We start from the raw sequence: 56,897 nt of genomic DNA on the forward strand, positions 1-56,897 counted from the left end.
ATGGTAGATTTAGATTTAATTGAACAAAACGCTGAAGCGAGAAAAACCAGGCAAGCAGGTCTTCAAGAGGATTTTAATTTCCAACAGAAGATGAGCGAAGCATATCCTCAAGTAGAATTTCGTGAGTTCACTCGAAAAGACTTCTACGAAGCCGTTGGTAAAGCAAATACAGCAAGCCTAACTTCGAGCATTCCTCAAATTAAGCAAACTATGGTCGAAATGTACGGCGAAGAAGCTGCTGAAGATGCGACTGGCTACCAATATGACAAAAACGGCGCTTATCACTATACCCTTGAGCAAATCTATAAGGTTATCGAGACATGCCGCCGCATAGAAAAAGACGCAAAGCGTAAAAGCAAAGGCAAGATCGTCAAGAAATTCCGCCGCCATCGCGCGCACATTTTATCTGTCATCAACCAGAAAGGTGGCTCTGCTAAAACATCGACATCGGTCCACATCGCCGTTGCTGCTGCGATAAAGGATTTTGCTGAGTGTCGTGTATTGCTGGTGGACTTTGACCCTCAATCGGGTGTCCACAAGTACCTTGATGGTCGATACATCAATGATCAGTCTGATAAAACGTTGTTCCGCTACCTTATGGGCGGCTATGACGAGTTCTTCGACCCAGATGATATTGAGTCGCGTAAAGCATTTGTTTTAAACGAAATTGTGCGTGATTCACTTATTCCTAACCTCAAGTACACCCTTTCACTTTCGTCAGATAACGAGTTTGAAGGTTTCTTAACTGATCTAGAGAAACAAGATGAAGGGAAATACAGTGGTAAGAGTGTAGTGAAACTGGTCAAAGAGTTGTTCTTTGATCTTATGTCCGAGGAATTCGACCTGATTGTTTGCGATGGTGCGCCTCACAACAACACCTTCATTAAATCGCTCGTCTATGCTTCTGAACATATTGTGATTCCAGCCCCAACAAAAGCGATGGATGCTGACTCTACAATTCAGTTCGGGCGTGAAGTATTTAAGCACTTTAAGGAATTTAAAGAGCTACATGGACACCCGGGCCTACCTTACCTCGATGTGTTACCGCAAATGTACAAGACAAGTGACGCCTCGAATAATGTATTGCACGACTACAACAGTGTATTCGGAATCCATGTGTTCCCTCATCAAATGCACCGCCGCGAGTGCTACGAAAAGATCAGCGAGCAAAGCCAGACGTTATACAGCTATCTACCAAAAGATTGCGACGATGCCATGACCAAAGCATTAGACGATTGGAACTCATTTAATCAGCATCTATACAAAATCTACAGTAAAGAGGCAGTGGTGTAATTATGTCTTCGACAATGCAAGTAAATGCGGCTCACTACCGCCAGTACCTTCAAGCTGCAACACAAGAAGAAATCGAAAAGATTATTGGTTTTTTGCCTTCTCAGAAGTTACAAAAAGACCTCAAGCGTAGCTTTATTGGTCTAAATCAGGGCAACCGAGTTAAGCAAACAGACGCGACTAAGATTGAAAGTCAGCTCAAAAACTTTGAGGCCAACGAAGAGTTCTCATCATTACGTAAAGAGCTAGTTCAGCGCCGTTCTGAGCAGGTTTCCGGTGAACGAAAAGAAGTTCAAGAGGCAATTAAGCAAGGTGCGACTTCCGTAACCTATTCCCTAGCAAACCTTAATGGTGAGTCGGACGAATTTATCTTCAACCTTGAGGATATCCCAAGAGATGAAGCCTTAAACATCATTAAGATTTCACCTTTAAACGCCCGTACTGATGAAATATTGCCAGCTCATGTTGTCACCGACATTATGGAAACGCTGCCCAATGGACAAAAAGAGGCTGCTTTTGGCTATCGCGTAGGCGATACAATTTACCTATTTGATGGCTTACGCCGCTTCTCTGCTTATAACTATATAGAAACTGACCGTCCGTTCCGTATCTACGTGACAGACAAAGAGTTTAGTATTTTCCACTATCAATCGTATGACTTGATGGATCTGGCCAAGCTTGGTCGTACCCCTTTGCAAAGCCTCAAGCATTGGTTAAAACTCGCAGAAGAAGCCGGCCTTAGACTAGGAAAGAAATTCACAAAAGATGAACAAACACCCAAGGAAGAGGTAGAAGCATTCTTTAAGTCTGTAGGGGTTTCGTATAACACCTATAGGGTGTATTCCAAATTCGAATCACTCCACCCTGCTCTTGTTGGACGAGCACCAGATGAGCATAGATTAAGTAAGACTGATCTAACGGCTCTTGTACGTCAGCAAAGTGAGATTGAAAAATTAGGCAAAAAGATTGAAGAGGTCGTTGCGAATTTCTCATGTGACGAAAATACAAACAACAAAGACTTTGTAAATGGTTTTAAGGCGTACGTTACGGAAAACGTTTTAAACGCAGAGGCAGAGCCCCTCACTACTTCACGTATTCTGTTTAATCAGAGCAGTAAGACAGTCAAACTCACTGAGAAAGCCCATAGCAAGCATAGTGATTTAACTCTTACCGCTAAACGGTTAAGCAAAAAGAACAAAGCCGATCTTGAAGCTCTTATTCTAAAGTTTGTAAGCGAGCTATAAACAAAAACAGCTCTAGCGAATTGCTAGAGCTGTTTTCTATGCTGATTACTCATTACTGCTCTTTACCAGTAACGGTTCGCAGTACCTCAGAGAAATCATAATGCAATTGATATTGTCAATTGTGTTTGGGTCAACGTTATAACGAAGTTTTTCCAATTATCTTGCTTTAGGACATCAAGTAAAATCGACACGTCTAGGTACTCGCCAATGTCGTCCCCCCCTGCTAAGTCTCTAGCGTTCTCATACCAATCCCCATATACAGCTTCATCTTGATCGGGGTCGCACCCCTCCGCAAATTGAACACAATTTTTAAATGTGTTGTCTTTGTTACTTCCGACCGTAGCTGCGATATAAATTCCATTATCTTTCGCTAGGAAAAATGTCTCTAGGTTGTTGTCATTGCAAAAGTTGGATAATTCTTGAACCTGCGTTCTTGTGAAGATTAATTTGGACATATCTTTTCCCTATATTTCTGTTACTCGCACAATCGAGTAGGAATGTCGGTTGAATGGTGAGGGTTAGCCTTTATTCAATGCCCTACCCTATTGAGTAAGGCATTTGACCGATTAAAGCTTGTACTGCAAAAAACAAGATTTGGTGTTGTATTCTGAGTCCTTTGGAGCGACAAATGCCCAACTTTCCTTGTTAACGCCAACCACTAGGGTTTCACCGTCTAGTTGAGTAGTAACGTCACGAATCATCTTGAGCTGTAGATTAAACTGACTGGTTTCACCAGTGATTAGGTCAGCATCTAGGACTTCTTTTGAGCCTGACTTTGGATCTTGTAACGTCAGCTCGTTGGCTTTGAACTCCATAACTAATCCAACTTTGTCTTGCTCTTTCACACCTGCTGCAAATCTACGAATTGCGCTTCGAAACTCAGTGCTGTTTACTTCACAAGCAATCACTTGTTCTGATTGGGTTTTGGTTTGTAAGTCGGGGTACATTTGGCAACATACAGAGGAAGTTAGAATCCCAACTTGAGGTACTATCAAACGAACTTGGGAACTGTTGAACATTAATTCAACTTCCAGATCGGAGTAGGCTGAGAAGTTACTGAGCAAGTCAATTACTCGCTTTGGCATCAGTAAATCAGGGGTATCTGACGTTACAATGTCACATGGGAATTTCGCCTCACAACATTTCAGACCGTCAGCCGAGAAAATAGAAACGAAGTCCTTTTCTATCTTCATTAGCGTTGATCCCAAAAACATCCGGTCACTAGGGAGTTTATTTAGGTTCTGAGTCGCTGCCCACGCCACAGAAGTCAATGCATCTTTCAAAATGGACAGCTTGACCTTAATGTGGCTATGCCCCTCTCTGAATGCTTGTGTTACTGGAAAGCCCTCAATGGGCATAACTTCAATTGTATGGCGAGATCGACCTGACTTAAAAATCAGTTTGGTTTGTTCTTCGTTCAAAGAAATGTTGATGTTTTTTTCAGCATCGTAGGTTTTCACCAAATCAAAGATTCGCTTTGCATCTACGACAAAGGGCTGAAAATCTTCGATGGACTCGGCAACACAAAAAAGGTTGGCTTCTAGCCCGTTGTGAACGGCACTGACTTTAATGGTATTGCCTTGCGCTTCAACCTTTAAGCACTCAGAGAAAGCCTTATCACTTTTTCCAGTACAGTTTGTTGGTGTGGCAAGAGCAGCAATAAGGTTAACTTTCTTGATAATGATCTTCATTGGTTTTCTCCATGACTCGTTTCATTATTAATTTAAGAGTGATTGGCAAGCCGACAAGGGCGCACTTCAATAGGCTGCTAGGCAGCCTTTGAGTACCCGAAATACGATGCCCAAATGTCTGGGTTTATTGGCATGACTGTGGTTTCAAAATTCTTACTGAAATCGAAGTAGACAGCGTGATAGTCGAGACTGCCTTTCGTGACAAACTGGTTCAGCATTTTGGCTGCGATATTGGCACACATGGCATTCACCAGTACGCCTTGCGAATTAAAGCTTTCGGCTGCGCTACACGAACGTTTTGGGTTATCAACCACATCACGAATTTCAGGGTTGAGGTCAACGACATTTGGGACTGCATCCCTAACTTGTGTTGAAAATACATGACCAAAAAACACGTTTCCTGTATCACGTTCATTACCAAGGTCGAGCCACAAAGCTTTACTCGTAGTTCGCAGTTTTTTTGCTTCGTCACTGATTTGTGCTCGAAGCTTGGCTGAATCAACACACGTAACAAGAATGTCGTAATCATCAGTCATCAACTTTGCAATTTCACTTGCTGTTAAATGACGTTCGATTGAGTCCCATTGGGTCTTTCTACCAAAAAGGTTAAAGCGGTTCACAACAAGACTAGCTTTGTTATAGCCAACGTCTGCTGCCCAAAAATTTTGACGTAGGGTATTCGTCTCACTCACTGTACTTCCATCGGCTACCAAAAGTTCGATACCGAAGTCATGCCCCATTTCTGTCAGATAGGTGTGAAGTCGATAAATTGAATTGGTAAATGCTGCCCCATTGCCCCCTGCTCCTACTTGCAAAATACGGATGGGACGTTTCTGGTATTCCAGTGGACATACTAAAGTGTTCGTATTCATTAAAGGTTCTCCAATACAAATTTGACTGTATAGTTAAGCGGTTTCAATTGGGCATGATCGAAGCTGTCATTGTGCTTTGAGTTGATCAGGTAACGGTTGAGTTCAAAGCTTGAAATGTCATTCAATGGTTTATTGATATGTGTTCCGTTAGACACAGAAGAAAAGGCAATATCAATCAGTTCATCAACGAGTTGATTGCTATCCATACTAGGGTGTTTATTTGTGCCGAAGCATAAGTCATTACCCATATATAGGTTTGGTATAGGCGATATGAATAGCTCAGTGGTTTCTGTTGGGCGTTCACTGCTCTTAATGGCATAGCAACGCAATTTTCCATCGCTATAAAACATCACATGAGCTGGCATTGGTACACTATGACTGTTGTTTTTCTTCGAGTTATCTAGAAATGTCATGGTGTAGTGCTTTGCTGGGGTATAAAACAATATCTCACTAGAACTTCGGTAAAGAATGCGACCATCAATGATCTTCCTTGATGATGAGCGTTCAGTACGGTTTAAATGGCTTGATAAGTGGTTAATCACGGAGGGTAGGCTGACATTCTTTGGACTGCCTAGTTCACCCTCTCTGACGGTGTGTTCGGTCATAAAGACTTGAGAGCCTTGATTGGTTTTAACGTCATGCAGAAGCAACGCAGAGACTGTTTCCACTTTCTCGAAAATGGTCAAATCTATATGAGCGTCATGTAAAGAGGTATGTGGTTCTAAAAATTCCAAGTTGGTCATCTTCAAGCCCTCGTTGTGTTCGATATTGTTACTTTACTTCGAACCTACCAACCGACAATTAAGCAGGTGGCAACACCATTGGGTCTATCTGTATCGGTGTGCTTCTTAGCCTCGCATTAAAACGGAGCTTCTTAGTTTCATAATTTTTCACTGGAATTGCAGATAGTTCTGAACGTGAATCCTTACTCAATTTTGTGTTTATGGCTTTGTACTCGGTTTCAAATATCTCAGAGAGTTGAGCGTCTGTTGTAGGTGTGTTCATGCCTATTCCTCAGAAAGTTTGTTGAAAAATTGAATGAGATTTTCGAGTTGAGCGATGCGTTCAATAAACGCCTCTAAATAACCTTTGATGTTGCTTGAAGGGGAAGGAATTAGCCCAATGGCAACTGGCAAAGGGTCGTTGTTGTAGTCCTCCCAACGATCTTGAATCGTTTCATTTTCAATCTCTCTTTCGCTGAGAAGTACAGTGATTAATGTGGTAGGGCTTCGGGTGTAGTCAATTTCTAGTTGAGTGACATTGGCATCTTTCATTTTGTGGGTTGACGCTTCAATTCTGGTCAAAATTGAATCTAGTTCTTCCAGAGCTGATTCATCTAAGTTGTCCACATTATTCTGCCAACTTGAACGCAAGTCTTTGTCGAATAACCCTTTAAGAAACGGGCGGTATTCCTCTATAAATCCAATGAATTGATCATAAAATTCATCTTCAATATCATCTTGGTACTCAGACAAGACATCGATAAACTCATTAGAGGATATTGGATTTGATTGATTGGTTGCCTTTTTAATTAAGTCTTCATCTCTGAATACTTCGGTGATTGAATTAGTGATAAATCCGTACATTGAATCCAGAAGTCTTGCCATAGCAATCCCCCAAATCTGATGCCACTCTTTGGGTAATTGGCTTACTTGAAAATTGACGTAATTTGGAATAGTTGAATACATACGTAAATGAGGTACTAAGTCAGAGCACTCATCCGTGAGTTTCAATTGTTGCCCCAATCCTAACGACAACGAAAATTCGTCATCAAGAATCTTCTGAGGGCTGCTGTCAATTGCGAGTACACCATCTACTACCCCAAGGTGGTTTCGTAGCGCATTGTCACAGCTTTTAAGATAATTGAACTTGGTTGAGCCTTCTTGAATTGAATCTTCACTACAAGAATTTTTTACTACTTGGTGGGACTCGTTTAATACGCTTTTGGGAATGCTAACCTTGAACATAAGTACCCTCTCCTATTCGTTTCATCTAAATATTCCCACTTGATAGATGCCCGACAATTGTTGAAACCTTTTCGCTTATTCAAAGGAATGAATGAAATGGAGTAAGGACAATGATGAAACTGATAGAGACACTTGTATGTTCAAAACAAAGGGATTTTGTGTTGAAACTTGCTACTGAAGTTAACATGACCCTTGCAAGCAGCTATGGTGCGAAAGAGTGCTACACTCTGCCCGAAATTTCAGCGGCATTAACAGAGCATGGACTTCCTGTAAAAAGAAACGCACTAAACCGCATCAAAACCGACCCGATCATTGCTCACGTAATGTTTATGAATTGGAAACGATTTCTTGAGGTTTATTCAGAGAGTGGCTATCAACTAAACGATTACCTAAATCTGCGTTCCGCCTTAGCTAAGTCGTTGTTCAAAGGAACAGAGTTCAAGCAGAAATCAGATGCCGTATTAGTTAGCCCAACCGGATTAAGATTGGTCTATCAAACTAAATTATTTACTATTGAAGAAAATGGACAAGATAGAGATTTTTGAATGGTCTAGTGAGGGAGGTTCTTACAACCGCCACATCAAAGAAGACAACTTAGCATCATTCACAGAGAAGCTAGAGATAAATGGGTTTGAATTAAAGATTCAAGCCATTTCAGGTTGGCGGCTTTACCAACGCTCTAATCATAGGATCATTGTCTCAATGACCTCTAGCGACTCTTAGATTGCACTAAAGGGGAAGCACTTATGAAATCAATAACATTCCTATGAGTAACTCCCCTCCCCTGGTTAATGTTCTCAATTCTGTCAGCATTAGCAAAGACGTTATCTTTTACTCTTGAATAGAAAGATTCCAAATCTCTTAAAATCTCTTGGTCTAAGCTGAGTTGAAATGTGTCCGTCAGCTCTATGAGCTGTTCAAAGACAGACTTTTCATGTTTAAAATCGAATGTATCTATACAGGCGAAAAATTGGGATTTTGAAATCTCTCGGTAGTTTGAGTGATTTCGAGTTGCGATACATGGGAAAAGTTTGCAAGCCATTCTACTTTGGCTGATATAGCACAGCATGGCCATGACTTCATAATACTTGAACTTATCGCACATAGTCATTTTGTGGTTTGGTAGCGGAGGAATAAGGCCATAACGGTTCGCCTGTAAGTACGCGCATAACGAAATCATCCTTTGTTCAATGGCATGATGTTCAAAGCGTTGTTTCCAGAACCTAGCATCAATGGTGTCTTTGTGCAGGCTACAATTTCTAGCAGGCACTGAGAAATAACGTTCACTGTTGATCTCAACAAGACAACCAAATCCATTGTTCACGGGCAGGACAATGGGAGTATCAATGAGTTTGTTTCTTCTACGAATGACTGAATAACAGTCCTCTATTATCAAGCGGCCAACCAAGCGATATGGGTTTGAAGTAAGAACATACCAGTCGATGTAATCGACATTTTTTAAGTTGACCTGTTTTGGATTAACCATATTGCATCACCTATTCACCAAGCTATACCTAAATAAGCGAAAAGTGATAATCATTTTTGGGCTGTTCTAGGCTGAAATGGGCAGGTGGATAGGTGACAGAAGCTCTCCCTTGCTCGTTGCTCGCTCTATTAGCTTTGCAGCTACAGTCAATCCAATAGCACTATTTTCTGGTTTTAACACGCTTGGCGTTAGATTGATTGATTCAAAGTCACAAGCCTCAATACGATCGTTGTATAGGGTCACGTATCGTGTATTTCGAGTTTGATAGGACGTACTGTGCAGTGATGGTCTGAGCAGCATTAAATCAGAAGAAAAATCCGACTGGCAGATCACGTAAACAGTTTTTGAAGTGACATTGCGAATATTCTCCATATTACATCGTTTTACCGCAAAGTTGTTTTGACCTAACTTGAAGCGATTTATGATTGCTATGTCACTATTTAAGCCCGCCTCAAAGTCAAAATAGTAACCTTGCGCTGAATGGCTCTCGCCAACAATCGTCTCCGTACTTGGTGAATCAAGTAAGAATAGGTCGAACCTATACTTAGTCATACTATCTAGATACTTAAACACGGCATTGAAATTCTGCATTGCAAGGGATTTGAAAGTCGCGGAACCATGTAGAACAATCGAAAATGCTGTCATCGTCATTCACCTTGATTTTCTAACCATTGACCAAAAGTAGAACCCGTTTCTTTAAGCCAGTTCATAGGAAAGTGAGTTTTATGATTAAGACCAAGCAGCATCTGTTGAATATTATCTTCTGACTTCTCTTTCACGATTACGTCATGCTTTAGGTTCGAACCAACCGAAGAAAAGAACGATTCAACCCAGTGCTCAATATTTTCCACTTCGAGGTTATGTTTTATCTTTACGCTGCCAATGCACATATTTCCGTTGGCCTTGTAGGTATTAAACGTAGGCGAATGGTATAGCTTTGTATTTGAATCAATCTGACCTCTATTGGTTTGTTTTATTGCGAACCCTCCAATAGAGAATTTACCACTCTGGTTTTTTACATAGATGATATGCGGTGGCATAGGTAACATAAACTGGCGATACCCCAGTGAAACTGAATGATCCAAAATTCGAAATAACTGTGGCTTTTGCGGCACATAGAAAATGAGCATGTTTGATACAGAAACAAGAATGTTTTCAGGGAGGATTTGAATTTTGGCGTTCGGAATACATGCTCTTAATTGATCCAAGTGGCTTTCTCGCATCACTTCTCCTGACTGCAACTCCCCTAGCTGATTAATTTCATGTGCTGTGACAATGTTCTTCGGGCTATGATTTGGCGATTCATGTACAACGTAAGCTAATTTTGGTTGAAAATGAATGCCTGCCGATTCAGCCTTTTTTTGAGTGTTTATTTGCATTGTGGAAGTCCTTTTGATTTCGCATAACGGTTATAAGCATCAATGACTTTCGCCACCTGACAACACTCCGAAATTGTTATCGTCAGATACCTTTCCAAATCAGCTCTATCTTTCAAAGCAATTGTTTGCGCGACTTCTTCTGCGTTCATTGAAGCTTGGCTTGTGAGTTGCTCATATAGAAAATTTTCAATTTCAGAATCAGTGGTAACGATTGTATGTAAGTGTAATGGCGCAAACTCAGTATCTTGGTGAAAGAACTCATTGATCTTCTGTAGTTCTGAATGCAATTTCTTTTGCGCAGCTTCAACGTCATCCAGCGCTTCGATTAGTGCAACAAACTCTGGGTCATTTAGATCTTGATACTCTGCTTCTAAAGAGTCTTTCTTATAGATAAGGTGAGTCCCGTTTTCACCAAAGGCAGAATCATACTGCTCTGCCAAATCGACCATTCCAAGGATTGTGTCGGGATCTAGTCCGTATTCCTCATTCAATGCGTAGCAAAGACTATCGGGCAAGTCCTCTTTTGTCAGAGGTTTTCCATCGTCTCGTTGAACGTTGGCTTCAAATATATATGGGAGGGACTCCTTTTCTTGAACATAGAAATAATCTAGAGCAGTGTCTATCGTCATAGCGGAGTAACTAATGGCGGATAGAAGTCTATATGTTAGGTATCCATAGCTAGACTGGTTAGGATCAAGCTTAAATTTAATGGTACTGAAATCAAACTCAGCGTTGAGAGTGAACGCTCCACGATTTTCGAACTCGTCAGATAGCCCATCTACTGTTAATGTCATCGAGCTTATCAAGTCATGAGCATAAGAGCATTCAACCCCCTCAGAACAACGATCTAAAATGTCATCTATCATATTTGAAAGCAGTAAATCTGGTTGCTTTTCATCGTTGTCAGCACCGAGCAAACAAATTAATACAGCTTCAAATTCATTGATTCTAGCGGCTTCTTTACTCAGGTATGACTGTATGTTCAATTGTGTAGCATGAGAGCTTTGAGCTGTAATAGAGGGTGTTAAAAACATAGTAAACCTATATGCAGGGAGGCAGTAAATTCTGGTCAAAGTTATGTGGTGTTACTGACGTATCTTTACTGTTTTGATCACTAGCCACTTTAAGACTTGAGGCAACGGAAGAATTTTCTTCCATTGCCATTTCACCTTTGTCTCGTTGACTCGAAAGCAATTCAGCTACTCGATTCTCAAGGTTCATTTGTTTACCCTTTAGTGCCTAATGACTTTTTGATAACACAAAATTCCAGTTTTCCATCAATGTCATTGCCTACACCAAGCTCACAAAAATGTAGCTCTGGGTACTGCTTACCATAACTTTCTGTCAATGCTTCTTTTGCATTTGTAATCTCTGGGAAAAGGTCTTGTAAAACCATTCCACCATATCGGAATTGGCGAATTACTTTTTCTACAATGGCTGTCATAACATTCTCCTTTTTTAAAACATTTGAACTTGTTGCGGTTCAGAATCAGCGTCTGGTTTTTCTGGGCTAGGTGACGATTCGGCTTTGGAAACTTCATTTGCAGTGTCTTTTTTGCCTACATTGCTATTTTCTTTACCGACCTCAGAAGTCGCCTTGTCATCGCTCTTTGTTGTAGCTTGTTCTAGCATAGGAGTCTTATCAGCCGTCTTTGGTTTATCATTGGCTTTTCCACTGCTTCTCTTTTGGGTTTTTTTAGGTTTGGCGGTCAGCCCCTTAATAACTTCATCCAAGTTACTGCAAGCGGTCATTCGGGTGGTGGTTAAATCAGGTAGGTTCTGAGAAAGTGCTTCATCTATCTCTTGTGGTGTACCTGTTAAACGGATTGGCGAGTTCAAAGCATGAGTAATCTCTTTCACTTGGTCGGTCTGCTTATCACATGCCATAGGCACAGGCATAATGAATAGAGAGAATTGATTAGCAGCAGGGTCAATACATTTGATGTTCAGTTCCATGCCTTTTGATTGCTGAATAAACTCAGCGAACGTTGTCATAAAGTTCATTTTGTTTTCCTCTTTGATTGGCATTTTTATAATCACATGCAACAAAGAGCCGACAAGTAAACCCGAGAACATTCAAATTAAATTTTCCAAAAGATACCGGTATCAGAGGTTGGGGGATGGGCGGAATCGCTGCCGTTTTTTCCAAAAGATACCGGTATCAGATATTGGGGAATGGGTGGAGTCGCTGCCGTTTTTCCAAAAGATACCGGTATCAGATATTGGGGAATGGGTGGAGTCGCTGCCGTTTTTTCCAAAAGATACCGGTATCAGAGATTGGGGAATGGGTGGAATCACTGCCGTTTTTTCCAAAAGATACCGGTATCAGGCTTATAAGTCGTAAGCATTGCATGGTAGTAAAATGTGACCCAAAAAATTCAGTCGAAAAACGAAAGCTGATTAGGGCAAGGAATATCCCTATGTTGGACGTTAGATTTTTTTAGGTTACTGATAATTGCTTCTCGAATTAACTCAGGAGGCACATTGAAAATCTTTACTGTTTTGCCACCACGTTTTGCAACTAACTCTACAGAGCTGTATCCAACGTTTGTCACAACAGCACTTGTATAGTGCTGACTTTCACCAGAACGGGGTATTATGATTTTTGGAATTTTCATACCAAGGTGAATTGCTAACTCAACTAGAATCATATGTGACTTATCCATCGCCATTCTATTCACACAAATTCTTTCAAATGAGTACAAGAAAGATATTAGTGATTCAACCGAGACGTCCTGCTTAGGAGCTATATGACTCAAGTAGAATCCCTCTTTTTGGGATTGGTATTCAAAACAACTTGCCTCGATTGCTATCGGTCTTAATTGATAGAAGATAGGTGGGGGAGGGCAGGTTGATACTTTAAATTCCAAATCTTGTCTTGATACTTTAATCATCTGCGTTCCTCCCTTTCATTCAAATAAACGGCCAAATCAAGCTTGCTACGGATCTCCGTTAACCGTTTGGAATCGCCTTTTACATTGCATGCATTTTTGGCTGTAGAGATTATTAAAGCGTGACTGGTTTTAATGCTTTTGTTGTGAGTCGAACGGTTAACCAACGCATGAAGGTAGTAAGGGTCGTTTAATGAAGGGTGCAAGGCCAAAGTGTATGTTTGAGGTTTGTATCTCAATAACCTTGATACTGCTTTATGAAGCTCTGGGTATGACGACAGTTCATTATTTGCAGCAAGTATGATTCTTACGCTCTTTGACGTTTTCAATCTCTTTAGCGTAGATATTGTTGCTTGCATGTCAAAGTCTAACATTAGGTATAGAGCAATGACTGGCACCAAAATTTTTTCCATTTTCTAACCTGTTGAACGGTGTGAGAGACCTAAAAGTAACTGTGCCTACCAAGCCGACAAGCACAGCAAGTAACTCCAACGAAAGTAATGGGCTATTTTTCGCAATCAATACAGCGTAACTTTTCAGGAAACTTCTCTAGGCGATTTAGGTTCAGCTCTTCACCACATTCAAGGCAACAATCATCAAAATCAGGGTTGCTTGAAAGGAAAACCTTTACTCTTTCGCATTGGATTAGCGAGGCGTTTTTTTGGTTGATCAATGCTTGGATTCGGTCGCGTTCCTCATTAACTTGTGAACGGTCGAGCTGGTCAGTGCAGTCATTAATATCCAAGCTCTTATATTTTTCTTCTAATGACTTTAATGACTCTTTCTTTTCAGAGATGGCCACTTCAATTCTGGCAAGATGCTTCATAGTGACTCCTTATTTACTTTGCTGACGGACGCGCTCAACGGACTTCTGAATACAGTCCAACTTATTGCTGGTACTTAGTTGTGTCTGGTTAAGTAAATCCAGCCAATTGTTGATTAGAGTCGTGAAGTTCGAATTGAGGTTTACATAACCGTCAGAACCAATATTGAGTAGATTTTCAGAAAAATATGGAACACTGTTGTCTATGCATGTGTCTAAATCTGTGATTTCTTGAATAAGCTCTTTCGAATCAGGAATGTCTAGTTGAGTCGGTGTTTCCGAAGATGCCGCACCCATTGAACACAGTCCAAGAAGGATGGGAACTAGTGTAGAGGTAATTGTAGAACGCATAATTTCGCCTATTAGTAGTGAAGTATCACAACTAATAAGCGAAACCATATTAAGCGTTAGGTAATGCTCTGAGTTACTTGAATTGACTTAGTGTTATGTTTTCTACCAAGGCGAAATGTGTCTAGAACACTTCGATATTCATCACCAAAGACTACGGATTCTGACGACAGTTTTTTCTGGAACCAATCAAATGCACCTAGTAGGCTTTTTATCTGGCTGAACTCCGCACCAAACTTAATCATGAGTCTATCCAAAGCTCGTGCAAACTGTCTGCCTTTACCTATGTCTTGATAGGTAAGTGCCGCTGCAAGCGTGGCAAGTTTCTCGTATTCATCAAATGAACCATCGCCCTCGACATCGGACATCAATAAATATTCAATTAGGCAATGATCATCAACGCTGTATTCGAAGTCGAAATCCGAGAAATAACTGCCTGCCCAACTCAAAACCAACTCTTCACTAAACTTAGAAAAGAGTAGGGGAGTGCGGCATTGTTCTTTCTCAGCTAAATGGCCTTGGTGTGAAATGCTCTGTAAGTGCTCCCAGATTAGCATCCAATCACTATCAGACGCATTATTGACCCTGCTCTTTAATTGTTTCTCAAAATCTGAGTCTTTGATTGCTGATTGTAACCCTCTCAGTTTTTGAAACTGACTTATGCATTCAGCGTTCGGGTATTCGTCATCGATGGGAATAACTTCTATGTTGCAGCCCTTGATTAAGAGGGGGTACTCACTACAAATATTGAAATAGAGAGTTGGTGATACCAACGGTTTGAATTGATGTGCAATATCTATTGAAATTGAGGCATCTAGGTACCTCATCAAATATCCACCTTGCAATGATACATTTAGTTCAGAGCAAGTAAGGAGTGATTGCACCTGATCCAACAACTCTTGTTTCGAGTCGACATTTGGTGCAATTACAACTTTTGAGTTCGAGTTAAGTAACTTGCCATCTGATGTGATTTGAAGGTCTAGCGGATTGTGTTTGAAAACCTCCGGTGACTGAATGGCTTCCATGATTGGCAACGCATAGGTACAAACAAGTGTTTTGATTTCTTCAGTACTCGATTGAAAATCAATGTCTAACTGAGCCTGAGCGTAGCTATCCATGGTTAAAACCAAATACTTGCCATCAACTTTTACTGTTTCCCAATTCAGTGGAAATATCCCTTTACTTCTCAGCTTCTGCAAAAAGCCGTCACTGATTGGCTGGTTATCGACTATGGAGTTGAAAAATAGCCCAGCTTCATCAATAAACATAGGAGCCCTTCGGGTATCCGGGGTATCAAGCTTGAGTTTGTTTAATACTTCAATGGAATCGGCTTCACTTAGATGAAACTGATCTTGTAAACAAGAGATGACTTGAGATTTTTCTTCTGGGTTTAACCCACTTGAACATACATGGTCATGGCTTAATTTTTTTGCTTCCTTGAAATCTCTATAGCCAAAGCCTTGTTCAAACATAAGATCTTGAGCGTGACTCAGTTTGAATTTAGTAGGTGAGATTTTCCGAACTAGCTTTAACCATTTTTTGATGTCATCAACTTGATTAGAGCTCAATTTGACTCGCATATAGATTTCTCCAATACATTGGCATATCTGAGGGGCTAGCTGCTCGATGCCAATCATATTGAACAATCGATTTTAGAATAGTACCTGCTGTCATTGACTTTGCTTACTAGCAGCGAGCTTGCAGAGAGCTTCAGTAAATCCTAGCAATAAATCATTAAAACTCAACTCCAACAGGCATTTAGTCACTTCAACTAAAGTGCCACCTCTCTAATTGAACTTATGGGGGGGTGGAAAAAAAAGGGGAGTGCTTTACTCCCTTGAGGTGACTTAGGTCACATAACCCCCTCCATATAGCTCCCCTAATTGGCGATAGTCGATAACAGGAACAGGGAGTGCGCAAATGATTCACCGACTTAATACATTGGACTATCTGAAGCAAACAAAGAATCAGCCTGAATCGGCGGTTTCTTACTTACCAATGACCTTGGTTAAGAAAGCTTTGTCATTGTCATCGACTGAGATGAAAAATGCTGAATTGAATGGCGACATATCAATTCGCCTGATGGAAGCTGACACGCAAAGCATGGCCATGGTTAACGTAGTCGACGCAATCGCACTATACGATCGTAAAATTAATCGTATCGCGACAATCAAATCTGTGTTGCTTGAATGTTGGAACGAAAAGCAGATTTATAGCCACAGCGAATTTTTTGGAAAGCTGGGTTTTGACCATAGAAATCCAACGGACCGTAAAGCGATTAATGAAGCTCTCAGAGCAATAGATACCCAGTGCTGCAAGTGCGGAGTCCTTCTGTCATCCCTTCTATATCTCGTACACGGTGAATTACCTCCACAACATTATTTTCAACGTGCAATTGAACTGAAAATCGCAGATGAAAAAGCTTTATCAACAACCGAACAAAAGCGGGTGTTTTGGGACGATCAATTGCTAACTGGCTGGAGCCTCAACATAAAAGAGGCCGTAGCATGAGCCTTCAACCATACCTACTTACAGTTGATAACCTCCAAAAGAGCTACGGTGATAAGACCGTTCTTAAGAACGTAAACCTCGCGATCAGAAAACAAGAATTTGTCAGTCTTGTTGGACCGTCTGGCTGCGGAAAAAGCAGTTTATTACGAATCATTCTAGGTCAAGAACAAGCTTGTTCAGGTGATGTCATTATTAAAGGACGTCACATCTCTGAGCCTTCACCGAGTAGGGGAGTTGTTTACCAAAAGTATTCACTGTTTCCGCATCTTTCAGTGTTAGATAACGTACTTTTAGGCGTCAAGCATCTTGGTATCAATGGCAATCCTGCACCTCAGGCTGAATTGGTTGACTATGCCATGTACTACTTAGAAAGAGTCCTATTGCAAGATGCTGCGCATAAATTACCTCATGAACTCTCAGGTGGAATGCAACAAAGAGCTGCAATTGCTCAGGCTCTAATCGCTAGTCCAGAAATACTGTTAATGGACGAACCATTCGCCGCACTAGATCAAGTGTCTAGAGAGCTTCTGCAAACGTTTCTAATGCAGTTACATGAAGAGTTACGGATGACCGTAATTTTCATCACTCATAGCCTAGAAGAAGCAGCTTATCTCGGAACACGATTACTGGCACTCAGCCAATATTACGACGGATACCCATCAGCTAAAGGTCACGGAGCCACCATTGTTGAAGATGTGTGCCTTGATGATTTGGCACGTTCAACTGACATCAAACACAAGCCTGAATTTTTGGAACTAGTTGCTCGAATTAGACGTTCAGCGTTTGACCCAGACGTTATCCAATCTGTGGACGATTTTAACCTTACACACCCTGACTCGTTTTGTGTGAAAAGCGCCAAATCATTCCACTCACCAAATAAAAAGGAATTATAGGAATGCTCAAGTTATCTCTTTTAACTCTAGCACTTGCTAGTGCGACAGCTCACTCGGTTGAACGTCTTCCAGTCACTGCAATTGAAGATACAGTGATTGCAACAACCAACTCAGTTAAAGATAGCCACAAATACTCAATGCCAATCATTAGCTGGGGCGCTGACGTAGCTACCATTTACGCAAATGGCGCAAAAGTGACTACGGATGGCTCGCTCATTGCGCCAACGGGGTTCTATCTAGAACTAGAACGTCAGGACCGATTTCAAGACCAAATCAAAGACTATATGAAAGGGAAAACCCCATTTCTGCGTGGAACCATGTCGATGATTAACCTTGCCGCGGCATCAGTTAAGGGAAATGACGATTTAACTCCTGTTGTCATTTCACAACTTAGTTGGTCTGAAGGTGGTGACGCCCTTGTAGTGAAGGATGGCCTAAAACCTAAAGAATTGTGTGATAAGACAATCGCCATCAATGCATTCGGGCCACATCTTAACTATGCAAACCGAATCCTTAAAGATGCTGGCTGTGAAGTGGATAAAGTAGACTTCTTCTACACGCGAGACTTAACGGGTACAGAGCAGACACCTGCAGAAGCCTTATTTGACGATTCAGTAGATGCAGCGTTTGTGATTACTCCAGATGCACTTGCTCTAACAAGCGGAGGTAATGTTGGTACTGGTGCTGAAGGTTCAGTCAAAGGGGCAAGCATAGTAATGAGCACTGAAAGTGCCTCAAAAGTCATTACTGATGTTATTGCGGTGCGCAAAGACTTTTACCAAAACAACAAGTCAAAAGTAGACTCGTTAGCCATGGCGCTTTTGAAAGCTCAAGAATCGCTTCCTACAGCATTGGCCCACAAAATGTTAAAGGAAGATGCAGCTGAATTGTTGTTTGATAGCAAGCTGGCAGTTGACGAAATTGAACCAATGGTCAGCGATGCTTACATTGCAAACTTCCAGGATAATAAGGCATTTTTCACTGGTGATTCAGCTCGAAATTTTGAAGTGATCAATAAAGAAACGGTTTCTGGCCTGCTTGCAATGGGAGCAATAAAGAGCGCCGGTACTGTTCTCAAAGCCGATATTGATTATCGACTTCACTCGAATGGTTACGCTGAAAAGGTTAATCAACCAAAATTTGATACTAAAACCCTCAGTGCAGTAGTCGATAAAAAGCAAAAACTCAACACACTGGATGATGACACGCTCTACAGCTTTGATGTGTTCTTCCGTCCAAACCAGCGCGGTTTTGATTCATCACTATATCAAAGTGAATTTGACAAAGTGATCGAGCTTTCAGCGATTTACTCAGGCGCCGTCATCATCGTAGAAGGTCATTCAGACCCAATGGGCTACCTAAGAAAAGTGAAACAAGGTGAAAGCAACCTAGTATTAAGCCGAATGAAACAAGGGCTAAAAAACCTAAGCCTGAGCCGAGCAACTGAAGTACGCCAGTCATTGATCGAGTTTGGCCAAGAAAACAACCTTTTCCTAGACCCTTCACAATTCTCTGTCGTTGGACACGGGATCAGTCAACCAAAAACCGGCCTGTGTGGTGCACAGCCATGTGCTCCGAAAAATGAGGAACAATGGCTATCCAACATGCGAGTGAGCTTTCGTCTACTAAACGTAGAAACGGAAGAAACAGCATTTAATCCACTATAAGAGGGGCTCAATATGAAACGTTCAATGATATGCGTATCTCTTGTCCTTGCTCTAATGGGCTGTAAAGACGGTAGCAATTCACCCTCAAACCCAAAAGTATTGGTTAAAGCAGAGAATGAGCAGAAAGCGGCAACATCCACTCAAATCGGATACGGTTCTGTCGGTGCTGCAAACAATTGGCCACAACTGGAACAACCTAGCGCAATGGTCAGCAATAACCTGCTGGCAAAAAATTATTACATCGTTCTAGACGGAAGTGGTTCGATGGATAGAACAAGCTGTGGTAACGGAAATAGCCGTATTGACGTCGCTAAAGATGCACTCACTCAATTTGTATCCTCTCTGTCCGATGACACTCAGATTGGTTTGTATGTATTCGATGAGCATGGGTCAAACGAGCGAGCAGCGTTAGACTCAGGAGCAGCGCACAAACATAAGGTCATCGACTTTATTTCAAAAGTACAACCTAACCATGGCACGCCATTGGGCAGCAGTATCTCTCAAGCGTTGCGTTCACTGAATGACCAGGCTGCAATGCAACTTTCCTACGGTGATTACAATCTCGTCATTGTGACAGATGGTGTGGCAGGCGATACGCCATTGATGAACAGTATGGTCGACAAAATCATCGTAGAAACGCCAATTAACATCCATACCATTGGTTTTTGTATCGATGATGATCACGCTCTAAATCGTAAGGGGTACGTTAACTACCAATCTGCTCAAAATGCAGAACAGCTGCTTACTGGACTAGGCACTGTCACTGCAGAAGCTGAAAGCTTCGACGTAGATACTGAGTTCAAGGAGTAGGGCGATGAGATTAGCGGTCACTGGAGTCGCTCTAGCGGCGATCACAATCGGAATGCTTAGCATCAATTTCTTTCTTGAAGAGAAGGAAGTGGAGCGTGACATTAATCTAAGCGACAGTTCCTCGTTCGAACGAAGTTTCACAATGGCAATGGATGACTGGATTGGTTACTCAGTCCTTTGCTCTAGCACGTTGAAGAGAAGACTTGCAGAAAAGAAAATTCATTGGGAGTGTGACAATGACAAAGCAGACCTCGGTGACCGATTTGAACGTCTAAAGAAAGGTGACGTCGACTTTGCTGTAACGACAATCGACGCATATCTATCTGTTGCGCAGGATTATGATTTTCCAGGTGTTGCTATTGCAGTCATTGACCAGTCAAAAGGGGGTGACGCCATCGTTGCTTGGAATGATGAAGTTAAGACAGTCAACGATCTTGATAAGCCAAACATAAAAGTAGCTTACATTCCCGATACTCCTTCACATCATCTGATGCGAGCAATTCGTTCTCATTTTGCTTTAAGTTCAAAAGGGAACGATGTCGAAAAGAAAGATTCAGAAGGTGTCCTCAAATCGCTCAAGAACAAGGACGTTCACTCCGCCGTATTGTGGGAGCCTGATTTAACAAAGGCACTTGCGATCAATGGCGTTGACAAAGTGATTTCAACGGCAGATATGCAAGGCGTCATTGTTGACATTTTGTTGGTCAATAAAAACGTATTGCAGGAAGACTTCTCTTACGTGAAGACCGTTGTAAATGAGTATTTCGAAACCATAAGCATTGAGCGAGTAGCGCCGAGTGCATTACTCAATGATGTAGTAAAAGCAACCGGCTTCGAAAAATCCGATGTTAGCAAGATGATGTCGGGCGTAGAGTTCTCTGACTTCAATGACAATGCCATTCACTGGTATCCAGTTCATAAAGTTACTGGCCAGTCGTACATTAACGACAGCCTTTATGACGTAATTAAACGAACCAAGGATTTGCTCGAAAAGACAGGGGTTAAGGTTTCTATTCCCGATAATAACCCTCACAGATTGATATCGAGCAAAGTGGTAAGTGAAATTCTGAAAGACCGAGTAGCCGCGGGTACATTTGTTGAACCAGAGCCACAGCCAGTCACATTTGAAGCACTCACTGACAAAGAGTGGTCCAACCTAAAGCTTGTCGGCAAGTTGAAAACACCTGTCATTCAGTTTTCTAACGGTCGTAGCGAGCTATCACTAACAGCAAAACAAACGCTAGACATCGCGGTAGAAGATTTAAAGCATTACCCAACTTATCGTTTACTAGTAAAAGGACACACCTCCACCAGCGGAAATAAGGATGCCAATTTAGAGCTTTCTGAAAACAGAGCAAAATTCGTAGAGCGATACTTCACTTTGGCTCACGGCATTGACCCAAATCGTGTCAAAGCAATTGGCGTCGGTGGCAAAGAACCATTAGTTCGCCAGACCGGAGAATCATACAGGGCGTATAAATATCGCTTACCTCGTGTCGAGCTCATTCTTCTAAGTGAAGGGTTTTAGGGGGCGTCATGGATATTTGTAAGAAAGAAGTGGATACGCTTTACCGTTCCAAAGTCACTAATGACCTTGCATCTCATGTGCTTGTGATCACCACTCTAGCGAATGGGCTGGCTCTAATTCTGTTCGAATCAATGCGACTGTTCTTTGGTGTCACCGCGACACTACTTCTGATTGCATGCGGAGTGAATTACTTAGTTCGATTCGCAACTAGAAGTAATGACATAAAACTTGAGATCGCTGATCAACTTCGAGCTGAAGCCGTCATAAAACGTGAGGCGCTTTCACTAGAAGTGAAGCGGGGCCTGAATGAGCTTGGTGAAACATTGGCAACAAATCAGCTCGACTTGCTACACGAGAAGTTTGAGTCATACCTAACAGTCCTAAATCTGCAGTTCGATGACGGTGAGCTAACTCATCGACGCTACCTAACTGCAGCCGAACGTTTGTTCCTGGGTGCCGTGGATTCGTTGAAGCAATATCTACTGCTATCTCATGCAATTAAGGATATCGATACAGAACGTCTGAACAAGCAGATTCAGTCCGAAGAAGACCAACTCACGATTGTTCAGCTTAAAGAGCGCCTGACTCTTTATAGAGAAACCACAGACCGCAAACAGCTGATTTTACAAAGTAACGAAGCTGTCATGACGGCCCTGAACAAAAGCACCACTGAGCTGGCCAAGATCACAACGAAGTCAGAATCAAACCAAAGCATCGAAGACAGCTTGCAGGAAGTGAACATGCTGATCTCAAGAACACACCTATACAACCAAAAGGACTAACCCGATGAGTACCGATTCAACGTCTGTAACTATGGACATGCAAACACAAGAAACGCTGAACAACGTAGAACTGAAGCCTGAAGTTCAATTGAAAGCGAAAGAATTTGTTCAGAGCTTAACTGCTATCAAGCCTCAAGACTTAGATAGCCAGTTAGATGCTAATACCCAGGCCAAAGCATTGGGCTCGCCGGTTGAGTCAAATCTGAACAAGATGTCTAAGCTCTTACAGCAACCAATGTCAGTGTTGATATCTGACGCGGAAAGCGGCGGCGATGTTGCGGTAGGCCTACTAGAGTTAGAGGCTGTAGCTCGTGATATTGACCCTAATAATTTCAATTTTACCGAGCTTTCAGGCTTCCGCCAGTTCCTTTCATATCTGGGAGTCCCAACACCTCTACGAACTTGGATTTCTAAGTTTTCATCAGCTGAAAGCGTCATCAAGTCAATTGAGCAAGGTCTGTTAGACGGTAAGAACCAACTTGAACGTGACAACACGACATTACGTGAAGATCAAAAGAACTACCGTCAACAAATGTTCCTGCTTGATGACCATATTGCCTTTGCAGGCGAAGTCGTAAAGTTGATCGGCGAGCAAGTTGAAAGTGAAGCTAATCCTGAAAAGAAACGCTTCTTACAAGAAGAAATCCTTTTCTCTCTCACGCAGCGTCATCAGGATTTACTAACAAGTAAAGCCATCTATACACAGGGCTTCGTTACGAGTCAATTTGTGATCCGCACAAATGAAGAATTGGTCCGTTCGGTTGATCGAGCTATCAAACATACGCTTACGGCGTTGGGAATCGCTTCTAGTCTGGCCATTGCCTTGCAACGTCAGAAGAAGGTCATCGCAGCGATCGATTCAGCGAAGCAAGTCACCGAAGACATGATCACTCAAATTTCTGAGCAGTTGCTGACGCAGGGCGTAGCGGTACTAAACCAAAGCCAAGAGCCTTACATCCAGGTCGAAGTGATGAAGCGCGCATTCGATAACACAATTAACGCCATCGATGATGTTTCTAAGTTCCGAGTTGAAGCGCTTGGGAAAATGAAAACAGAAGTCGCCGCTCTTCAAGATATGACCAATCAAATGGATAAAGAAGTGCACCGCCTTGAAGAAGGCGAACAGCAACGCAGTCAGTTCCACGTTGAACTGTAACTAATCTAATTCCTTGCTATTTAGCAGCCAGTTAAGCTGTCGGCTGCCTTTTTTTAAAATGGAAACGAAATCATGAAAAAGGCCATTCTTTCAACTGCTCTTACATCAATACTTTTAAGTGCCGGTGCGCATGCTAAAGAGACATTCAATATCTGCTACTCGACCTATGTCGGCTGGGAGCCGTACGCTTTAATGGAAAGTACAGGTGCATTAGAGCGTGCAGAACAGAAATACAACGTGGATATCAATATAGAGTTAGTCCCTGACTACATTGAATCAATCAACCTATATACGCTTGGTAACTACACAGCTTGTGCGATGACAACCCTTGATGCATTAACCATTCCTGCTGTGTCTGGCCTTGATAGCTCAGCCATTATTTTTGGCGATTATTCAAATGGCAACGATGGCATCGTTATTAAAGGTGGAAACTCCGTTTCAGACCTTGCTGGTCAAGATGTTCACCTTGTTGAGCTGAGTGTTTCACACTATCTACTTGCTCGTGCGCTCGAAAAGGCAGGTTTATCAGAACGTGATTTGAACATTGTAAATACGTCAGATGCCGATCTAGCTGCGCTTGTGTTGTCGAAGCCCGAGTTTGCAGCGGTCACATGGAACCCACCACTAATGACCGTGTTATCTGATCCAGACGCAAACCTTGTTTTCGATAGCTCTGACATTCCAGGCGAAATTATGGATGTACTTGTCGCTCGTACAGATGCACCAGATAACTTCAAAGCAGCGATTACAGAAGCTTGGTATGAGGTTATGGGATTACTTAATGACCCACAAACTGCAGAACCACTTATCGCAGAGATGGCGGCCAATTCAGGTTCGACCATTAGTGAGTTTAAAGCCCAATTGCGTACCACTCATATGTTCTACGATCCAGCAGAAGCGACAGCCGCGATGGAGTCTAAATCAGTCAAAGATGCTATGGATTTTGTTCGAACTTTTAGCTTCTCTAAAGGGCTTTTTGGTCAATATGCACCATCACCGGATGTCGTAGGTATTCAATTCCCGGATGGATCAGTTCTAGGCGACCCTACTAACGTCAAATTGCGATTTACTAGTCAGTACATGGCAGAAGTAGCAGCAATGGCAGCTAAATAGGGGGTATGGTGCGATGTTATTTGAGTTATACAAATCACCAAATAAAAAAGTAAAAGTCATTCTGGCTGTATTGCCATTCATCATTGCTTTGGTTGCGTATCAAATGGGCTCAGACTTCCGACTGTCTGAAAATCCAAGAGACAAAATTCTACCAAGCTTTGCACAAATGGCTGACACTTTTGCCAATTTAGCGCTTGTCCCGGATAAGCGTTCCGGTGAAATTGTATTGCTCTCAGACATTCGCGCCAGCTTAACTAGATTAGTATCAGGCTTTGGTATAGCAGCAGTCGTATCATTGGCTTTGGGAGTGTTCATTGGGAGTTATAAAGGCATTTATGCCCTTACAAATCCTGCTCTAACCTTTCTTTCAATGATTCCACCTCTATCTCTATTGCCCGTACTTTTCATCGTTCTTGGAGTTGGTGAGACAGGTAAAATCGGTCTCATTGTTCTAGGCGTGACCCCGCTGATCACTCGAGACCTAATTCTATATATACGATCACTACCAGTTGAGCTTACTGTCAAAGCGCAAACTTTGGGACTGAACAGGTTTCAAATCGCGCTAAAGATCATGCTTCCTCTTACTTTGCCGAAGTTAATCGACTCAGTGCGCTTATCGCTTGGCGCTGGGTGGTTGTTCCTCATTGCTTCTGAAGCAATCGCCGCGCAAGCCGGTCTTGGTTACCGAATCTTCCTTCTAAGACGCTATCTAGCAATGGACGGAATTATTCCTTATGTCATTGTCATTACCACAATCGGTATTGCCTTGGACTTATCACTTCGCTTGCTACTTACGAAATCTAGTCATTGGTATTCATCACAAAATGGATAATAGAGTATCAACATGATTAATAACGATCCGCAATTACATAAAGCCCAAAGAGCCTATCAAACCACAGCAGACAGAAAGGCGCGCTACAAAGAAATGAGTGAATTATTAGGCTCAATGACTGGGTTTTCACTATTGGCATTGTGCATTTGCGCTGTTGTGTGGTTTTCAGGTAATCACGAAATAGACAAAGACGAGTACTCAACACTCATAAAAAACTACTCGTGTGAAACGGAGGAAATCTACAAGAAATTTTTCTTCGATGATGGGGTTATCACGTATGCCGAAATGGACCAAATACCAACTATAAAGCAAATGAAAGCCAAGAACTTCGTACTACAGAACGCTGAAGAGTGCAGTTTAGAACTGAATCACCTGCAATATATGGAGGCAACTAATGTGCGATAAACCATGGAGCATTGAAGAATATCACAGTAAAACTGCCTTAGACGAAAAGAAAATTCGTCGGTATCAAAAGGTGATTTATGGTTTGTATTTACCAGTCATTCTCGCAGCAATAACTGTAATTTGTTCCATGAATTACCATCAAATTTCTGAGCTTACATTTGAGGAATACGAAGAGATCTACGATTCAGTAAAGCAACTTGATTGCTTTCCAGATGATCTATTAGAAGCCATCGAAGATGGGAAAATAACGTATTTTGAGTCCATTTTTCTTAACAACCTAGAATCAATTGGGCACAAAAACAGGCTCCACAATCTGATGATTGATGGTAGCCAATGTGTTGATTAAATCACTCATACAATCAGCTCATAGGAGGAATCCCCGTGACGAACCAAGAGAGATTAGAAGTAGAACGTCTTAACAGAATGGATAGAACGCTAGGGCTATGGAATGGAGTTTTTTGCATAACTTCAATCATTGGCGCCGCGGTGTTCATAACACATTTAATGGAGTTATGGATGCCTATGGTTCTTGAGATTTCAGTACAAGATTACGGCCACGTTCAGGAATTAAACTCATGTTATTCGAGGCAGGCAATAACAAATGCCCTTAAAGACAACCGTATTACTTACTTCGAGTTTGTTGAACTCGGTTCAAAGGAATTGCACACGATAAAGTCAGAAATAATCGAAAAATCAATGCACTGTAAAGGTAAGCTGCAATGAAGACTGAAATAGAATTTGCTCGCTCAAATGTACGTGATACATGGGCAATGCTGAGAATAACTATCCTCTTAACGGCTATTTTCTCGGTAAGCGGCATTGTCGGTTTCACACAAACTGAAATCAGTCTGCGAACATATCAATCAATCGCAAAAGCTGTGGAGCCGATACAGTGTCTCCCACAAAGCATCGAAGACACATTACAAGACTACCGCATTTCCCAGTTTGAATACTTCAGAATTAAGAAAGAGGTAGAGGACCTTCTAAAAGTCGGTCTCAATGCGAATAACATTACCTCTAGTTGTCCGACCCCGTCACAAGTTAAGGAGGCACTTTGACAAACCAAGCAAAAAGAGAGTTATTCACTAAACGAGAAGGTCTCAATTTAATTGAGAGCATAGGCGGATTATTTCCAAACTGGAACCTTTGCGATCAGATTAATCTATACCCACTGCTCACCAAATCGCAGCTCGTAAACTATACATCGGTAGTCAATAAACACGAGGCCATAAGCTTTCAACTGCCAGCTAGATTCATTTCAGAACAGGGAGTGGAACGAGATGTGTCATTACTTGTCCATTTCTACAAATTTGACATCAGTACATCACGCTATCTTGTTAACCTGAGTTACACGAACCCATTCAACAACACCGAAGTAAGCGTTAGTAAGTACCAATATGTATTACAGACTTTGCCTCAATTAATACCCGATATGCTTTCTGATCTAGAAGAAAAAATCGGTAAGAAGATTGAGCTCTCAACCATCAGCCGCGATATCAGAGCAGACCACTTAACAGCGTTACGGATTTATTCAAAACGGTTAATCATTTACCGTGTAGGGGATAAGAACCTAGACATCTTAGGCAATGTTAAAGCTAATTCAGCTCTCTCTCTTCATGAAATACTGGAAAAGGTAGAAGAGGTAAAATGCACTCTTGTTGAAAAATACAAAGGTGACAAGCTCCATAGCAAACATGCTATTGAGTACATCACGAAAGAACTAACCCCATTCTTGGAAGAGATAGACCTTAACCAATTCAATTTCCCATTCATACCTCAAGACTAATCTTTCTCCTTGAGTGTTACGTGGTAACGCAGGGTGGTTATCTCAGTAACATGATCTCGTCTAAAGCTTGCTCAAATTCTTTAGCTTGCGTTACAGATTTAATAAATAACGGTAAGAAAGTAAATGAAGGCTGATAGTTCATGCCATTTTCCTTTATGACAAGATTAGAGGCCCGCATTTGATTATAGGTTTTCAGCATTGCTGTGACCGTTCTAGTCGTGATGCCAAATTTTGAAGCAATACTCTTTCGAGCCAATTTACCACGAAGCTGAATTTCACACTCCAAGAAGCTCAAAATCGGGGATTGATGCTCATGCAACAATTCGATATTGGCAATGAATCGCTCAGCGTCCTGAACACTTAGGTTTTTATTGAGGGGTGCCAAATCATTAAGTAGCCAGGTATGGGTCTTGCGACAATAATTAATCGTAGAAGGGTAGAGCTTATTGAAAGCACCAATTTCTTTCCCTGCCGTTTTCTTGGTTACTCCAAACACTTTGACGATATCAAAAGCGTTTATTCTTCCTTTCACAACCAGTCTAGATTCGATGTAAGTGTTCAAGCCTAGCAACTTCATTCCAATTTTCCCTATCAGTACGTTCAGTACTAATAAGCGAAAACAGTTGTTGAGAAACACTAACGTTAAGTCATTGAATTTAATGCAAAAAAATATCGCACCCATTTTACTGAATGCGATATCCCAAAATTTTCGTTATGAAATCTTAGTTAGATTGGAGTCTTCTTATGTTCTTAAAGTGGTTCTTCATCGTACAAACTAGGGTCTTTATCCAAAAGATCTGAATAGACCTGCGCCGCAACGTATTCAAGATTACCTTCGCACCACTTCTTAATGTTATTTAAGCGATACGATTTAACGGAGTCGAGCAATTCTTGTACGGTCAGGTTCATATTAAAGTTGATCGCAATGTACTCCTTCAATTGAAAGAACAGCTGTTCATCAACAACGAGGGAACCATAGCTAACCATCTTGAGCTCTTTTTGAAGTTTCAGCAAAGTAGCCATTGCTATATCTTCTTCAACATCGATGTACATAGACATGATATGGCTTATCTTCTCTAAGTGGTCAGTAGAATCATAAGCGCTAAGCAAGTACTCTCCGCCACCTATGGTGAACTTTTTATAAAGAGCAGAGCGTCTGGTCGATGCAATGATAAAGTCGCGTTTTAGATCATTGGTGAAGACCTTGATTTTGCTATTTTGAATCGTAGATTTTACGGTTTCCTGATTACCATAGATTGGGTTAGGTAAAGTAGGGGCATTTAAGTCACCTTTACTCTCATCATATTTGGCCCCGGTCAGCTGAATCATCTCTTCAGGATCAACAACAACATATACCAATTTCTCACCATCTGGATTTGTTCCAAATCTTAGGTGATAGCCACATAAGTTATATTGAAAGCTAGAATCATTAACTAAATTTGAATGTTCATCAAACTTATAAAGCCTATCTAGATCTTTAAGCAGCTCTCTTTGCAATTGAGCAGCTGAACCCATGTAAAACATCTTCTCTTTAACTGTTTCAAGCAGAAGTGAGTCCTTTTCAACTCTCTCTCGGCGTAGGGTTAAGTAAAATAGGAAGGTCAACGGATTGCCAATAGCAATTTTAGATGGAATACCAAACAGTAGTTTTAAATCGGAAAGCTCAGTGATGATTGTTTGGTGTAACGTAATAATAAACAGTGAAGGTTTAGTTGTTAGGTTACCATTATTATCATACTTTGGAGCAATAGAGGCATTTGTCTCTAGACCAACAATGTATTGAAAGTCTTTAGTTTTAAAAGCCTTAGATCTGTTATCAAGTGTTTGGCCTAAAAGATCTGACCAATTATAAATCGTTTCACGAAGCTCCAAGATGCTACGGTAGATAGAACTTCTCATCGGCCCACTGTCAGTGACACCAAGAATGTTCATTAAATGCACCATCTTAATCGGGACAGAGATCTCCTGAAAAGCTTTCTCATACCTTTTGGTTCTTAACATTTTTGCATTAAAAGCAATAGCTAGATTAAGAATTGCATTGAGTACCTGAAACGCAAATTGAGTAGTAATTTGGGTATGAGCTCGCGCATCGATTTCATACTTGGCAGTTACGTTGTTACCAGATCTATGAGTAAAGACTCTCTTATCAGATCGTTTTCCGACAGCTGTTTTTGGAGCAAGGGCTAAAAACTCAACTGGTATTACTTTATCGTGGTAGTACCAGCCTGTTGGCATCATATGTTGTTGAACTTCGACATCTTCATGACTAAGTTTGTGTTTTGATAGAAGAGAAGTGACACTTTCACGTGAGCTTTTATCATTAGAATTTTTGCTTGTATCTAGCTTTAGAGAAGATGCTGAAATTGCCAAGAGTTCTGGAGTACTAAACTCATACACAGTGATACTATGTTCATTGGTGCCATTATAAGAACATGGAATACTTTTCAATATGCCTTTGTTCAGAAAGTCAGCAACGTAAGCTCTCAAAGAGGCTGGTGGCGTTTTATAAAGCTTGGTTATTTCATCAAAAAGAACAGTGTTAGCAACAGACTTATTGATGTGCTTAGCTGATGCTGACAATAAATAGTGAAGAACTATCTTAGCTTTTGGGGCAAGTTTAAGTTTAGCTTCGTACTGGTCAATGACGGTTAAGAGATCTACCTCATGACCTAAGTAGTGGATGAAAGACTTCTTTCGTTTAACGGATTGTATTTCATTTAGATCAATTAGATCCACTAACTCAATTGTCATCAGTCCATCACTGTTAGGTTCGTATGTTATGAATACTATCACCGATCATAAAATTTTCAACTTCCAGTTGGTGAGCTTGAAGAACGGATCGTCTAATAATCTTTAAACTATGTTTTATTTTTGTTTTTTAGATGATTAGAGATGATATTCATTGATATACGGTCATGGGATTGAGAAGTTAAGGATTGAAGTCTGTATGATCTTACACTTCAAAGCAGCCATGGATTATCTCCTGTAAGTCATTGCTTTCTATTGGTTAAGCATAATGCTGATATGATCGTACGGTCTCGGGATTGATGGATAGCTGCAATGTATAGTTTTAGTCACGTTTTAATGATCTTACGAGTGGTTAGATACGATCTTACGGGACACCTCAGAAGATCTTACGCTTGGGTATATTTGATCTTACGATTGCGTGCTTATGATCTTACGGTTGTTTTCAACAGGTTATACGCAAAATCATAGGTTAGGCACAGGTTGTTCAATTAATGATCTTACAATTCAATCAAGGTTGCCAATTTAAAAGTTCAAATAAAACAGTCACTTAAATTGACTTTCATCGTTGATCATTCACTTGTTTTAAAAAATGTGATTTAGATCACCTATGAGGCTTATTCAGAGTGTCTAAGTTTCTTTGTATAAATGCCACTTGGAGGTGTTTAGTGCAATGGGCATCTATCTTTTAGTTTCATCGCTGATTAAACCGTGATTTGAGTCGAGTTTTTCTAGCGTATCTAAATCACTGTGTTTGCTACGTTTTTATTTGTGCTGTCTAGCCCTTATTCTATGGGTGTTTGTTCCGTAAATTTAGGTAGGTCAGTCTAGCGTATGCCGCTTCTTAGTTGATAGCTGACAATTCATACAAGACATCCTTACCAGCTATAGTTTCTTGGTCAAAATGAACCGAAGGATCATATCTCATTCCATGCCTGTCAGTTCCGTTAATAGTAAAGACCTGAACTAGCGTATGAAATTTAAACAGAATTTTTGCATTTACGCTCATGTTTATCTTCTTTCGATTGGCAATAAGTATCAATTACCTCCACTTTGCTCAAATTTGAAGCATCCCTAGCCAATTTCTTCATGCCTGTTGTTTCCGTAACCTTAGAAATTGCTTTCTAGCGTATTGTAGAGTTGTACTGGCCTGCCGGGACGTTCTGAAGAGGTTACCCGTTAAATCAACCGTAAGATCAAAACAAATGGGCTGTTAAGGTTCCATGCCTGTGACTCCAGTAATTTTGATTTCTTGTTTATAGCGATAGCTTTTTAACCAAATATTCATCGCTGATTCGTCCGTAAATTTGGCCGTTAATTCCTAGCATAAGAATGAATATCTAATTGGTGAGCAATTTCAATGCGTCAGATCATCCGTAAGATCATATCTTGTGATGAAATTTTCATGCCTGTAAGTTCCGTTACTGAGCTTTGAGTTTTATAGCGTATGAAATTTAGTCAACAGATCCGGTTCCATGTCATATATTGCTCTTATGGAAAGAGAATTTGAGCAAATTTAGACTGTAAGCATGTAAGAAAATGGCCACTGGCGCGATATTGCTCATCATGACTCCATTAACCGTAAGATCTTATCCTTTATTTGTTCGCTAGGTATTCGTATCGATCTTACGGTTGGGTGCATGTTTGTGTCTTTATCAATCGATCATCCAACCGTAAGATCGTTAGTTTTTGGTGCTAATCTCATCGCTGTTTGTTCTGTATATTTCAAATGAATATTCTAGCGATACAGTAAGGTACTGATATTATTGAGTTTACGTTTTTGTTCTAGGGTTGGAGGTCATGCCTGTAAAGACCGTTAGTTTTGAGAGTTTTCAATAGCGTATAACCGCTATGACTAGCCAAGCATTGATGAGAAAAGCATGCCTTGTTGCGGGATATTCTTAGCTCGGTAGTTGAGAATCCTCAATGCCTCAAAGCGTAATTCCTTACTGTGCATGGAAGCAACGTTCACGAAAGGTAAAAATCGCTCCCAACGTTTCACCTTTAGTGCTTCGAGTATTGCTGTAGCTACAGCTTTATCACTTACGAATATTGCCAATTTTTCCAATTGCGTCCCATTGAGCTGACTCATAGCTGCATCGACTACATGCTCGCCTAAAATCACGCTTAACTTAAAAGCAAACTCCTCGGGTTTTTTGCCCATATCTTGGTAGAAATCACGGGTTACTAACCCTGCTCGTTGTGGGTGGTGTAACTCCGAATGCAAGTTATGGTTTTGAAATGTGGAACTTGATAGCACCTTGGCGCGCTTATCTGCTTCTTTAATGTGTGGTTTAAGTCTCTCTGCAGCCCGACCCTTTTTACCATCTTTAGTCTGGTAGTATCCGAATACAGACACTGTTCTTCCTGCGTCTAGTGAACATTTCACATTATAGATTTGAGAGAGCATCAGTCTGGGCTTTAACTTAGAACTCGCACTAAACTCCGACATTCCCAAAAAATGAACCGCTTTGAAAGCTGGACGCTGTTTGCCGTTAAGACTCACTTTGAGACGAAATAAAGACTCGATTTTGTCTAGTGATAGCCTCAGATCTGCATTTTTGTTTTGGAGGCAGGGAACACCAAGAACGATGTTCTTGTGGCAGTTGAGCAGCTCCACAAGTTCTTTGATGATTTCAAATGGGTAAGTTTTGTGGATTGGCAATATCAATTTACAACGGCTCAAAAGAAAGAGAATGCTTTGTCGGTTTTGCCTTATCAGTTTAATTGCATGACTGGGATTGAATGGACTGTCTGGGATCACTAAGGTGATATTCTTTGCTGTTTTTTGAGTCACATTACGGATGATTTTTTCGTACTCTTCAAACACAAATCCAGTATCGACATCTTGCCCAACTGCGAGCTTTGAAACTATGCCATTGTCGATGAATACCGGTACCGATTCAGCGTACTTCAATATCGCATGCAACAGGTCGAGATTCTTTTTGGTGTTGACATAATGCAATGAGACTCCTACGGGATTCGCATGTTGACAGTATGCTAGCTCTTCAACATTTGACACCCCACTTCGATAAATTCGGTAAGGGTAGGGGGTGGAGTGCATACTCACCAGAACGCGCTTTAAGGCCTCGGTTAAGGAACTATCTTCGCGCTCGCTAAAGACGTAATATTTTCGAAACTTGCTCAAGTAAGCTTTAAATCGGCCTTTTGGAAAGCATGCTTCAAGTATATTGAGCTGCTTTTTAGCTAGAAAAATGTAGATGTCTCTATCGGTGTCTATCAGCTTTTCAAGGTCATTGGCGATCGCAGTTTTATGCGCCTTTAGGTATTTTCGAATGGCTGCTTTGTCGTCTGGTATCTCGCTGAAATCTGACGGCATAATGTTCAGGGAGTTACGAAGAAGCCCGTACTTACCAGACAACACCAATACTTGCGCCTTGGCCTTGTTAGTCGATATCTCATCGAAAACGGTTCTGTGAGTAGGGCTACCCTCATCAAAACCACCAATCAGTAGGATTGGTGGCTTTGGCGCGTAATCAGTGGGGGTCAATGAAAGCATAATCATTACAAGCGTGTTGTTGAATACACTCATTTCAAAACATAAAGTCTTCCCGACAAGCACATTGCTGATAGCTAATCTCTCGAATCAGAGATACTTCATTATTGGTAAAAGGGACACGAGCAATGAACCCAGAAAGATTGGAAAATGCAATACAACTGGTTCGTACTTCATCATGCGGCGGAAAAGACAAAATAGACTGATTGAAAACATGGCGATAAATCCAAGTTTTTCAATCACGCTATGCACGATGAAGTTAGACAATTGCTTATCAAATAGCGCTAATTGGATATCTGCTACCGGCTTAAAAGAAGGGTTAATTGTCCGGTCGCTATCTTGGATGATACTCAACTCCCATGCCTTTATTTCCTCTTGGATTATTGGTAAGTCATCAAGTCTTTTTTGCATAAGCGACAGTTCGTAATAAGGGTACTTTAAGTCTGAATTTACTTTCCCCTTTGAATACCCATAGAGCTCAAGGGCATCTGATTTGGGTGTTAATGTGGCGAGTAGGTCATATGAGTTTTCGTTGCGATTTCGTACTTCAACTGAAATCCACGCTGTTGAGGTATGGCTTTTAATTTTTGAAACGGACTCGGCTATCTCATAGTCGTCTGAAATGAGCATAAAACATCGAGAAGAAAGCAACACGAGCACCGAAGCGGCTATTAAGGCCCAGCTCAGTTTCTGCCTGAATCTGAATCCAATCATTCTAAGTAACACAGCTTTGAATCGGCGAGTCATGTTGTGAGGTGATCTGATAGTTCTCATCGTGGTTTGGTTCCTTGAGGGTGAATTACACCTAATAAGCGAAACACTCCCATCGCTGATTATGTTTTCGCTATTACTTCTGAATACGACTTAAACTGAGGTTTCTATGAAGCAAAGGAATAGTGAATATGATGGTGGTGAAATGAACTTGACAGAAATGACCGACAAGCAGCTTCAAGGATTAAACATTTCACCAGAGATGATTGAAGACAGGCGTAGAATAGAACTCAAATCACTTTGGTTGGTTACACTATTGAAAGCGAGCTGGTGGGTAAAGAATACGATAGTCTTCCAAGTTGCATGGATGCTAATAGTCAGCCTCGTTCCACTACCAATCGAAGTTACGTTTATTTTTGTACCATATCTAATGAGCTTAGCGACTATAAATCTATTGATGTTAGTCGTATGGAAATGGCCGGACCGGACTGAAATTGAAAGTCTCATTAGGTGCGATATTCAAGAAGAACTGCATAAAAGGCAGTCATTTGAAGCATAAGGAATCAAAAATGCGGCTTAACACAAAAGTAAACCATTCACCGTATTGAAATGAGACAACTCCTCATGCAAACTTTCTGGTTCATAAGGATATGAAGGATTTTGTATATTATGGACTTCTACGACCCATATTCCCCAAAACTAGAAACTGATCTATCACACAGTAAAAATAATCGCATTGAGCAAAATACGAAGTTACCAGTCGTGCGTAGAAAAGTCGCGGGCTTTGATATGTGGTTACCCGTAGGAGTTACTTTCAATAAAAGTTTGAATCTATTCACAGCTCGTAGAATTATTCGTGGGGAAGTGCTAATTAATAAGTCTTTTGTCACGCCTAAATCAGATACAAAGCGAACTAAGGCCGATTACGCTACTGCTGCTGTTCAAGCTATTAAGACGATGTATAAATCCCACCAAGAGAGGCCAGTTGCAACTGAATCTCCAAAGGGTTTAAAGAGAGGTCGGAAGGCAAAGCAAAATTCAATTAATGTCAGTATTGTAAGCCTAAAACCCAAAAAGAAAACGGTTTGCCCTGCGCTTATTTTTAAAATCCGAGTTACTTTGAATGGCATCAGAAAAGATATTTCTCGATCCATAAATCTACGTGACTTTGACCTAGAAACGGTTCTTGGTAAGTACGCGGCGATGAATGAACTTGTTCCAACCTGGCTTGCCGAAAAACGAAAGCCAAGAAGTAACGAACTGAATAACCTCACGCCCCGAACTCCCAATGATGACCAAAGAGCTTTGGCACTTAAAGACATCAGAACCGCACTGAAATTTCTAAAAGATAATTACGCCGAGAAAAAACGATTCGTACAGGTTGAAGTCAGTGACGAACAAAGTCTGATTTTAGGCAACTCTAACATCGTTGTTCAGCAATCGTCTTTTTCAGGGGAAAACGATATATACACTGATGTTGTAGAGCTACTGCGTATTTATGCAGAAAAGAACTTTCAAAATATCGATCATGATGTTTACAGCTGCACTAAGAAGATTCAACCCACTACGGGTGTTCCAGGTTTAATGGTATCCATCGACAAGCGCCGACAGGCGATTGTTGTTCAAGCAATACTAGGAAAAAAAGAGTCAGGGAGCTATCTAGTCAAAGAATATTCAGTGAAAGCGCATGGTGTTAAAGGGGCTTTCACCAAAGCGATTGATACCCACTTTGAAGCTTTCAACTTAGAGACGCATAATTCTGTCAAAAATCGCTTGTACTCAACATTTATTGGGCATCTTGTTCAAGTAGTACCGAAAAGTCTACTTCAACAAATTTCCCAAGAAATCCCATCAATCGTGGCTACGGTCGTAAAAGGATCTGTAGAGCTTTCTGATACCATCAATAATGTTGAACTGCACCGCCAAAAGGTCCTCAATACACCGGACGAACGAACCGGCACTATTGGTATGAAGCTTCGGGTGTCTAGAACTAGAGCTCGATTACATGGATTGATAGGCTTTGACGAAAAGACAGGGCCGATATACCGACGATACGCATTGGACACACATGGTATAAAAAAGGCGTTCTATCTGGCCAAAGAAACGCATATAGAGAGCTTTGATTTACCAAAACTTTCAAAAGATGAGTTAGATGATGCTTACCGTCATTTCTTCAAATCAGTAACGACTAATGTCTCCAGCGACCTTCATTTCAAGTTCAATAAAGGCTACTTAAACGAAGCTCCTCAGGCTATCAAAGAGGAAGAAAAACCCGAGTTGACACGTTCAGAGCGTCGTAAGCTCGGCATAACTCAGCTAAAGCAGCTTAATAAGAGATTAACCCTGCTTAAAGAGTCAAAAGATTACCTTACTGATGATTATTCGGACTTCGGCTTTGAGTCGCCGTTAGAGTTTAATTTCCTAGCTAATTGCACTGGCTGTGGTGAAAAGCCGGTTGAATCAAGAATCGAAGATCAACATACCGTTAGTTGTAATACTTGCTTTACCAAGAAAGTCACTTCGGACTCGAACTTTAAAGCTCGTTCTGCTTGGGCATTGCTCAATTGGCAGGATGTGAGTGTTAAGAGAATCCCGCATTTTTATCTAAACAAACGCTCTTTAGCCGCAAACAAAGCTTACCTTGAACGTGTTCTTTCATTTATTAAGGTCGAACTTGAAATCGCGTCAATAAGAACGCAAATTCACCGCTTGGCAATAAAGCATAACGTGAAAGAAATGAAAATGAAGAAGCCGGGTCAAGGCTTCCAAACAAGACTGGCAGCATACCTAGAGTGGGCAAAACTTGCCGAACTAATTATCAAACGAGACTTATCAACCTCCTCGGTCTACGGTGAACAATACGCTACATCAATCAATATTTGACGGCGTTTACTCAGCCCTCACGAAAAGGAAAATCTCGCCATGAAAGGACGTTGCCCAAATTGCAATACTGAGTCTGAGTCGATTCCTCTGAGTAAAAAGTGTTCTCAATGTGGGGGTTTCTCAAACGATTGGTTTGTTTATGATTGGGTAGGTTACAGCAGATACAAGAGACTAATGATTTGGGGTAATTGGGTTGTTTTGGCATTGTGCTCTGCTAATTTTTTGACAATTGTTCTAGGCTCTGCCGATCCAATTCAGTGGCTATTTTGTTTGCTCATTATTCCATCAACAGTGAGTTTAATTAATTCCTATCAGGCAATCGCTAACCCTGAACACTATGATGGGCATCGTTTAAAGGATTTAAGCTCATGGTTTCCTTATTTGTAAAGGGCTAACAAACAATTTATGAATGATTACGAAGATTTGGCAATTTGGGTTCAAGCTGGCTTTCATGATTATAGTGTTCCAATTGAGTATAGCGGCTGAGTAATTCACAACTTATTTGGGCGTTATGCGACTCACAGAAGGAATTTCAAGTGGAAGAATTAATTGATGAATTAGTTGCTGGTGGCTACGAAGTATCCGGCAGCAATTCAAGCATTAGAGTGAAAATGGGGGGATTAACGGGTAAGGCGATTATTCGGAAAAGTGCCTATTCAAACACTTTTGTTTTGTCGAGTCATACTTGGACTCAGCTTATCGCTTTGACAATTGCGCTTTCTTCAATTCTATCGTCGATTTATAGCCAATGGGGGCAGGCAGAGTTAAGTAGTGCAATGTGGTTTAGTTTTTCGGTTGGCATTCCCGTGGTGATAATGGGTTTTGTATCCGCAATTATTGCTGAAATTCATTTGCTGCCTGTTCGAAAGATCGTAAGAATAGCCAATTCCAAGTTATCACCACCAGCTGCATAACAAACATTTCAAGTATATTCGCAACGATCGGCGCTATGTATTACTCAAGGTATTTTGAATGAGTGAATCCAAAACCATAAGAAAACTCAAAAATGAGCTAATTAAAACAATGCCTTACTTTCCAAATACGAAAGAAGTGAAGGAAGAGCTAGAAGCTCAAAGTTGGAGCTCGGTATTGTTTCATTACTTGAATTGGTCGGCTCGTCTGATACCTACTAGAAAACGAAAAGTAGCTATAAAACCTTATCTAACTATGGACTCAAGGTGGTCGGAATGTGAAGCCGATGTACTTCGTATCTTAACGAAAGCGTCTTTGGGGCATGATCTGACAGATCATTTGTCTAATAGTGTGCTGTCAAAAGGGTATACATCGAAAGAAAATATTCAACGCCATAATGACTCATGGCTGGATAAAGACCAAATACTAAATACAAAAGGTTTTTATCATCTGCACTTGAAATCAGGAAAGTCGAACAAGGGTAATATAGTACTATTTGTACAAGTTACTCGTAATGAACTAACGGCTGTAGCATTATTTGATCACTCTGTATTTGACTCTGGTTCTCCAGTGTTGTCACCCGAGAGAGAAAGAATGACGCGTATATATGATGACATCATTTCTGAAGATTTGGCTCCCGGTTCTGTGTATATGTCACATCCGATAACAACCTCTGGGCATCCGATATTTTTGCACTCTATGGCACAGCAGTACATACATGTGATTAATCAAGTTGATAGCAGATTGAACGACTCAGCATTTCATAGTGAGTTGTATGAGGGTAATGAACATCCAATACCAAAAAAGCCAAAGTTTTGCTGGCACATTGAAGGGCTAGATCTTGGGGTCTATGAATCGAAAACTCATCATTTTTTCATTTACAGATATGGTCACATTTAATTCTAACAATCGATTTAGACAGATCGCCACCTTTTGTATTCTGAGCTCTAATCAAGTTTTGGCCTGTTAGGTGGGTGCTCTATTCATAACTTACTATGGGCGTTAAGAGCATTTCTGTTATTTTTGAAGTATCTCGAAGTGAATAGGTGCCTAGTTGTGTATTCTTCTCCATGTTTTGGAGGAAGAACATGAGCTATGAAAGGAAGTTAGAGCGTGCATTTAGCGAGCTAGAAACTGCTCGGATCTGGAAGTGCAATTACAACCCAATGTTGCACCAATGGCTTAGGAAAGCCGGTTTCAAGTTGAGGCCACCATTCTATGTCCCGTTCTGGCGTAATTTATGGGTTCGTTTCGTTGAGAGCTTCATATTCTTTTTTACGCTAATGTCTTTGCTTGGATCTTCGCGAGCTGAAGCCTCCGAATTTCATCCACTTTATGAATCGTTGGTGGCAAGCTCATTTTACACAGTGATCATGTGTTTGTATTACCTTTGGACGTCCAAGCGGTGCGATTTGAGTGATTGGGATAGGCTTTAGTGATTGCGACCAAGTTTTAAGTTTGTGTGGTGGTTTTACTCACAGCAAATTGAGCGATAAGTGTTTCAACAAGCGTAGGTATAATCATGGAAGAATCTACAATCAAGAACATTGATCAAATGATCGAGAGTATCGACAAGTACAAGCTTCCAATATTTGATGAACACTTTGCTCGTAGGAGCAAAGAAAACGAAGTAAACCTCGTTAACCCCGACGGTCTGCTCCGTCATTTAGCAACCCTAGTTGTATATAGTCAGCAAGCTAGGTCAAAAAGTGTTGGACAGATAATACATAGTGGTGCACTCGATAAGGCGTTCCTCAAATTTAAGGTAACAGAGGTCTCAAAATTAAACCCTTGTGATGTGGTAGATGCTCATTGGCAAAACATAAAAGGTATTCGTCAGCAGACAAAAGTCTTTCACATCGTCATGCTTGCCAGAAAAATTTCAAAGATAAGTGAACTGCTAGTGAGCTCTTCTATCCCAAAAAGCATTATGACCGATTCTGACTTAGAAGCCTTTTGGGTAGGTTTTCAAAACCTTAAAAAAGAGTTTGAAAATAATAGTGTTCCCTTTTTTAGAGGAACAACATCACTATTACATTTACTGACTTCATTGGGCTATGACTGTATAAAGCCGGATTCTGCAGTGATTAAGGCTGCTCGAATCTTGGAGTTTCTAAAAACAGAAAAGCCCCCTACTGATAAGGAATTGATTGGTGTGGTGAAAACGATACAGTCATACTCTATTTTAACCCAAAGAATCAAACCTCCTGTGCTTGACCTGTATTTGCTTGTACTCGGTAAGCAAACTGAAGCCTCTGAATTTGTCTCAAGTTCATACTATAAATCCACATAGCAACCTGACTTCAAGATGGTTTAACTGAATGGTAGCGTTGCTCATTTCTTAACGCGGCGCGATACGCTATTACACATAATAAGGAAATTATATGCCAAGAGGCTACACAAGCATTTCATTAATTGGTGGCAGTTTAGATGGAGAAGTCATTGAAAATATGTCATTGCGAGGACTGCCAACGACTCTTAGTTTTCAGCGTGAATCACATTTTGTGGAAAATGGTGATGGTAGCGTGTCAGTGGTTGAGGGCGAACTATCCAACCATTGGATTTCCTATGTGTGTGAAGTCTATGAAAAGGAACCGAATGAAAAGCATAAAAGTGGGATGAAGTACTCTTATAAAGAGGCTGTGTCCATTGAAAGGTGTAAAGCTAATACGAAGCAAGGCAAACGTTGCCTAAAGCCTGCTAGACTCGGCTCTGACTATTGTAGCGTGGTTCATGAACCAGATTAATTCGCGTATGACTAACAATTTTTGAACCTCACTCACACCTTAATTGCCCGTTACAAGAAAGGAGCATGCCATCGACATTTTACTCGCAAGATCAGCTGAATATGAGAAGTACGTTGATTATGTTCTAAGACAACCGCTCTACGATGGGTCTGATAGGGTTAGAGTAAGCAAGATAATGTGCAGCGTATCCTTGGAGCATGCTGAAAGTTTAAAGATTCTACTCGCTACACGAAATTTTACTTCTGCTCTAGGGCTCTTGAGGCTTCAGTTCGAGAGTCTAGTGCGTGGAATGTGGGTGTTGTATGCTGCTAGTGACATAGCAGTAAGCAAACTTACTGCAGAGTTAAATACAGAAAGTCAAAGACGGGCTAACAACTTGCCGATGTTGAGCGAAATGATTAGCCAGTTACAGAAGAAAGCTCCCAAAAATGCAATAGATCCCATTCTTGAGTTCAAAGAATACTCCTGGAAACCGCTTAGTTCCTACGTTCATGGAGGTCTACATGCCGTTAATAGGCATAGCAAAGGATATCCAGTTGCTATGCTAGAACAGGTTTTGAAAGCTTCTAATGGGGTAAACGGCTTGGTTGCTGTGTTTGGTTCTATTCTCACAGGGCAAACGACTTTAACTCGAGACGTTTATAAATCGTTTGATAAATATGCAGATTGCTTTCAGATGAAGGGGCCAATGGCTTTATAGCTTAAATGTCCCTTTCAGCTGGCGGTATAACCTGAATACTCAACAGCATAATTCTATCGATTTCTTAAAGATAAAGGGTAGCTCCATTGGCCACCCTTCCTTCTTATTTAGTTTGATACTCGCACCGTTCTTGGCGATATCCGTTGGTTTCTTGTGTGCATTTTGACCAGAATCCAACGACTACCAATAGGTTTGTCTTTGTGTTCACCACGGTAATATTTTGGATCGCTTAATTGCCTTAGAAAAGGCGCGACCACACAAGCCTTTTGTTGTTTGGATACACCCTCAATCGAAATCTTCTTGGGCGCATAATGGGTAAAATTCTTGCTTTTGGGTAGGTGGATCAGTTTGAGGCTATCAGGGAAGCCATACGAAAAATCGTCAGGCATTGCTTGTTCATAAATAGCTAAGGCAACAACGAGTTTTAGATACGTGAATTGCTGCACTCGTTCGAATTGAGTTAGATCGGCCGTCATTCCATTTGAATTTATATAGAAGGCTTTATCAAATTCATCAGCAGTCTTGGACTGGAGTAATAACGGTATGTTTTCAAACTCTAAACTCACACACAGTTCGGTCCCATCTTCTGCCCTAAACATGACCTTAATCATTTCTTCCCCTGCGTGGCGGAGTCCTTGTGCTTCGGCGCACAGTTCATCGTAGTAATCGCGGTCACCTACTGTGACCAAAAAGCCCTGTAATGAGGAGCTTTGGCCATCAACCTTTATGCCTTTAGGAAGTGCTACGGAAAAAGTGTTGTGCTCAAATGTCAAATGGCGGCGAGGATCGAGTTTTTTATAGTCGTATTGAAGTTTCAAAAGGTAATCGAAGTCGGCCTTCGAATTAATGAATAATGTCGGACAGCCGTTGCTGTGCAGTCGGCGAAAACAGAGCAAGCTAAGTAACCCATAGGTATCTTGTACAGCCGATAGGGTTTCAATCGTATCTTCAATCAATTGAGATTTAGTCTGAAACCCTAAATCTTTAAGCATGCGTTTGTCTTTTTTGCCCACTGGGGTAAACAGAGAGTCGTAAATCGAATGAAAGAGGTGATACATGGCTAGTTCCTTTGTGGTTCAACTATTGAACACTTTCCCACTTGAAGACCAGCCGACAAGTGGTTGAAATTCGATGTGTACAAGACAAGAGCGAATTTCAACCTGATTGCCGAGTTGTTAGAATGGAATAATGCTTTGCAAGGCAAAGAGCACTACATCGTTTTTGCACTGCTTAATCTTGGTGGGTTCGATGACTCTTCTTTGGTCAATATTTACCAAAACAATGTAATCGGCATGCTTTTCAATCGATTCAAAGTATTCCCCAAACTCTCGGTCTAATGCCTCCAAGAAACCGGTTGGAAACTGCTTTCGCTCATACTGGTAACGTACAAACTTCTGCCTGCCTTGGCCTTTCACGTTGCCGCAGACAATATCGGAAAAACTTGTTGCGTCATCAACGACTAGTGGTTGAGGTTGCGTAATCACTTTTGCAATCGAGGTAGTGGAGCAGAATAAGGCTGTAGCAGCCAATAAAATGGTAGGGAAATTTTTCATGAGGATCTCCATAGCGAACAGTTTGTGTAGACCAAAAGCGAAAAGGGAATTTATCGGGCGCGATGGTACCAACGGCTAAGTTGAGAAACTTCCCTCGAAGTTATTGCACTAGAGCGATCGGTAAAAATGACAGGTACTCCTCCAAAAAACTCGGTTCGGTCATCGTCCAGGCATACGAAATGCTCAATAGAATGACTTTCCACAAACGACAAAACTTCTTGTTCGCGAGTTCCAAGAATAGGAGTGAACCCAACAACAGAAGCCCAGACCTTTTTACCCAAACACCGGGCGAGAAACTCTTTTTCACAAGTGGTTCTCCATGTGCTTGAAATAACGATTTGAACCCCTTTGTGTTCCTCTAGGAACGCTTCAAGTATGGGTAGGTGGCTAAGTGACTCATCGAAGTTCTTATGGCAGACGCCATCTATATCGAGAAACAAAGTCGGGCTGCTTTTAGTCAGGGTGGGGAGCGCCAACTTGTATGCTGGCGTCTCTTTTTTGACAGGCAATACAGGATTCATGACTGCAGGGTTGTCACTAAGAGGCTGATTGTTGAATGGCAGGACAAACTTATTTAGCAACCATAGCGTAATGGCGACAATGCAAAATAAAACAATAAACATAGATTTCACCTGATTAATTAGGGTTGGATTTTTACAAACGTCAGATCAGCTGGTGGTAACTATCAGTTGCAGGTGATGGTTGGGCGGCTTCGCTTTGAGTGCCAGGAGCATTTTTCCTTTTGCTTTCGACTTGAACTTGAAAATTGGCGGCCCACTTATTGCCATTACATTTGACCGACTTAAAGAGCTTCTCGAAATAATAAGGGTGCTCAAGAACATCATGAGTTTCCATGATGGCCAACATCACGGTCGTGATATCGCCGTATTCAGCGTCATCGCCGATTAAGTCAGATTCCCAAAAATCAACGGACTCCTTAACGCCGCATTTCCCTGAATTGAGAGCTTCGAGGATCTTTTCACCAACAACGACAAAATCAGGACTGACACGGAGCAAGTCATACTTGAGGGCTTTGACTTTCAGCTCTTCGAGTGAAGGTGTGGCATCAGAAGCCAGTGAAGAAGCAGATAAAGTGAGAAAAAGCGCAATGAAAGGTATCGATAAGTTAGTCATAACCGCTCCTTTACAGCAAAGCTAAATCGGAAAATCGAGTCGACGTCACTTCGATCACTTTCTTTATTTCGCATGGATGGATTGAAGGTTCTTCTTCGGGGAAGTCTGGGTCGCCAAGGGTTACATTGAGAAGAGCATGCCTTTCACTCAGAGCGCTTGTTAGTAGCTTACGTTTGTCTCTTAAAATGACGAGGTAGCTTTTGTAGGTGACGTTCTTGAGTTGAACTCCGCAATCAGTACAGAAATTGGCATCGCCTGAGTGCTGGTGAATGCCGATTCGGCAGGTAATGTTGGCAGTAATACTGTTGAGTTTCATGGTAACAACCTCTTTTAGAGTGAGTACCACAAAAAGCGAAAACAGTTCTGGTTAAATATTGGGGAATGGAGCCCCACCGGAGTGGGGCCATCAGTGGATCAGATTTTAAACTGACGAACCAGTTTGTTTAGAGAAAGGCTCTGGGTTTCCATTTGCTGAAACCTGTCAGCGGCTTGAGATACAACTTGAACAATGGCGTTACTCGCATCGGCAATTGCTTGAACGTTTTGAGTGATCTCGTTACTCACTGTGGACTGCTCGGTTGCGGCATTGGCAATGATGTCTGTCTTTTCAGACATATCTTGGATAGCCGTTTCGATGGAGCTTAAACTATCGTTAGCTTGCGCGGCGCTGCCTATTGTGTGGTTAGAACTCGCAATGGATTGTTCCATGACATCTACGGCTTGCTTTGCACCGTTTTGCAGTCGTTCAATCATAGAGTGAATTTCACCGGTACTTTCCTGGGTTCTGCTGGCTAATGAACGTACCTCATCTGCGACAACAGCAAAGCCTCTGCCTTGCTCACCGGCTCGGGCTGCTTCGATGGCAGCATTGAGCGCCAATAAGTTTGTCTGCTCGGCAATACCACGGATTACTTCAAGTACAGAGCTTATCTTATCAACGTCGTTATTCAGCTGGTTGATCACATCCCCTGCAGTTTCCACGTCGTTAACTAAATTAGTGATCTCATTGATCGTATTTTTGATCGTGTGAGAAGTCGCTTCAACTTGATCATTGGCTTGATGGGCAGAGCTGGCCGTAATGTTGGCATTTTCGCAAACAGAGTGAGAAGCATGCTGCATTTCAGCGACCGCGGCGGCAACCGCTTGGCTATCCGCTTGCTGAATGGAAGTGGACGTTGAGATCTGAGCGGTGATTTTTTTGAGCTCATGCAATTCATCGTGAATCGACTGGCTAGTTTCAGTAACTTTGGCCACGGTGTTTTGAATTGTATGGACGAACGTATTAAAGGCAACAGAAATATCACCAAGTTCATCGTTTGAGTTTGATACAAGTCGTTGTGACAAATCACCATCACCACTGGCGATGTTTTGCAGGGCTACTTTCAATGCTGAAATTGGTTGAATGACTGTTTTGTTGTAAAGCATGAGGATCACTAATGTCAGTACGACAATGAGCGCGATGCTAAACTCTAGCGCACGTTCGCCGAACAAACGAGCGTCGGTGATTTCCATTTCCAGTTGAGAAATCTTCAGCTCGATTGCATCCCCAACCACATTCAGATCATCTCTGGCAATCGAAAACAGACGGAATGCCTCTAAGCGATTTTCATAAAAGGCATCAGCCCAATTAACTTCGTCAGATTGTTTGATCATTTCATAGTTGGACAACCATTGGTTGGTGGATTGAACCATGGTGTCGACATCATTCATGAAGTTAGTCGGCATAAATTCGGCTATGGCCGCGGCACTTTGTAGTCGCGGCGCCGCTCTAAATGCGTTGTCGTCATATTCAAATTTGTGCACTTCAAATTCTTGGCGAGAATCTGCGATTGTCATGCCCGACACCGCGTAACTGGCCTGGTACAAATCTCGGTACGCATCGTTCAAATTGACAGAGGCTTGGTTCGCGCTGCTCAGCTGCTGAGTCAGATCGTTTTGGAGCCAAGCGTATTTAATGTTGATTCCTGAACTGAACAGAAAAAGGGCGATGATTAAGAAGAGGGGGAGGCGTAGTTTGTTTTTGATGGTGATGTTCTTCATCATGGAAAGTCCTTGTTTCATATGCAGTTATGATACGATGTTTCATTAACATATGAGCAGGTTTGACTATACGTATGCGATCCAAGTCTCGCTTTTATGACGAATTATTTCACCTCAAAAAATAAATGCTTTCGAGCCCAATTGCGCGGGCAATTAGTCGATGGAATTAATGGCGAAATTGTCTTCATTTTTTCGCTTATTAGTGTGGTTTTCAGTAGAACCAAAGGATATTGAGTGCCGGTTTGGAAGATCACATAGAGCATGGGTTTTGTCGGATTTCGTAGGTTATTGGTCAAATCGAGCAAAACTGCATACATACCTACAAGGGTATGAGCAGTAATACGGGCGCTCCGCATCAACCTCCTGCAGAATCCCCGAGGAACGAGGGATACCCAACCTTAGGCGTGCGCTGCGGCCTGTTTTTTTCGGTTTTTTTTTATTTTTTTTGTTATTTGTCGCGGTGGTCTTCAGTGTGAACGTGAAACTTAAAGCGGGCGCGGATAGGGTATTAAAGCGTGTGACTATGGTATGTTTTTCGGTGTCTAGATTACCAGATAGAAATGTAGGTATGTATGCACTTTTGGTGATTTAGGGTTTCGCTAATAGGTATAACTACATTGGATATACGAAATAGGCAATTCACTATGAATGAAAGTAGGATCATCAGTTCAGTAATTTTCACCGCGACGCGAGCAGTAGCCGAAGGCGTGCAACCACCCATTCAAATTAAAATGAGTGCAACGAATATGACCGAGTTCGAGCGTGAGAAGAAGACCTTTGATGATGATGTGCTAGTCAACCTTGCTTTAGAACAGGTGGAAGTATCTGTGGATGAGAGCTGTCCTGACAATGAAATCTATGCTTGTGTTCCGATGCATTAATTGGACATTACTTATGGTTATGAGTGGACAGTATGAAAGCAAGTTTGCCAAATTTTTCTTTGCTGACATTAAGAGAGCCTAATCTAAAAGCGGAGGCAATTGCCCCCGCTTATCTATATAGATTCAATGCCCTAGCTAGAATTTACAGTTTCGCCGCTAAATCTTTATCGACGGATAAGGTTTGTTGGCTAACAGCTTGGTACAGGTAAGGCTTCCATGTCGGTATATCTTCCCAAGCATCGATCTCTAAGTGAATGGTTGCTTCACGTTGAGGGCCAAATAGCATGTATACAGGAACAATATTACCTTGTTGAACGCTATCCCAAACTAAGCCATCGACATCAGGGTAAGTCTCATATATTTGCTTCGCTAACGTCCTGGCATTATCCATACATCTCATTTGGGACTTATTGAACAAATCATCAAAAGTCATATCCCAAAACGATTCTAGACCACCTTTAAGATATGCAGAACGACAATCAGCCAGAGTCAAAGATTCCTCAAAAGAAATCGTAGCCACAGCTAAGTCATCGAACTCCTTCGCCGACAATGTTTTGTTAGCTCTAGTCGCTTGAGGTCTTAACACCGTTTCAAAATAAGCCGTTTCTTTCGTGGGTGCAATGTACAAAGCCGGCACAGCTTTTCCATTTGAGCGAAACGGAGAGAATCGGCCCTCAACGGTAGCGCCATTCTTAAAAGTCGCCCTAGTATCCGAGATGAAATCCACGTTAAGAAATGGGTTTGGATCAATTGCGGTATAATTGCGGTTACCTCTATCGTCAAACGACTTTCTTAATGCACGATAGAAATGACGCCCTGGCTCAATTGTTAATAAGGGCGGAGTATTATTCATTGTCTTGCCCTTCAGCAACAAAGTCCAAACTAGCTAACGTACTCTCAGACTTGAACAGACCTGCCAAGTAAAGTAGGTCACCTTCTAATTTTGGTTGACTTAATGCTTGAGCTGGCGTGCACTCCAAATCCTCATCAAAGGTTGTCAGCCATTTATATACGCCCCAATCATTTAGACCATCGAGCATGCGGCAAAGCTTTTCTACAGGTGGGTACACACCCAAATTAATCGGGTCGAACTGGAAAACCGGTATTTGGATATTACGAGAATTGCCAAAGTAAAAGCCAATTATCTTGTGCTCTTTTTTAAGCTTTCCAACCAACCTTGATGGGTTAGCTGCACCTAATTCACCAAACATTGTTGCAGCTTGCTTTGCTTGAATGAGAGGGTAATCTTTTGCTCTTGCCTCAATCTCGTTCAAGTCTTTCGCAATAAGATACTGTGTCTCATCAATATTAGAATGAGGCTTAATCGCTTCTTTAAAATCATCAAAGCTACTCTCAGCGTCTTTTTGAAGCAGGTTTAACATACGATCAAGTGAGCCGTGGTCTATGTACTGCTGCATTACACGCATAGCACCACTCATCATTTCGACATCGTTTCTACCCAGTCGTAATCTTTGATGGATTGCTTCAGAACCACCAATATAGGTGCGACCTTCCACTTTACTCATGGTTTTGCCGTCTATGATTACTGTTTTACCTTGTTCCACAAGCTTACGAGCTTCGGATTTGGATTTAGCGAGCACAGTGCCTTGAGTGTTTTCACTCTCAGATGCTTCTTCATCGAATGCCATTAGCTGACACTGAAGAATGTACTGCTCTGCTTCTTTTGAAATATGCATGATCACTTCCTACTTGCTGTATTAATGTAAATTCTAGCACACATATAACATAAATACAGACCTTGATTGTTTATCCACCAATTTCCATCTTTTAATGTAGAAAGGCAGGGTTGATAAACAGGTCGCCAGAATGATTACTGAACCGCTTAAAGGAGCCTTTTACATATTCAACAATTTTTTCGATTGCTAACCAGTTCCGTCCAGTTGATTCGCATGCTTGAGCGACAGCACCACTTCCATAATATGGGTCGATGACTAACCCCCCTACAGGACATAAAAACTGAACTAAGGTTTCACACAACTTATACGGCAGTACGGCAGGGTGACGGGGAAGCCCCATTTCGTCACAATATTTGTGTACCTTACGATTTTCAGCGCACGTATTCGCAAAATAGAAAGCGTTAGTCATTATCTTGCCTTTACTCAGATCTGTTCTGGAATAATCGCCAATCCGTTTATTGTGTTTTCCACTCGCGCTCTTCGCTGCGCGTTTCGTACCGCCCATTTGAACAAACTTTTTATGACTTTCTGTATGGCTGAGTCTGACTCGGCGATTATCACTCATAAGATGGTCAGCATCGTTGGTAAAGTGCAAAATCGTTTCGTATGAGTTTTTCAGCATCACAGGTCTTTTACTTGTCCAAGCAATTGGCCCTGGTGCTTTATTACTTATCCAGCTGTACTTATCCACCAGCTCTAATCCTACATCCGTCATCGCCAACGTAAGGCGCTCTACATGCGTAGTTCGAGCTGGACGATTGGGTTTAAAGCTATCAATCCCAATAACCAATGCAATACTGGCGCCTCTTGCTAATTTCGGCAGCAGTAAGCTGATTGTCTCCATGATAAAATCGACCCATCGCTGTTCATCGGTTGGACCACCGTAATCTAGCGAGCTCTGTAGACAATAGGGCGGTGATGTCAGACAAAGTTGAATTTCCCCGTCCAAATACTCGTTGTTTAGTACTGTTTTATTATCAGCACAAATAAGAAGCCCAAGCTCCGTTGATAAAGCGATAACCGCTTTGCTTTTTTCAACTGTGTGTAGCTCTGATTTGGCCTCTTCATCGAGTTTCCACACTCCCTTTCCGCAGTTTACGAGAAGTTTTTTATGCTTTAGCGATTGTTGAATCCATCTGATTTTACGTTTGAAAACATTACACTTTTGACTGCCAACCATCTCGTTGAATTTTGCAATGTCGACACCAAGACTTTTTTCAACGTACTGATACAGTTCGTTTTGCTTTAATTGGCCACCGCTATCTAGATAGGCTTGTTGAACAGTTTCGAACAATTCAAGCTGCTGTAATTTCTGCATGTTGGGGTTTTACCTTTACAATAAATGAACTTTAAAGGTACAAGTGACTACACATCCGACAATTGCTTGAGTATTAACCCAACCAACTCCTTAACTTTGACTCTGAAGTGCTTATGAACGGTAATCCCGCAATACCCACTAGCCTCAATAATCACTCCTGTCTTTGAACAACAAACCACGGTAAAGCCTTTTGAGAGCGGGTTGCCTTTCTCGGTAAACGTAAAGGCAAAGCACTCACCATTGATTAATGCATTTACCACCCGATCATTAACCAAATCATGACGCTGTACGTTTGAGACTTTCATCAATTCATTGAGATTCGTGAGGATATGGAGCTCCCAGCCGAAACTTTTGAATGTGTTCTGTTTGACATTAGCTATTTGTCTTTTAGAGATTTGAGGGTTGAACAATGTACTCGAGTTAAACTCCACACTAGGAAACTTTTCTAATAGATAGGGATGTAAGGTGTAAATCAATTTGGAGGTGTGTGACATAACCAGCTCACAAATCTCATTCACAATTTTCTCTTTAAGTATGTGATGTTCAATATCGGTAATCTCACATATTAGCTTTAAACAATCTCTGCATACTCGCGCGCGGAGGGCAGTTTGAGGTAAAAGCATTTCAATAATTGCCTTCAATACTGGGCCTAAAAGAACGGCTAGGTTCGCAAATTTCTCGCTTCCTATCGATAGCGCGAGAGGTAGGGCTTTGACATTTGCTAGCTCTTCAAACCAGACCTCATGATTTTTTGGAAATGCCTGCCTGATAGCTTGGATCTCATTAATACCCAAATATCGATCTTCCAAATCAGTGTTCATACCGGCTTTTAAAAACTGAATCTCGCTGGTGGATGGATTATCAATGATGGCATTGGCAAAATCTGAAGAGTTGTTCAGCAGCATTAAGTCGGCTAATGAATGTTCACTTTCGTGTAATTGAAGTAAGGACGAGTAGCTTTGCATCAATTCAGGTAAGTCGGTTAGGTCGGTTCTGTTTGATACGATTCTTAACGCAGTCTTTAATTGAGTAGGTGGAATAACTAGGGCGCTTTTAGCGCATTCCTCAATTAAGGTTATACACTCAAATATACTCAATTCGGGGCTGTTAAAGAGTAGCAACCATAACCGCATTTGTTCTTGAGCATTGGGTAATGGGTGCTCAAAAAGGGTTAGCGCAAGTTTCACATTAAGTGCTCTAGACTGAGTCAATCCAAATCGGATATCTCGCTTCATTTTTATCTCAAAGTCATTGTACTTTGATGAAGCATCTATCCTTGTGAGCGCCTCTATCCTGAAGCAGAGGTTATCACTTAAATTGAGGTGGTTATGCAAAGCCAAGGCATCCTGCAATGTCATTGAATCTTGACAACATTTCTCTAGCAGGCGTTCACTCGTATTGGCATGCTTTAGCAAATAGTAACGGCATTTGTTTAGGCCAATTTTATCTGCAACGACTTCTAACGACTCACTCGGTACGCTTTGGTTTTTAAGCAGTTGATTTAAGCTCATCGGATGGGTTAATGAGTTGGCCAACATACCCAAAACGGAAGGGTTCGTTCTTTCATCTTTGATCAGCTTATTAAGAAAAGTCGATTCGAGTCTGTCCTTTATTTCGGTGGAATTGTTGATGAGTACCAGTTCATTTACATAACTCAGTACACATGTGGGAACATCGTCACCTCGCGTGACCGCGAGTAACCAATCATTGCTACTAGCGGCAATCGATCTCAATACCTTTTCATAAGGTACTTCCTGAATCATTTCTTCAATTAATTTTTCTGTTTGATCTGGGTAATCATGGATTGAACGTTTGATCATGGTAGGTCCTCTTTTACTCCCTACTAGCGAAAAGCTTTTCGCTTGTATTGGTGCACCTAAGTAATAAGGAAACCAATATGAAATCGCTTAAACCCCTAATCACCATCGCTTGCATAGGTCTGGTGCCGATGATTTGTAGTGCTGCTGAGTATTCAGACCCAAAACCATTAGTTTCAAATGGGGCCGATACCCCTGCATCTGAATACAACGACTACTTGATACACTTCATCGCAAACGACACGAAATATTGTACTGGTCAATTTATTAGCCCTAAATTCATTCTCACAAACGCGCATTGTGTGGATATTCCTGATCCGTTTGGCGAGCCTAAACTTAGCATGGACATTACCGTTTTCGGCGGCATGAATAAATTCGACTATTCTCGTGTCGTTGCTCAAGGCACTGTGCCTGTCCACCGTCTAGTCCACCGCAATATGAATGTAATTGATGAGTATCTGGACTATTTTAACCCTATTGTTAATGCCTTCATTAGCCGATGGACTAACGAGCTCTATGGCGAACAATTCAATGGAAAGATGATTTTCGAAGGTCTTGCACCATCCCTATATGAAGGGGCTTCTGATTTAGCTCTCATTGAAATGAACACAGAAGTGCCGCTTACTTCTATTGCGTTACCACAACGCTCCTTAAAGCTAGAAGAGGGTATGAGTTTCGATGATTTCAAGCAGAGCAGCATGTTTGCCAATAAGTCTTGGATCATGCGTGGGTTTGGGTCATCGGGGTATGATGATGTTCCAGACCCTACTGTTCTACAGCAATTCAAACCAAATTTTGTGATTGATCCACATTTAGTAGAATGCACTTTTTATACTGAAGGTGACATCGGTTCGCGAATGTGCGACGGGGATATTCCCATGGTGAACGAAGGCTTTGGTGTTCGAATCACACCAAGAATAGAAGCCCTTTCATTGAACAATAAGGCTCCTGAAGTAGCTGCTCAACCAGGGGATTCAGGCAGTGGTGTTTATGAGTCTGGTACAGACAACTTATACTCTATAGCGACTCATCTATATGAGTCGATATCAGAAGATGGCCGCCTTCTTTGGGCAAATGGAATGGTGACCCTAGATCATGTCCTTTTTGAAATTGCGCGAGTCATCGATGACATTGTTGCTCCTACCGACGTCTACCTAGATTCGACGTCAGACACCTCAGTGACTTTTGCCATTCAAAACCACACGCTTGAACGAGTGACATTCGATGAAATGGTTGGGAACCTTGACCTGCTGACTGACTGCGGTTCTGCAGTTGAAGCAACAGAGTCTTGTCTGATTACAATCGACTTTTCCGATGAGATTGCTCATTCGCCTGGAGGGTTTACGCACACCATCAATTTCTCAAACACCTCATCAACCAAAATTCATGTCGGGCCACCAGCCGATGCAAAGTATTCTAGTGAAATATCAGGCGGTAGTACTGGGCCAATCGCGCTTTTAATGACTTTGCTTCTTGGCTTGCGTCGTAAGTCTTTATGGGGTCGTTAAAATGAAGCAGCTATCGAAAATGGAAGTCGTAATATACTGGTTACTGTTGGTGGCCTACGTATTACTGTTAAATGGGGTGGTAATTTTGGCTGAAACTCGTGCTGGTCAAATGCTCGAAGGAGCGTTGACTATCTTGATATTTCTGTCAGCGTTCTTTTCTGTCTGCCAAATTATTGGTGAGCATTCTTCTAGCTATCACTTCTTTAGACCGCGACAGGTTCCGGTCTCCATTGATCTAGTGCTCTTGCTAATTACGGGCTTTGTCGGTTGGCAATTGGACAATTTAATTGTGGTGTTTTCTTGCTTGATATCGGTTTTAACATTGAAAAAAATCGAAACGATCAGACAAACACTCCATCCAAACAATGACGACTCTGTATAACCAATTACCGCATAATTAAGGGGGTTATACCCCCTTTTTCAATTTGGCAATGATTCCCACACCCCGTTTTCCTCAAAAAGTATTTTCGCTTATATCAGTACCTACCACATACACAGGTATTAATATGAACTCTCTAGATCTACTAATGAGCGAGTTGGAAACCACATCCGAACGATCACTGAAATTGGGGTATTTCCACCCTGCATCAACCGAGTACATTGTAAAGTCTGCGGATCTTTCTTCAAATCCTAAGCTGTATCTCAAGTACATCGCGGCGATTGAGCAAGTGATCAAGATGCCTACTATTGGAATGCAAATGCTCATCAAAGCATACGTGAACTCTTCATCACCTCGAAACATTTCCATCCGTAACTACAACTCTGATATCAATGACTGCCCAATTTTGGATCGCTGCCCTGTATTCCACCTGAATTACGCATTGAAAGAGTTGCCAGGGCAAATGACTGCACCAAAAGAGCTTGTGGTTCTTACTCAGCACTTGGCATCGGAAAGGGGCCGTAAACTCTACTTTGAACGACTCAGGTTTCAAAACATTGATGAACGCAAGCCATTAACGGTCGAAGATCTTCGTTCATGGGTATTATTAAACCTCACCAATTATTCCGTGTACGAGTTTGCGCATGGCCAAAACGAACTCATGTTGTGTGTGGGGTAATCAGTGATGTACCTTTTACCCACTTGTCGGCGCTTAATTGGCACTCACAATGGAAGTAAGGCATTTGCCCAATTCCAATATGTTGTATTGACCGCAGCGAAGGAGATCATGTTGTGAGAGACAAACAAATCGCAATGAGTGAGAGTGAACTTGCTGAAATTGGTGGACGTTTTTTTGAATACTTAGGTTACAACCTTTACCCCGAAGTTGTTATTCCCAATTTTAATGGCCGTCCCGATTATATCGGCGTAAAAGGAAGCTTGGTGGCAGCATTCGAGTACAAAAAGTCATTGGGCTTCAATGTACTTGAGCAGCTCACTCGATGGCATAGTGAGTATGTACAGGCGCTAAACAGTGAGTATATGGATGAGTCGAAAAAAGGAATTCCACATTTGCTTATTGCAGTCACTCAAAAGCCGAATAGCCATAGTTCTCGTAGCCGACTTAAACAAGAAATCATCGATCAATATCGGTTAGGACATTTCGAGATATCTAAGCTCGCCAGTGCGTATTGCCATCGTAGAGACAGAGAAAACATACCTGATGGTCAAGTGTACTCATACTACGAATCGTCTTATAAACTTCACCAAGGCGGTTTCGAGTATGAGCTTCGCGAAATCACCGCGCCGCGGATCCAAACGGGCTCGAGAAGAACAGCACACAGAATTGCATTGCACCTCAATCCAGACATGAAAATTGGACAAGCTGGTACCAGTGGTGCTCAAGGTGGGTATATGACGCCTTTTCGCCGCACTATGTTAAAGGTTAAGAATGTTCTTGAACGGGGAGGAGACTGGCTTATGACGGATATTCTAGAAGTGGTGAACAATGAGCTTGGTGGACACCACTACTGCAGCGACACATCAGCACGAAGCGGTATTTCAAAGTTGATTGAAGAACTGGAAATTGGGACAAAAGTAAACGAGTATCCACCCAAATATCGCCTATTTAGTAGAACTTTAACTCCAAGGAAAGATACATGACTGTATTAACCATTGGCAACGTAGTTATAAGAAATGTTCAACATTATTGGGAAGTGGCAACATAGCACTTTGATTTGTTACTGCGAGCTCCATTGCTTAATTGATGAACCAAAAATAGCTCGCAGTACCGTAACCTAGCGGTACCATGCTCAGCACTGATGAATCCCCTAATGATTTTGGTAAAAATCATTAAGTTAAGGTGGATACACATCTTGTCATATGATCAAATGGTTTCGCGAAAAATCAATAATCAGACAACAAGATGTGCGAACTCGATATTTTACACGACTCTCTTTACCAATTCTGCCCCGAATTACACTTAAAACGACTCAACAGCTTAACGTTGGCTTGCCACGCATTACTTGACTGTAAAACTCTCACTCTTACCGAACTTGGCCGTAACCTGCCAACCAAAGCGAGAACAAAACATAACATCAAACGAATCGACCGATTGTTAGGTAATCGTCACCTCCACAAAGAGAGACTCGCTGTATACCGTTGGCATGCTAGCTTTATCTGTTCGGGCAATACGATGCCCATTGTACTTGTTGACTGGTCTGATATTCGTGAGCAAAAACGGCTTATGGTATTGCGAGCTTCAGTCGCACTACACGGTCGTTCTGTTACTCTTTATGAGAAAGCGTTCCCGCTTTCAGAGCAATGTTCAAAGAAAGCTCATGACCAATTTCTAGCCGACCTTGCGAGCATTCTACCGAGTAACACCACACCGCTCATTGTCAGTGATGCTGGCTTTAAAGTGCCATGGTATAAATCCGTTGAGAAGCTGGGTTGGTACTGGTTAAGTCGAGTAAGAGGAAAAGTACAATATGCAGACCTAGGAGCGGAAAACTGGAAACCTATCAGCAACTTACATGATATGTCATCTAGTCACTCAAAGACTTTAGGCTATAAGAGGCTGACTAAAAGCAATCCAATCTCATGCCAAATTCTATTGTATAAATCTCGCTCTAAAGGCCGAAAAAATCAGCGCTCGACACGGACTCATTGTCACCACCCGTCACCTAAAATCTACTCAGCGTCGGCAAAGGAGCCATGGATTCTAGCAACTAACTTACCTGTTGAAATTCGAACACCCAAACAACTTGTTAATATCTATTCGAAGCGAATGCAGATTGAAGAAACCTTCCGAGACTTGAAAAGTCCTGCCTACGGACTAGGCCTACGCCATAGCCGAACGAGCAGCTCAGAGCGTTTTGAT

63 protein-coding genes (1 of these 63 running past the window's edge) are annotated in these 56,897 nt (G+C 41.6%); 31 read left to right on the forward strand and 32 right to left on the reverse strand.

Annotation, left to right across the window (positions count from 1 at the left end; translation table 11 throughout):
- Both LDO37_RS28775 and LDO37_RS28780 read left to right on the forward strand, forming a co-directional pair.
- Positions 1 to 1,293 (forward strand): ParA family protein, encoded by a 1,293-nt coding sequence (locus LDO37_RS28775; protein ID WP_126605922.1) that lies wholly within the window; start codon positions 1 to 3, stop codon positions 1,291 to 1,293.
- A gap of 2 nt (positions 1,294 to 1,295) precedes the next feature.
- On the forward strand, positions 1,296 to 2,534 hold the full coding sequence (locus LDO37_RS28780) for a ParB N-terminal domain-containing protein (protein WP_126605921.1): 1,239 nt from the start codon (positions 1,296 to 1,298) through the stop codon (positions 2,532 to 2,534).
- Between the two features lie 95 nt (positions 2,535 to 2,629).
- Here LDO37_RS28780 and LDO37_RS28785 read toward each other — a convergent pair whose 3' ends face one another.
- The 6 genes from LDO37_RS28785 to LDO37_RS28810 form a co-directional block, all read right to left on the reverse strand.
- Positions 2,630 to 2,989, reverse strand: coding sequence for a DUF3085 domain-containing protein (locus LDO37_RS28785; RefSeq protein WP_126605920.1), 360 nt, complete (start codon positions 2,987 to 2,989; stop codon positions 2,630 to 2,632).
- A 111-nt stretch (positions 2,990 to 3,100) separates the two neighbouring features.
- Positions 3,101 to 4,225: a beta clamp domain-containing protein gene (locus LDO37_RS28790; RefSeq protein ID WP_126605919.1), complete on the reverse strand. Its 1,125-nt coding sequence runs from the start codon at positions 4,223 to 4,225 to the stop codon at positions 3,101 to 3,103.
- Positions 4,226 to 4,302: 77 nt separating this feature from the next.
- Positions 4,303 to 5,097 (reverse strand): PRTRC system ThiF family protein, encoded by a 795-nt coding sequence (locus LDO37_RS28795; RefSeq protein WP_126605918.1) that lies wholly within the window; start codon positions 5,095 to 5,097, stop codon positions 4,303 to 4,305.
- Positions 5,097 to 5,840, reverse strand: a complete 744-nt coding sequence (locus LDO37_RS28800; protein WP_126605917.1) for a hypothetical protein — start codon at positions 5,838 to 5,840, stop codon at positions 5,097 to 5,099. The genes LDO37_RS28795 and LDO37_RS28800 overlap by 1 nt, the downstream gene beginning before the upstream one ends.
- A 58-nt stretch (positions 5,841 to 5,898) precedes the next feature.
- Positions 5,899 to 6,102: a hypothetical protein gene (locus LDO37_RS28805; RefSeq protein WP_126605916.1), complete on the reverse strand. Its 204-nt coding sequence runs from the start codon at positions 6,100 to 6,102 to the stop codon at positions 5,899 to 5,901.
- 2 nt (positions 6,103 to 6,104) lie between these two features.
- On the reverse strand, positions 6,105 to 7,064 hold the full coding sequence (locus LDO37_RS28810) for a hypothetical protein (protein WP_126605915.1): 960 nt from the start codon (positions 7,062 to 7,064) through the stop codon (positions 6,105 to 6,107).
- A 110-nt stretch (positions 7,065 to 7,174) separates the two neighbouring features.
- Between LDO37_RS28810 and LDO37_RS28815 the strand changes: the two genes are divergently transcribed.
- Entirely contained in the window at positions 7,175 to 7,609 is a 435-nt protein-coding gene (locus LDO37_RS28815) for a DUF6559 family protein (RefSeq protein ID WP_126605914.1), read from the forward strand.
- A gap of 164 nt (positions 7,610 to 7,773) precedes the next feature.
- Here LDO37_RS28815 and LDO37_RS28820 read toward each other — a convergent pair whose 3' ends face one another.
- The 12 genes from LDO37_RS28820 to LDO37_RS28875 all read right to left on the reverse strand — a co-directional run bounded on the left by LDO37_RS28820 (position 7,774) and on the right by LDO37_RS28875 (position 15,571).
- A complete protein-coding gene (locus tag LDO37_RS28820; RefSeq protein ID WP_126605912.1) occupies positions 7,774 to 8,550 on the reverse strand; it encodes a hypothetical protein in 777 nt (258 codons plus the stop codon).
- Positions 8,551 to 8,616: 66 nt separating this feature from the next.
- Positions 8,617 to 9,195 (reverse strand): hypothetical protein, encoded by a 579-nt coding sequence (locus tag LDO37_RS28825; protein ID WP_126605911.1) that lies wholly within the window; start codon positions 9,193 to 9,195, stop codon positions 8,617 to 8,619.
- A 2-nt stretch (positions 9,196 to 9,197) separates the two neighbouring features.
- The gene (locus tag LDO37_RS28830) at positions 9,198 to 9,929 is read right to left on the reverse strand and encodes a hypothetical protein (RefSeq protein WP_126605910.1); all 732 of its coding nucleotides are present in this window, start codon (positions 9,927 to 9,929) and stop codon (positions 9,198 to 9,200) included.
- Positions 9,920 to 10,963, reverse strand: coding sequence for a hypothetical protein (locus LDO37_RS28835; protein WP_126605909.1), 1,044 nt, complete (start codon positions 10,961 to 10,963; stop codon positions 9,920 to 9,922). Before LDO37_RS28835 ends, LDO37_RS28830 begins: the two co-directional genes overlap by 10 nt.
- A gap of 7 nt (positions 10,964 to 10,970) precedes the next feature.
- Positions 10,971 to 11,150, reverse strand: coding sequence for a hypothetical protein (locus tag LDO37_RS28840; protein ID WP_022614883.1), 180 nt, complete (start codon positions 11,148 to 11,150; stop codon positions 10,971 to 10,973).
- A gap of 4 nt (positions 11,151 to 11,154) precedes the next feature.
- Positions 11,155 to 11,373 (reverse strand): PRTRC system protein C, encoded by a 219-nt coding sequence (locus LDO37_RS28845; protein ID WP_126605908.1) that lies wholly within the window; start codon positions 11,371 to 11,373, stop codon positions 11,155 to 11,157.
- 14 nt (positions 11,374 to 11,387) lie between these two features.
- A complete protein-coding gene (locus LDO37_RS28850) occupies positions 11,388 to 11,933 on the reverse strand; it encodes a hypothetical protein (RefSeq protein WP_126605907.1) in 546 nt (181 codons plus the stop codon).
- Positions 11,934 to 12,307: 374 nt separating this feature from the next.
- A complete protein-coding gene (locus LDO37_RS28855) occupies positions 12,308 to 12,823 on the reverse strand; it encodes a hypothetical protein (protein ID WP_126605906.1) in 516 nt (171 codons plus the stop codon).
- Positions 12,820 to 13,233 (reverse strand): hypothetical protein, encoded by a 414-nt coding sequence (locus LDO37_RS28860; RefSeq protein ID WP_126605905.1) that lies wholly within the window; start codon positions 13,231 to 13,233, stop codon positions 12,820 to 12,822. The genes LDO37_RS28855 and LDO37_RS28860 overlap by 4 nt, the downstream gene beginning before the upstream one ends.
- A gap of 92 nt (positions 13,234 to 13,325) precedes the next feature.
- The gene (locus LDO37_RS28865; protein WP_126605904.1) at positions 13,326 to 13,646 is read right to left on the reverse strand and encodes a TraR/DksA C4-type zinc finger protein; all 321 of its coding nucleotides are present in this window, start codon (positions 13,644 to 13,646) and stop codon (positions 13,326 to 13,328) included.
- A 9-nt stretch (positions 13,647 to 13,655) separates the two neighbouring features.
- Positions 13,656 to 13,994, reverse strand: a complete 339-nt coding sequence (locus LDO37_RS28870; RefSeq protein WP_126605903.1) for a hypothetical protein — start codon at positions 13,992 to 13,994, stop codon at positions 13,656 to 13,658.
- Positions 13,995 to 14,050: 56 nt separating this feature from the next.
- Complete coding sequence (locus tag LDO37_RS28875) at positions 14,051 to 15,571, reverse strand: hypothetical protein (RefSeq protein ID WP_126605902.1); 1,521 nt, start codon at positions 15,569 to 15,571, stop codon at positions 14,051 to 14,053.
- Positions 15,572 to 15,911: 340 nt separating this feature from the next.
- Here LDO37_RS28875 and LDO37_RS28880 point away from each other — a divergent pair, with 340 nt between their 5' ends.
- The 14 genes from LDO37_RS28880 to LDO37_RS28945 all read left to right on the forward strand — a co-directional run bounded on the left by LDO37_RS28880 (position 15,912) and on the right by LDO37_RS28945 (position 27,474).
- Positions 15,912 to 16,502 carry a hypothetical protein gene (locus LDO37_RS28880; protein WP_126605901.1) on the forward strand — a complete coding sequence of 197 codons (591 nt, stop codon included), beginning with the start codon at positions 15,912 to 15,914 and terminating at the stop codon, positions 16,500 to 16,502.
- Positions 16,499 to 17,395, forward strand: coding sequence for an ABC transporter ATP-binding protein (locus LDO37_RS28885; RefSeq protein WP_126605900.1), 897 nt, complete (start codon positions 16,499 to 16,501; stop codon positions 17,393 to 17,395). The genes LDO37_RS28880 and LDO37_RS28885 overlap by 4 nt, the downstream gene beginning before the upstream one ends.
- 2 nt (positions 17,396 to 17,397) lie before the next feature.
- Positions 17,398 to 19,062 carry an OmpA family protein gene (locus tag LDO37_RS28890; RefSeq protein WP_126605899.1) on the forward strand — a complete coding sequence of 555 codons (1,665 nt, stop codon included), beginning with the start codon at positions 17,398 to 17,400 and terminating at the stop codon, positions 19,060 to 19,062.
- Between the two features lie 12 nt (positions 19,063 to 19,074).
- On the forward strand, positions 19,075 to 19,872 hold the full coding sequence (locus LDO37_RS28895; protein ID WP_126605898.1) for a vWA domain-containing protein: 798 nt from the start codon (positions 19,075 to 19,077) through the stop codon (positions 19,870 to 19,872).
- A gap of 4 nt (positions 19,873 to 19,876) precedes the next feature.
- The gene (locus tag LDO37_RS28900; RefSeq protein WP_126605897.1) at positions 19,877 to 21,400 is read left to right on the forward strand and encodes a phosphate ABC transporter substrate-binding/OmpA family protein; all 1,524 of its coding nucleotides are present in this window, start codon (positions 19,877 to 19,879) and stop codon (positions 21,398 to 21,400) included.
- An 8-nt stretch (positions 21,401 to 21,408) separates the two neighbouring features.
- Positions 21,409 to 22,182 (forward strand): hypothetical protein, encoded by a 774-nt coding sequence (locus tag LDO37_RS28905; RefSeq protein WP_126605896.1) that lies wholly within the window; start codon positions 21,409 to 21,411, stop codon positions 22,180 to 22,182.
- Between the two features lie 4 nt (positions 22,183 to 22,186).
- Positions 22,187 to 23,338, forward strand: a complete 1,152-nt coding sequence (locus tag LDO37_RS28910; RefSeq protein WP_126605895.1) for a toxic anion resistance protein — start codon at positions 22,187 to 22,189, stop codon at positions 23,336 to 23,338.
- A gap of 72 nt (positions 23,339 to 23,410) precedes the next feature.
- Entirely contained in the window at positions 23,411 to 24,451 is a 1,041-nt protein-coding gene (locus tag LDO37_RS28915) for a putative urea ABC transporter substrate-binding protein (protein ID WP_126605894.1), read from the forward strand.
- A gap of 13 nt (positions 24,452 to 24,464) precedes the next feature.
- Positions 24,465 to 25,283: an ABC transporter permease gene (locus LDO37_RS28920; protein ID WP_126605893.1), complete on the forward strand. Its 819-nt coding sequence runs from the start codon at positions 24,465 to 24,467 to the stop codon at positions 25,281 to 25,283.
- Between the two features lie 12 nt (positions 25,284 to 25,295).
- Positions 25,296 to 25,688, forward strand: a complete 393-nt coding sequence (locus tag LDO37_RS28925) for a hypothetical protein (RefSeq protein WP_126605892.1) — start codon at positions 25,296 to 25,298, stop codon at positions 25,686 to 25,688.
- The gene (locus LDO37_RS28930; RefSeq protein WP_126605891.1) at positions 25,678 to 26,034 is read left to right on the forward strand and encodes a hypothetical protein; all 357 of its coding nucleotides are present in this window, start codon (positions 25,678 to 25,680) and stop codon (positions 26,032 to 26,034) included. The genes LDO37_RS28925 and LDO37_RS28930 overlap by 11 nt, the downstream gene beginning before the upstream one ends.
- A gap of 35 nt (positions 26,035 to 26,069) precedes the next feature.
- Positions 26,070 to 26,411, forward strand: a complete 342-nt coding sequence (locus tag LDO37_RS28935) for a hypothetical protein (protein WP_126605890.1) — start codon at positions 26,070 to 26,072, stop codon at positions 26,409 to 26,411.
- Positions 26,408 to 26,746, forward strand: coding sequence for a hypothetical protein (locus tag LDO37_RS28940; RefSeq protein ID WP_126605889.1), 339 nt, complete (start codon positions 26,408 to 26,410; stop codon positions 26,744 to 26,746). The genes LDO37_RS28935 and LDO37_RS28940 overlap by 4 nt, the downstream gene beginning before the upstream one ends.
- Positions 26,743 to 27,474, forward strand: a complete 732-nt coding sequence (locus LDO37_RS28945) for a hypothetical protein (protein ID WP_126605888.1) — start codon at positions 26,743 to 26,745, stop codon at positions 27,472 to 27,474. The genes LDO37_RS28940 and LDO37_RS28945 overlap by 4 nt, the downstream gene beginning before the upstream one ends.
- Positions 27,475 to 27,511: 37 nt before the next feature.
- Here the strand turns inward: LDO37_RS28945 and LDO37_RS28950 are convergent, their stop codons facing one another.
- The 4 genes from LDO37_RS28950 to LDO37_RS28965 all read right to left on the reverse strand — a co-directional run bounded on the left by LDO37_RS28950 (position 27,512) and on the right by LDO37_RS28965 (position 34,510).
- On the reverse strand, positions 27,512 to 28,051 hold the full coding sequence (locus LDO37_RS28950) for a hypothetical protein (protein WP_126605887.1): 540 nt from the start codon (positions 28,049 to 28,051) through the stop codon (positions 27,512 to 27,514).
- Between the two features lie 173 nt (positions 28,052 to 28,224).
- Positions 28,225 to 30,225, reverse strand: coding sequence for a replication initiator protein RctB domain-containing protein (locus LDO37_RS28955; protein WP_126605886.1), 2,001 nt, complete (start codon positions 30,223 to 30,225; stop codon positions 28,225 to 28,227).
- A gap of 1,849 nt (positions 30,226 to 32,074) precedes the next feature.
- The gene (locus LDO37_RS28960; protein ID WP_126605885.1) at positions 32,075 to 33,772 is read right to left on the reverse strand and encodes a hypothetical protein; all 1,698 of its coding nucleotides are present in this window, start codon (positions 33,770 to 33,772) and stop codon (positions 32,075 to 32,077) included.
- Between the two features lie 54 nt (positions 33,773 to 33,826).
- Complete coding sequence (locus tag LDO37_RS28965; RefSeq protein WP_126605884.1) at positions 33,827 to 34,510, reverse strand: hypothetical protein; 684 nt, start codon at positions 34,508 to 34,510, stop codon at positions 33,827 to 33,829.
- A gap of 106 nt (positions 34,511 to 34,616) precedes the next feature.
- Between LDO37_RS28965 and LDO37_RS28970 the strand changes: the two genes are divergently transcribed.
- From LDO37_RS28970 to LDO37_RS29005, 8 genes are all read left to right on the forward strand, one after another.
- Positions 34,617 to 35,006 carry a hypothetical protein gene (locus LDO37_RS28970; RefSeq protein ID WP_126605883.1) on the forward strand — a complete coding sequence of 130 codons (390 nt, stop codon included), beginning with the start codon at positions 34,617 to 34,619 and terminating at the stop codon, positions 35,004 to 35,006.
- Between the two features lie 110 nt (positions 35,007 to 35,116).
- Positions 35,117 to 37,330: a hypothetical protein gene (locus LDO37_RS28975; RefSeq protein ID WP_126605882.1), complete on the forward strand. Its 2,214-nt coding sequence runs from the start codon at positions 35,117 to 35,119 to the stop codon at positions 37,328 to 37,330.
- 536 nt (positions 37,331 to 37,866) lie between these two features.
- Positions 37,867 to 38,244 (forward strand): hypothetical protein, encoded by a 378-nt coding sequence (locus tag LDO37_RS28980; protein ID WP_185829688.1) that lies wholly within the window; start codon positions 37,867 to 37,869, stop codon positions 38,242 to 38,244.
- A 58-nt stretch (positions 38,245 to 38,302) separates the two neighbouring features.
- Entirely contained in the window at positions 38,303 to 39,142 is an 840-nt protein-coding gene (locus LDO37_RS28985; RefSeq protein ID WP_126605880.1) for a hypothetical protein, read from the forward strand.
- 188 nt (positions 39,143 to 39,330) lie between these two features.
- A complete protein-coding gene (locus tag LDO37_RS28990; protein ID WP_126605879.1) occupies positions 39,331 to 39,678 on the forward strand; it encodes a DUF6404 family protein in 348 nt (115 codons plus the stop codon).
- Positions 39,679 to 39,764: 86 nt separating this feature from the next.
- Entirely contained in the window at positions 39,765 to 40,535 is a 771-nt protein-coding gene (locus tag LDO37_RS28995) for a hypothetical protein (protein ID WP_126605878.1), read from the forward strand.
- Between the two features lie 91 nt (positions 40,536 to 40,626).
- Positions 40,627 to 40,989: a hypothetical protein gene (locus tag LDO37_RS29000; protein WP_126605877.1), complete on the forward strand. Its 363-nt coding sequence runs from the start codon at positions 40,627 to 40,629 to the stop codon at positions 40,987 to 40,989.
- A gap of 175 nt (positions 40,990 to 41,164) precedes the next feature.
- On the forward strand, positions 41,165 to 41,689 hold the full coding sequence (locus LDO37_RS29005) for a DUF6988 family protein (RefSeq protein WP_126605876.1): 525 nt from the start codon (positions 41,165 to 41,167) through the stop codon (positions 41,687 to 41,689).
- Positions 41,690 to 41,796: 107 nt separating this feature from the next.
- Here LDO37_RS29005 and LDO37_RS29010 read toward each other — a convergent pair whose 3' ends face one another.
- The 6 genes from LDO37_RS29010 to LDO37_RS29035 all read right to left on the reverse strand — a co-directional run bounded on the left by LDO37_RS29010 (position 41,797) and on the right by LDO37_RS29035 (position 46,419).
- Positions 41,797 to 42,747 carry a hypothetical protein gene (locus LDO37_RS29010; RefSeq protein ID WP_126605875.1) on the reverse strand — a complete coding sequence of 317 codons (951 nt, stop codon included), beginning with the start codon at positions 42,745 to 42,747 and terminating at the stop codon, positions 41,797 to 41,799.
- 117 nt (positions 42,748 to 42,864) lie between these two features.
- Positions 42,865 to 43,242, reverse strand: a complete 378-nt coding sequence (locus tag LDO37_RS29015) for a hypothetical protein (RefSeq protein WP_126605874.1) — start codon at positions 43,240 to 43,242, stop codon at positions 42,865 to 42,867.
- Between the two features lie 50 nt (positions 43,243 to 43,292).
- A complete protein-coding gene (locus tag LDO37_RS29020; RefSeq protein ID WP_126605873.1) occupies positions 43,293 to 43,865 on the reverse strand; it encodes an HAD domain-containing protein in 573 nt (190 codons plus the stop codon).
- Between the two features lie 40 nt (positions 43,866 to 43,905).
- Complete coding sequence (locus LDO37_RS29025) at positions 43,906 to 44,376, reverse strand: hypothetical protein (protein WP_126605872.1); 471 nt, start codon at positions 44,374 to 44,376, stop codon at positions 43,906 to 43,908.
- A 10-nt stretch (positions 44,377 to 44,386) separates the two neighbouring features.
- Positions 44,387 to 44,692: a hypothetical protein gene (locus LDO37_RS29030; protein ID WP_126605871.1), complete on the reverse strand. Its 306-nt coding sequence runs from the start codon at positions 44,690 to 44,692 to the stop codon at positions 44,387 to 44,389.
- Between the two features lie 98 nt (positions 44,693 to 44,790).
- On the reverse strand, positions 44,791 to 46,419 hold the full coding sequence (locus LDO37_RS29035; RefSeq protein ID WP_185829687.1) for a methyl-accepting chemotaxis protein: 1,629 nt from the start codon (positions 46,417 to 46,419) through the stop codon (positions 44,791 to 44,793).
- Positions 46,420 to 47,060: 641 nt separating this feature from the next.
- On the opposite strand from LDO37_RS29035, the gene LDO37_RS29040 reads away from it, so the two are divergent.
- A complete protein-coding gene (locus LDO37_RS29040) occupies positions 47,061 to 47,297 on the forward strand; it encodes a hypothetical protein (RefSeq protein ID WP_126605869.1) in 237 nt (78 codons plus the stop codon).
- Between the two features lie 142 nt (positions 47,298 to 47,439).
- Here LDO37_RS29040 and LDO37_RS29045 read toward each other — a convergent pair whose 3' ends face one another.
- The 4 genes from LDO37_RS29045 to LDO37_RS29060 form a co-directional block, all read right to left on the reverse strand.
- Positions 47,440 to 48,150, reverse strand: a complete 711-nt coding sequence (locus tag LDO37_RS29045) for an RES domain-containing protein (RefSeq protein WP_126605868.1) — start codon at positions 48,148 to 48,150, stop codon at positions 47,440 to 47,442.
- Positions 48,143 to 48,994, reverse strand: a complete 852-nt coding sequence (locus LDO37_RS29050) for a hypothetical protein (protein ID WP_126605867.1) — start codon at positions 48,992 to 48,994, stop codon at positions 48,143 to 48,145. Before LDO37_RS29050 ends, LDO37_RS29045 begins: the two co-directional genes overlap by 8 nt.
- Positions 48,995 to 49,085: 91 nt before the next feature.
- Positions 49,086 to 50,312, reverse strand: a complete 1,227-nt coding sequence (locus LDO37_RS29055) for a site-specific DNA-methyltransferase (protein ID WP_126605866.1) — start codon at positions 50,310 to 50,312, stop codon at positions 49,086 to 49,088.
- A gap of 47 nt (positions 50,313 to 50,359) precedes the next feature.
- On the reverse strand, positions 50,360 to 52,132 hold the full coding sequence (locus LDO37_RS29060; protein ID WP_126605865.1) for a hypothetical protein: 1,773 nt from the start codon (positions 52,130 to 52,132) through the stop codon (positions 50,360 to 50,362).
- 77 nt (positions 52,133 to 52,209) lie between these two features.
- On the opposite strand from LDO37_RS29060, the gene LDO37_RS29065 reads away from it, so the two are divergent.
- From LDO37_RS29065 to LDO37_RS29085, 5 genes are all read left to right on the forward strand, one after another.
- Complete coding sequence (locus LDO37_RS29065; protein WP_126605938.1) at positions 52,210 to 53,637, forward strand: trypsin-like serine protease; 1,428 nt, start codon at positions 52,210 to 52,212, stop codon at positions 53,635 to 53,637.
- A gap of 19 nt (positions 53,638 to 53,656) precedes the next feature.
- Positions 53,657 to 54,019: a hypothetical protein gene (locus LDO37_RS29070; RefSeq protein WP_126605864.1), complete on the forward strand. Its 363-nt coding sequence runs from the start codon at positions 53,657 to 53,659 to the stop codon at positions 54,017 to 54,019.
- Between the two features lie 124 nt (positions 54,020 to 54,143).
- Positions 54,144 to 54,695: a hypothetical protein gene (locus LDO37_RS29075; protein WP_126605863.1), complete on the forward strand. Its 552-nt coding sequence runs from the start codon at positions 54,144 to 54,146 to the stop codon at positions 54,693 to 54,695.
- 113 nt (positions 54,696 to 54,808) lie between these two features.
- Positions 54,809 to 55,678: a hypothetical protein gene (locus LDO37_RS29080; RefSeq protein WP_126605862.1), complete on the forward strand. Its 870-nt coding sequence runs from the start codon at positions 54,809 to 54,811 to the stop codon at positions 55,676 to 55,678.
- 262 nt (positions 55,679 to 55,940) lie between these two features.
- On the forward strand, positions 55,941 to 56,897 hold the 5' portion of the coding sequence (locus LDO37_RS29085) for an IS4-like element ISVsa5 family transposase (RefSeq protein ID WP_006250222.1). The gene runs 252 nt beyond the window's last position; the window shows 957 of its 1,209 coding nt (coding positions 1–957); it begins with the start codon at positions 55,941 to 55,943; the stop codon falls past the right edge of the window.

This window comes from Vibrio penaeicida (assembly GCF_019977755.1).
Classification (GTDB): Bacteria; Pseudomonadota; Gammaproteobacteria; order Enterobacterales; family Vibrionaceae; genus Vibrio; species Vibrio penaeicida.

Bases quoted from the DNA above. Each gene is read 5' to 3' on its own strand.
- LDO37_RS28775 (WP_126605922.1), top strand. From the start codon at position 1: ATGGTAGATTTAGATTTAATTGAACAAAACGCTGAAGCGAGAAAAACC.
- LDO37_RS28780 (WP_126605921.1), top strand. From the start codon at position 1,296: ATGTCTTCGACAATGCAAGTAAATGCGGCTCACTACCGCCAGTACCTT.
- LDO37_RS28785 (WP_126605920.1), bottom strand. From the start codon at position 2,989: ATGTCCAAATTAATCTTCACAAGAACGCAGGTTCAAGAATTATCCAAC.
- LDO37_RS28790 (WP_126605919.1), bottom strand. From the start codon at position 4,225: ATGAAGATCATTATCAAGAAAGTTAACCTTATTGCTGCTCTTGCCACA.
- LDO37_RS28795 (WP_126605918.1), bottom strand. From the start codon at position 5,097: ATGAATACGAACACTTTAGTATGTCCACTGGAATACCAGAAACGTCCC.
- LDO37_RS28800 (WP_126605917.1), bottom strand. From the start codon at position 5,840: ATGACCAACTTGGAATTTTTAGAACCACATACCTCTTTACATGACGCT.
- LDO37_RS28805 (WP_126605916.1), bottom strand. From the start codon at position 6,102: ATGAACACACCTACAACAGACGCTCAACTCTCTGAGATATTTGAAACC.
- LDO37_RS28810 (WP_126605915.1), bottom strand. From the start codon at position 7,064: ATGTTCAAGGTTAGCATTCCCAAAAGCGTATTAAACGAGTCCCACCAA.
- LDO37_RS28815 (WP_126605914.1), top strand. From the start codon at position 7,175: ATGATGAAACTGATAGAGACACTTGTATGTTCAAAACAAAGGGATTTT.
- LDO37_RS28820 (WP_126605912.1), bottom strand. From the start codon at position 8,550: ATGGTTAATCCAAAACAGGTCAACTTAAAAAATGTCGATTACATCGAC.
- LDO37_RS28825 (WP_126605911.1), bottom strand. From the start codon at position 9,195: ATGACAGCATTTTCGATTGTTCTACATGGTTCCGCGACTTTCAAATCC.
- LDO37_RS28830 (WP_126605910.1), bottom strand. From the start codon at position 9,929: ATGCAAATAAACACTCAAAAAAAGGCTGAATCGGCAGGCATTCATTTT.
- LDO37_RS28835 (WP_126605909.1), bottom strand. From the start codon at position 10,963: ATGTTTTTAACACCCTCTATTACAGCTCAAAGCTCTCATGCTACACAA.
- LDO37_RS28840 (WP_022614883.1), bottom strand. From the start codon at position 11,150: ATGAACCTTGAGAATCGAGTAGCTGAATTGCTTTCGAGTCAACGAGAC.
- LDO37_RS28845 (WP_126605908.1), bottom strand. From the start codon at position 11,373: ATGACAGCCATTGTAGAAAAAGTAATTCGCCAATTCCGATATGGTGGA.
- LDO37_RS28850 (WP_126605907.1), bottom strand. From the start codon at position 11,933: ATGAACTTTATGACAACGTTCGCTGAGTTTATTCAGCAATCAAAAGGC.
- LDO37_RS28855 (WP_126605906.1), bottom strand. From the start codon at position 12,823: ATGATTAAAGTATCAAGACAAGATTTGGAATTTAAAGTATCAACCTGC.
- LDO37_RS28860 (WP_126605905.1), bottom strand. From the start codon at position 13,233: ATGGAAAAAATTTTGGTGCCAGTCATTGCTCTATACCTAATGTTAGAC.
- LDO37_RS28865 (WP_126605904.1), bottom strand. From the start codon at position 13,646: ATGAAGCATCTTGCCAGAATTGAAGTGGCCATCTCTGAAAAGAAAGAG.
- LDO37_RS28870 (WP_126605903.1), bottom strand. From the start codon at position 13,994: ATGCGTTCTACAATTACCTCTACACTAGTTCCCATCCTTCTTGGACTG.
- LDO37_RS28875 (WP_126605902.1), bottom strand. From the start codon at position 15,571: ATGCGAGTCAAATTGAGCTCTAATCAAGTTGATGACATCAAAAAATGG.
- LDO37_RS28880 (WP_126605901.1), top strand. From the start codon at position 15,912: ATGATTCACCGACTTAATACATTGGACTATCTGAAGCAAACAAAGAAT.
- LDO37_RS28885 (WP_126605900.1), top strand. From the start codon at position 16,499: ATGAGCCTTCAACCATACCTACTTACAGTTGATAACCTCCAAAAGAGC.
- LDO37_RS28890 (WP_126605899.1), top strand. From the start codon at position 17,398: ATGCTCAAGTTATCTCTTTTAACTCTAGCACTTGCTAGTGCGACAGCT.
- LDO37_RS28895 (WP_126605898.1), top strand. From the start codon at position 19,075: ATGAAACGTTCAATGATATGCGTATCTCTTGTCCTTGCTCTAATGGGC.
- LDO37_RS28900 (WP_126605897.1), top strand. From the start codon at position 19,877: ATGAGATTAGCGGTCACTGGAGTCGCTCTAGCGGCGATCACAATCGGA.
- LDO37_RS28905 (WP_126605896.1), top strand. From the start codon at position 21,409: ATGGATATTTGTAAGAAAGAAGTGGATACGCTTTACCGTTCCAAAGTC.
- LDO37_RS28910 (WP_126605895.1), top strand. From the start codon at position 22,187: ATGAGTACCGATTCAACGTCTGTAACTATGGACATGCAAACACAAGAA.
- LDO37_RS28915 (WP_126605894.1), top strand. From the start codon at position 23,411: ATGAAAAAGGCCATTCTTTCAACTGCTCTTACATCAATACTTTTAAGT.
- LDO37_RS28920 (WP_126605893.1), top strand. From the start codon at position 24,465: ATGTTATTTGAGTTATACAAATCACCAAATAAAAAAGTAAAAGTCATT.
- LDO37_RS28925 (WP_126605892.1), top strand. From the start codon at position 25,296: ATGATTAATAACGATCCGCAATTACATAAAGCCCAAAGAGCCTATCAA.
- LDO37_RS28930 (WP_126605891.1), top strand. From the start codon at position 25,678: ATGTGCGATAAACCATGGAGCATTGAAGAATATCACAGTAAAACTGCC.
- LDO37_RS28940 (WP_126605889.1), top strand. From the start codon at position 26,408: ATGAAGACTGAAATAGAATTTGCTCGCTCAAATGTACGTGATACATGG.
- LDO37_RS28950 (WP_126605887.1), bottom strand. From the start codon at position 28,051: ATGAAGTTGCTAGGCTTGAACACTTACATCGAATCTAGACTGGTTGTG.
- LDO37_RS28955 (WP_126605886.1), bottom strand. From the start codon at position 30,225: ATGACAATTGAGTTAGTGGATCTAATTGATCTAAATGAAATACAATCC.
- LDO37_RS28960 (WP_126605885.1), bottom strand. From the start codon at position 33,772: ATGAGTGTATTCAACAACACGCTTGTAATGATTATGCTTTCATTGACC.
- LDO37_RS28965 (WP_126605884.1), bottom strand. From the start codon at position 34,510: ATGAGAACTATCAGATCACCTCACAACATGACTCGCCGATTCAAAGCT.
- LDO37_RS28970 (WP_126605883.1), top strand. From the start codon at position 34,617: ATGAAGCAAAGGAATAGTGAATATGATGGTGGTGAAATGAACTTGACA.
- LDO37_RS28975 (WP_126605882.1), top strand. From the start codon at position 35,117: ATGGACTTCTACGACCCATATTCCCCAAAACTAGAAACTGATCTATCA.
- LDO37_RS28985 (WP_126605880.1), top strand. From the start codon at position 38,303: ATGAGTGAATCCAAAACCATAAGAAAACTCAAAAATGAGCTAATTAAA.
- LDO37_RS28990 (WP_126605879.1), top strand. From the start codon at position 39,331: ATGAGCTATGAAAGGAAGTTAGAGCGTGCATTTAGCGAGCTAGAAACT.
- LDO37_RS28995 (WP_126605878.1), top strand. From the start codon at position 39,765: ATGGAAGAATCTACAATCAAGAACATTGATCAAATGATCGAGAGTATC.
- LDO37_RS29000 (WP_126605877.1), top strand. From the start codon at position 40,627: ATGCCAAGAGGCTACACAAGCATTTCATTAATTGGTGGCAGTTTAGAT.
- LDO37_RS29005 (WP_126605876.1), top strand. From the start codon at position 41,165: ATGTGCAGCGTATCCTTGGAGCATGCTGAAAGTTTAAAGATTCTACTC.
- LDO37_RS29010 (WP_126605875.1), bottom strand. From the start codon at position 42,747: ATGTATCACCTCTTTCATTCGATTTACGACTCTCTGTTTACCCCAGTG.
- LDO37_RS29015 (WP_126605874.1), bottom strand. From the start codon at position 43,242: ATGAAAAATTTCCCTACCATTTTATTGGCTGCTACAGCCTTATTCTGC.
- LDO37_RS29020 (WP_126605873.1), bottom strand. From the start codon at position 43,865: ATGTTTATTGTTTTATTTTGCATTGTCGCCATTACGCTATGGTTGCTA.
- LDO37_RS29025 (WP_126605872.1), bottom strand. From the start codon at position 44,376: ATGACTAACTTATCGATACCTTTCATTGCGCTTTTTCTCACTTTATCT.
- LDO37_RS29030 (WP_126605871.1), bottom strand. From the start codon at position 44,692: ATGAAACTCAACAGTATTACTGCCAACATTACCTGCCGAATCGGCATT.
- LDO37_RS29035 (WP_185829687.1), bottom strand. From the start codon at position 46,419: ATGATGAAGAACATCACCATCAAAAACAAACTACGCCTCCCCCTCTTC.
- LDO37_RS29040 (WP_126605869.1), top strand. From the start codon at position 47,061: ATGAATGAAAGTAGGATCATCAGTTCAGTAATTTTCACCGCGACGCGA.
- LDO37_RS29045 (WP_126605868.1), bottom strand. From the start codon at position 48,150: ATGAATAATACTCCGCCCTTATTAACAATTGAGCCAGGGCGTCATTTC.
- LDO37_RS29050 (WP_126605867.1), bottom strand. From the start codon at position 48,994: ATGCATATTTCAAAAGAAGCAGAGCAGTACATTCTTCAGTGTCAGCTA.
- LDO37_RS29055 (WP_126605866.1), bottom strand. From the start codon at position 50,312: ATGCAGAAATTACAGCAGCTTGAATTGTTCGAAACTGTTCAACAAGCC.
- LDO37_RS29060 (WP_126605865.1), bottom strand. From the start codon at position 52,132: ATGATCAAACGTTCAATCCATGATTACCCAGATCAAACAGAAAAATTA.
- LDO37_RS29065 (WP_126605938.1), top strand. From the start codon at position 52,210: ATGAAATCGCTTAAACCCCTAATCACCATCGCTTGCATAGGTCTGGTG.
- LDO37_RS29070 (WP_126605864.1), top strand. From the start codon at position 53,657: ATGGAAGTCGTAATATACTGGTTACTGTTGGTGGCCTACGTATTACTG.
- LDO37_RS29075 (WP_126605863.1), top strand. From the start codon at position 54,144: ATGAACTCTCTAGATCTACTAATGAGCGAGTTGGAAACCACATCCGAA.